Raw genomic sequence first — 46,703 nt, 5'->3', positions numbered from 1 at the left:
TATTTTGGTATTTATAGAATCTCTTCTATGGTTAGGTCAGTTGAAGACATAAGATCGATGATTTCTTGATTAATTTGAACAATGGGCTTAGAAGGAGAGGTGTTATGAATAAAAACAATCTTACCTTCACGCTGATCGGAAAGTCTTACACTTTCGCCTAAGTAGTTGTGTGCAATATTTTCAAGGAAGATGTACAAATACCGCGCATCTAAAAAGCCATAGGATTCCTGTTCAAACATCTGTATGACCTTAAAAGGTGAGAATTTCTTGTGATAAGTTCTATTAGAAGTCATAGCATCATAGGTATCTAATATGGCCAGTATTTTACCGAAGTCAGAGATGGAATCGCCTTTAAGGCCAAAGGGGTAACCACTACCGTCGTTGCGCTCATGGTGCATAAGAACACCTTGTTTGACCCTTTCAGGGATGTTCTGATCTTTTAGAAGGTTATAACCTAAAAGAGCATGTTGCCTAACAACTGCAAATTCTTCTTCATTAAGGCGACCCGGTTTATTTAAGATGGCTTGATCAATCTGGGTTTTGCCAATATCATGAACCAAACCGGCTAAGGTTAAATCTTCAATCTCATCAGAAGGCATTTTGAGCCAATGACCAAATATATTGCATAGCATAGAAATATTCAGTGAATGGACATAAGTGTGACCGATATCAGATCTTAAATGGTTCATATAATTAAAAAGCTCACTTTTAAGCCTCAAAGACCCCATAAGGGTTTCGGTGCTTTTGATTAATCTTTCAGGGTTAATACTTTTGCCATCACTGATGGCTAAGAGTTCATTTTTAACAGATGATTCCTCTTGTACAAAAGTCTCTTTAAAATTCTGATAATTCACAGTTTTGGGTTCATATGCAACACTGGAATATTGGTCAAAAGTAGGATGCTCAGTGTCATAAGCCTGACGCTCTTGTTTGGTAAGCTTCTCGGCTACATCAAGGGCAGGGCTAAACTCCTTAATAACAACACTTAGAATTTGATAAAGATTCATGCGAAATATATGCTTCTCAGTAATGGATGTATCCTTAGGGATTAAAAGCATACCATTTGGAGCAATAACATTTTCCGCTAATTCCATATGTATTTTTATTTGGTTCACACTAATACGTTTGCGTGTATATTCGGTCATCGAGACTCCTTTGACAAATAGGGCTTGCCTAAGTGGAATTTGATTGCTTAATGTAACGTGTTGGGGAACAGCTCATGGCGAGGCATAGCCTCTATACTTAATTATACCAAACTATGGTGAAAAAGGGAACTGACATCATGAGATACAGATTTTGTAAATAGATCACGTATTTAACTATAGAAAGTGTACTAAGATTTTAACTGAATTGTTATTGAAAAAACATATAAAACACTAGGCAAGTATGTTAGAATAAATCGATACTTGAACTATAGAAGGGTTAAAACATGCGACTTAGTTTTGACCATTTGATCATATGAGGATTAATGAATTAAGACGAAGAAGAGGGTAAGAAATGATGAAAAAAAAGCAAATTATGAGAGGTGCCATGTCCTTATTATTGGCAAGCGCCCTAACAATACAACCCCTAACGATGGTAGTTAAAGCAAATGATACAACCTACTATGAAAAAACAACACAGAAGCAAGTGACCAGTGGGCTTACCTACGAAACCAAAGCTAAGCTTACCAGTCGAGGCTGGGTAGATATTCATGTATTAAAAATGGATTTAAATAACCCGTATGTGGATTTGGATATTTTAAGGTCGCCAAATGTTTTCGGTGAAAAACGCACAGTTTCTTCGATGGTCAACCAATCTGCAAAAACTGTAGCAGGGATTAATGCATCTTTTTTTAATATGAAAGACAACCCTTCGGATATTATTGGTACTGAATACAAAGATGGTTATGTTGTGCTTCAAGATCTCTATAACCATTATGACAAAGGCGTAGCTTCCTTGATTCAAACAGAAGCATCTATTTTCTTGGATTTTTTTAGTAGCGATATCCGTCTTAAGAACGCATCAGGCCTTGAGATGGATCTATATGGTATCAACAAAATCAATGTACAAGTAAAACCGGTAATTTTTGATCAAAAAGCAGTTAAAACTACAGCTGAAAGTCTACGCATCAATAACTCTTATAAGATGGTAGTGGTAGATGGTGTGATTGTTGATCATAAGATGCCAATGGAAAATGTGGCCATACCGGATAATGGCTATATAATTTCCATGTATAAAGGCTTATATGAAATCTATTTTGAAACCTTTAAAATTGGTGAACAAGTAACATTAAGTATTGCCAACAGTATGGCCGATAACTCGATTAAGATGATTCTAAGCGGCGGTGGTAAGATTATTGAAAACGGCACCATTGTAGAAAAAGGAACAATTTTAACGAAAAACACCAATGCTCCAAGAACCGCGGTAGGTATTACTCAAAACAAGGACTACTTAATTGCTATGGTGGTAGACGGTCGAGGACAAAGTATAGGAACTACCCACGGGGAATTAGGAAAATACATGTTGGAATATGGCGCCTATAATGCTATTCATTATGACGGTGGGGGTTCTTCGAGTATGGTGTCAAGACCACTGGGTACTTTTACTTCAAACCTTGTGAGCAAACCATCGGATGGTGCTGAGCGTAAAGTGGTAAACGCTTTAGGCTTTGTAACGACAGCACCTGTAGGTCAACTGGAAAATATTGTTCTGGTACCCAATAAAAACAGGACAATGATTAATCAACCTATTACCTTCACAGTCTTGGGTTATGATGAATACTACAATCCGATTGCCATAGATAACAATAGCGTGAGTTTTACAGTAGATGGCCTACGTGGTAATTGGAACGGTATGACCTATGTGCCAACCATTGCTGGTAAAGGGACGGTCTTTGTTCATTATAACGGAAAAACGGCATCTACAACCATCAATGCCATAGACGGTTATATTGGTCTCGCCCTTGGTCACAAAGTACTTCAGGTACCTCAAAACGGTACAGGACAGTTTAGTCTTCTTGCAACAGACCGAGACGGTTATAAAACCGCTATTGATATTAAGCAAGCGACCTACAAAGTGGAAAACCCTAGTCTTGGTCAATTTGTAGGCGGTGTATTTAAAGCAGGTCAGAACGTAGGTACGACAAAGGTAACCATCGGCCTAAATGGTATTGAAGTGACAGGACACATTATTGTTGGCGAACAAAAGGCGTTGGTAACAGATTTTGAGAATTTTGTACCAACAACCATGGTTTATCCTGAAACGGCAGTAGGGAAGACGACGCTTGACAACGCCCAGATTGTAGAAGCTTCACAAAAGACCTCAGTTAAGCTGGATTATAGCTTTAAAAAAGCAGAAATGACCCAAGCGGTTTACACGGTATTTGAAAACAATCCTATTATAATTCCATCTAAGATCAATAGTCTATCCCTTCAGTTATATGGTGACAACAGTGGCCTCATGTTTAGAGGTAAGATAGTAGATAGTAGGAATGTATCTCACCTTATCACTTTTACTAATGCTATTGATTTTAAAGGTTGGAAGAAGCTGACAGCAGTCATACCGGCAGAAGTATCTTACCCAATTACAATAGAAAGACTTTATGTTGCCAGTGTCAACGCCAAAGCTGACATTCAAGGCAGTGTGTACTTTGATGTGCTTGAAAAAAGCATACCTTTTGAAACGAGTCATTTGGAAGGCTATGATGTCAATAGCCTAAAGGATCCTTTACAAGAGGATATTGCCTTAGATGGAAAATTTAACGTTTCCATTTTTGGAGCCACAAGTGGCCGTAACTCCTTGTTGGATGAAGTTGTGATGGCAAAAGCCTATGAATTTATGAATCAAAGCGACCTGGCCATCTATTCAGGTTATTCAAATGTGGATGCAAGCAAGTTAAAGGGTAAGACGGAGATCTGGCAAGATCAGTTCAAAGTCAGTAATCATCCGGAAGTGAAGGTAATTCACTTATCCACTTCTAAGAACTCCTTGTATAAAACAGACACAGCTCAGATTAAAAAACTAGAAGCAGAGCTTTCAAATACAAATCAAAAGCATATTATCCTAATTGGGAATAACAGCCCGGTCAAAACCGGTAACTTCACAGATAAAAGAGAAGCCGGATTAATTCATAGTATGCTTAGAGACTATAAGGAAAAGACAGGCAAAAATGTTTTCTATATTAATGCCAACGGCTATACATTCGGCATTAACTATCTTGAAGGAATTCGGTATGTAGATATGAACGGATTGTGGTATAATGCACAAGGGAGATCCTTAAACATTAACAACCAGTTTTATGTGTTGAATTTTTATATGGATCAAAATGAGTTGCAGTATAAGATTGAGAATTTGTATACTGCAGTCAGCACCGAATAAAACCGATGGAGCATACGCATGAAATTTTTAAGTCTTAGTAAAAGGATTCATAATTCATCTTTTGGTTATTTACCTGTCAAAATCATTGAAGGTATTGTCGGTATTTTGACCCTCCGGGTATATACCGGCTTATTTTCTACAGACATCTACGGCGAATACCAGTTAATCAATCCTTATATCAATATTGTCCACCTTTTGCTTATAGGCTGGATTGCCAACGCTTCCATTAGGTATATCAGCAAGTATGTCAATAGTGATCAGGAAGAGCGAGAAGGCTTTTTTTCAACTTATTTTGTGAGCTGGTTTTTGCTAATAATCCTTGCATCATTGGTGATGATTGTCTCAGCATTTTTGCTACCTGGCGTTTTTGGTCAGATGAACCTACCTTTAATGTTGGCGATTCTGATGGTACTTGTTGGATACAGTTTTAATCAGAATATACTAAGTCTTTTGTTGTTTGTGGACAAAAGAGGCTTAAATATTATTCTTTTGTTAACAGCTTCTATAGGTAAACTCTTATTAACAGTTCTGATTTTCAGGATGATAGGTAACACGGTTTTAGCTATTTTGTTATCCCATGGCGTTATTGACATAACAACTGGTTTAGTTGCCGTAAGAGCCCTGGATGTTGGGCATAAAGTTCGATTCAAAAGTGTCTCTATGGAGATTTTAACAACCTTTTTAAGATATGGTTTTCCATTAATCGGACTAACGCTCACCATGGCCTTATTAAATTTTTCAGACAGATATGTAATCACTTATTATTTTGACAAATCCTATGTAGGGATCTATGGTGCCAACTATGCTTTACCGGCAGCAATTTTTACCATGATTATGATTGGTATGAACAGAAGTTATTATCCGAATCTAATTCAGGCTTACAATGAACAAGAAGAAGAAAAAGTGAGTCGACTGTTGAAAAACGGTACAAAGAATTATATTCTCATTGCCTTGCCGGCTGCTGTAGGGCTTTTTGTGATTGCAAAGCCTTTAGCCACATTGTTCTTAGATCATAAGTATGTCGGAGGTAGCCATGTCATTGGTATCATTGCCTTTGGGATGTTTTTTCTTGGGTTAACTGAATATGTCAACAAAGGTTGGGAACTTAAAGGAAGTACATTTAATATTTTGCAAAACTGTTTCATTGCTGCTTTGTTTAATATGGTGATGAATATTCTATTTGTCGGGAGATATGGTTATATATTTGCAGCATATACCACATTGTTTGCTTACTTAATCTATTTTGCATTAAGCTACGTGTTTAGAAATAAAGCCATACCCTTTATTCTTGAGCCAAAGGTTATATTTAAGATTGTGATATCGGCCTTTATTATGGGAGGGGTCGTTAAAAGCGTTATTTTTTGGATGGGATATAGTAATATGAGTACCATTATTGGTATTGTTTCTGGTGGTCTTATCTATTTTGGACTGCTATACATATTTGGAGAACTTAAAAATATTAAAGAATTTTTAAAGGATGGGTGAGTATGAAGAATCTATACTTGATGTTGTACTATTTGATAGGGAAAAGAATGCCATCATCAGATGGTATCCTAACATTTGGTTCCAAAAGAATCAGAGCTTTTTTAGTCAAGAGAATCTTTGATGTGGTGGGGCAGGATGTGAATATAGAGAAGAATGTTTTTTTTGGTAAAGGTAGAGGAATATCAATTGGTGATCGCTCCGGAGTTGGTATAAATGCACGCATTCAGGGACCACTTAGCATAGGGAAATATGTAATGATGGGCCCAGATGTTATCATCTATACGAGGAATCATAATATACAAAATATAAGTATACCCATGATGGATAGTGGGGAAACACCTCCAAAGCCGGTTGTCATTGAAGATGATGTCTGGATTGGTGCCAGAGCAATTATTTTACCGGGTATTAGAATCGGTCAAGGTGCGGTTATTGGTGCAGGTGCTGTCGTGACAAAGGATGTCGCTAACTATGATATCGTCGGAGGTGTACCGGCAAAAATTATCGGCAACAGAAACCATCAACCACTTTGAAAATATAAGCCATTATGGTATTATAGATAAGTAGTTTTGTTAATAACTTAACCATAAATAAATTGTTATAAATAGGTGAAGACGTCAAACTAGATTTTGGCCCTTTAACCAAACATAAAATATGAAATAACCGGAGGAAGCTATGAAGAAAAAAATATGTGTACTGGGACTTGGATATATTGGTTTACCAACGTCGGCTATGTTTGCCAACAATGGGCATGAGGTTATTGGTGTAGACGTTAATGAAGCGGTTGTAAACAGTTTAAATGAAGGTAAAATCATTATTGAAGAACCATATTTAGATGCTTTGGTCTATGAAGTGGTTAACCTTGGTAAGTTGAAGGCAAAAACAACGCCTGAAGAAGCGGATGTTTTTATTATAGCGGTTCCAACGCCAATCAATGAAGATAAAACGGCCATGATGGATTATGTGGAAGCGGCAACAAGAAGTATAGTACCTTATCTTAAGAAGAATGATATGGTAATCCTAGAATCCACGTCACCACCAGGTACAGTTGAAAAACTGATGATGCCTATATTAGATGAATCTGATTTGAACCCATACGAAGATTTGTATGTGGCCCATTCACCTGAACGCGTCATTCCAGGCAAGATTTTAATAGAACTGGTAGAAAACAACAGAATCGTTGGTGGTATTAATGAAGTGTCCTCAAAAAAAGTCAAAAAACTCTATGAATCTTTTGTTAAAGGGGAGATTTTCCTTACGGACCCGACAACGGCAGAAATGTGTAAACTGATGGAGAACACCTTCAGGGATGTTAATATTGCATTGGCCAATGAACTGGCACTGATATGTGAAGAACTGGGTATAAATGCTTGGGATGTCAGAACATTTTCTAACAAACACCCTAGGGTGGATATTCACATGCCGGGTCCCGGTGTGGGTGGTCATTGCTTAGCAGTAGATCCTTGGTTTATTGTTGAGAAATTCCCTCAAACAGCAAAAATTATCAGGCTAGCAAGAGAGACGAATGATGCCATGCCAGCCCATGTATTCTCCAAATCGAAAAAGATACTGGGTCAATTAGCGGGGAAAAAGATTACCATCTTAGGAATAACCTATAAACCGGATATAGATGATCTTAGAGAAAGCCCTATATTGGAGTTAATAGAGCTTTTGGAAGAAGTCAAAGATATTAAACTTAGCCTCTTTGATCCCTTTGTTAAGGATTTTAAGTATTTGTCAACGGACATCAAAGAAGCTTGTACAGATTCAGACCTGATTATACTGGGTGTGAATCATAAAGTCTTTGAGGAAATTGATTTTAATGAAATTAAGCCTCTTGTTAGTGAGAGACGCATTTTAGATACAAGGAATTTCTTTGACGCAGATAAGATTGACGCTTTAGGTTTTGAATACCATCTGCTTGGAAAGGGAACTGTTTAATGCAAAAGAAAAAAGTGTTAATGCTGGCTTATCAATTTCCACCTATGGGTGGTGCCGGTGTCCAAAGAACCTTGAAGTTTGCAAAATACCTGCCACAGTTTGGTTGGGAACCAATTATATACACCGTAGATCATAAAAAAGGGGTCAACGACCCAACCCTAATCGGTGAGGTTAACCATGTACGTATCATTCGGACAAAGAGTCATGATTTGACCCATTGGAAAAAGCCTTTTCACATCCTTGGCAAATTCCTGTCTCGAAAACTGCTTATACCCGATGGTGAATGGCTTTGGTATAGAAAAAATAGAAGAAGCATATTAGAATATGTAAAAGAGATTCAACCAGATGTCATTTATAGTACATCCTATCCCTACAGCGACCATCTTTTAGGTTTATATGTTAAAAAGCATTATAAAGACATTCCCTGGGTGGTTGATTTTAGAGACGAGTGGACTAAGAATCCCTATATATTAGATATGAATTACAGCAATTATCGAAAAAAGACTGAGCAGAAGATGGAAGCCGATGTAATTGCCCACTGTGATTACTTTATAACAAATTCTCCCTTTATGTTGGAAGGCTTTATGGAGGATTATGACTTAAAAGATAAATCAATTGTTATACCTAATGGCTATGACGTTTCTGACTTTGAGGGCCTAGAAATCAATTCTACCAAAAGAGAAAAGTTAACCATAACGTATGCCGGTTCTATGTACGGTAGAAGAAAGCCGGATTATTTCTTAAAAGCGCTGAACAAGGCTATAGAAGAAAAAAGTGTGGATGAGAAGGATATTTTACTTCAGTTTGTAGGGGATTTTTCCAAACAAAACATAGAAAAAATATCTCGTATGTTGGGCAACAAAAATATTGTTAAGTTCTATTCTTATATGGAGCACAAGAAAAGTATTGAGTTTCTCCTAAACTCGGATGTCCTTTTATTAATTGTAGGAAAAGGTATTGGCGATAAGAACTTTTATACAGGTAAAATATTTGAATACATTAATACCCAAAAGACCATACTCGCCTTGGTGCCGGAAGAGGGTGCAGCGGCGATGGTCATCAAAGAGACCAAAACAGGCTACGTAATCGATAGTACTGAAGTGGACAAAATCGCAACTTGTATCGGTGACATCTATAGCAGGTGGAAGCAAGGAACACTTGAAGTACAGCCGGATTATGAAGCGATTTCACAATATGATCGGGTGAATCTAACCAAGCAATTAAGTGTGGTTCTTGACGGGGTTTTAAGGGATGATAGGCTGTTATAGAAAAGCAGTATTGAAAGGTGTATTTTATGAATGAGAATAGCAACAATAGACTAAAGGTTCTTCATATCATAAGTGGTGGTGATACCGGTGGTGCAAAAACCAGTGTGATTACCTTATTAAAGTGCCTAAAAGATATGATTGATATCAAATTGGTATGTTTTATTGAAAGCGATTTTACAAAACAAGCCAAGGAAGAGGGTATTGATTTAACCATTATGAGGCAGAAGAATCGTTTTGATATGTCAGTGGTTGGTAAGCTAGCTGAGTATATTCAAAGGGAAAACTTTGACTTAATCAATTGCCACGGTGCCAGAGCCAATTTTATTGCATCAAAGTTAAAGAACAAAACCAATGTTAAGCGTATCACCACCATTCATAGCGATTATGAGCATGATTTTGACAATAATATTTATAAAAAAATCCTATTTACCATGCTAAACAAAAAAAGCCTGAAGACGTTTGATGGTTTTATTACCATGGCCAAAGACTTTGAAAAAGACATGATTCGAAGAGGCTTTAAGAATATTTTTGTGGCCTATAATGGGATTGCAAAGCATCGGTCCCATGCAGAAATCACAAAAGAAGCTTTTTGTAAAAGGCAAAATATACCCTACAAAGAAAAAAGCTTTGTTGTCGGATCAGCCACCAGATTGCATCCAGTCAAGGGCATTGATGTCCTTCTAAAAGCATGTAAAGTTATTAAGGATTATTCAGAAGATATTGTTGTATGGATTGCCGGTTATGGGGATGAAAAATATTTGCGAGAATATGAGGATTATATTCACAAAAATGAACTTGAAGAGACAGTTCATCTTATTGGCTTTGTGAAGGATATTGATGCCTTTTACCAAGTTATTGATGTCAATACGATTACCTCTCACAGTGAGGCTGTATGCTACGCATTATTAGAAGGCGCTAGATTTGCTAAGCCTTCTATAGGTTCAAGAGTAGGTGGCATTCCGGAGTTAATAGAAGATAATGTGACTGGATTGCTGTTTCCGGATAATGACAGTAAAAAGCTGGCAGAATCCATTACTAAGATATATGAAGATCAGGTATTGGCACAAAGAATTGGAAAGAACTTGCATGATAAGGTTATGACTGAGTTCACAGATGAAGCGATGGCAAAAAGATATGTAGAGATTTATCAAGAAATGTTGAGAGGATAAGGATATGAAGAGAAAAATCAATAGCATTGATATTTTAATAGCACTAGGCATTATAGTAGTACTCATTGGTGCCTATATGTACATGTCAAGAAGTCAGGTTGATGATGGTTTTACAATTAGCTCAGACCATAGAGTGAGTTTTATGGTTGAAACGGATAAGTTACCTCTTGGCATGGGAGAGCGGATACAGATAGGCGATCAACTTGTAGCAAGTGGTCGATATCAAGATGCTTATGTGACAGATGTTAGTGTCCAAGAGTTCAAGGAAGTGATTGCCAGTGGCGGTGTTTTTTTAGAAGTGGTGAACCCGACGAAGGAACTTGTTCGAGTTACGGTGGATGCTAAGGTTAATAAATATGGACCCTATAGGGACCTGTCAGGACAAGAAATCAAAGCAGGCTTGGATTTTTGGTTTAAAACGGATGAGGTTGTAACCTTGACAAAAATCGTCCAAATGATTGAAGGGGAGAATTAAGATGAAGCTCATCACGAAAGAAGGCAAGTTATTTAATAAAATACATTTATTTGATCTATTGTTTTTGATGTTACTCATTGTGGTGATTTTAGGTGCCATAAGCAAATTTTCAGGCAAGAACATTATAAATCTAAGCACAAATTCAGAAAATATTATGGTAGAGTTCACAGTCGAAACCTATCCTTTTCATGAGGATTATTTTGCCTCAATTAAAGTCGGTGACAAGCTAGCTGAGGATAAAAAATACATTAATGGTACGGTAACCGATATTCAGATTATTGATAATATGTTGGCCTTACCTGACAGTAGCGGACAAATGGTAACTGGACCGGATCCATTGAAGAAAAAGGCATTGGTTACAACCCGTGTAGAAATGTCTTATAATGACCCGGTTTACAAAATGGGAAAAGAAGAGATGGTGGTAGGTAATATCTTTTTCTTTACAACAGAAAAGGTCAAACTATCCTCTGTCATCGTGGATTTTAAAAGAGTCGAGTAAATGGGGAAAACCATGGATATACTTAGAAGAAAGATATATGAAAGCTTCATATTCAATTTTATTGTGAATCTGGTTGAAATGGCTAAGCACAGCCAGGTCATGAAACCTAATTCTAAAAGCCATAATATGACCCATCCGGAAAAGTTTATGGATTTCTTTTTGATACGTTTTTTGTTGTTTGTTGACGAGCTTTTTGAGAAAGCATTCAAGCCATTTCGAAAGCTATGGGATCAAAGTTGGCTGGTTGTATTTTTTAGAGATATCTACCAGAATGTGACTACAAACAGTTTTGTTGGTGCAATTATTAAAGAAGCAAATTTCATTTATTTGATTGCCCTATATGTTTATGTGGACAAGTTGATTAGGATTTTTGCAGGCCCATTATCCGGTATATGGGATGAGTTGTTCTATTTGCTCATTGTGGCATTCTTTGTATATAGTCGTATTATAAGGAATAAAAGGTATGTATATTCGGCCATGGATCTGCCGATTGCTTTCTTTGCATTGATTTTTATGTTGTTAGTCTTTATTAATTCACCTGATTTTGCAGTTGCCATAGAAGGTTTTAGAGTGGTAGTACAGCATGTTCTTTGGTACTATTTAGCGCTGCAACTCTTAGGAGATAGAATCACCATCCATAGAACACTATGGACATTTATTGTTGGCGTAGGTCTCTTAGGTTTTCATGGAATCTATCAATATTTGACCAAGGCACCGATGTTGGGTAATTGGGTAGATAGCGGAGAGACCATCACCACGAGAGCCTATTCCATTATTGACAGTCCTAATGCATTTGCATCACTTTTGGTCCTATTCATACCAATTGGATTTGCAATGTTTATAGCCCATAAAGATATTTTACTCAAAATAATTGCCCTTGTATTTACACTGGCAATGGGCGTTAGTCTTGTGGTAACCTTTTCTAGAGGGGCTTGGATTGCAGCATTTTTCTCCATTATCGTTTTCTTTATTTTTATGGCAAGACGTATGATTTTGTTTATTTTTGCGGTGGTATTAGCGGCACTCTTTAATATCGATGGCATTTATAACCGTTTTAGTTATATGTTTACACAAGAATATAGGGTGAAATCAGCAAACGGCGGTCGGATCTATAGATACAATTATGGTCTTGATAAAATTACTAATGATAAGCCCATCGGTCTTGGCTTGGGTAGATTTGGTGGTGCGGTTGCAACCAATCATAACCTTGCACCTTTTTATATGGACAACTATTACTTAAAGACTTATATTGAGACCGGTTATGTGGGCATCACAACTTTTGCGCTGCTCATTTTGACATTACTCTTTAACAGTGTTCGCTATATTTTTGGTATTAGTGAAAAAGAAGATCGAATTTTAGCTTATGGGATTTTTTCGGGCATGATTGGTGTCCTTATACATAATTTTGTTGAAAATATTTTTGAACTGCCCTTTATGGTGATTTATTTCTGGGTTTGTGCTGCAATGATTGTAGCCATGTTTAAGTGTAGCCGTAGAAAGGATGTTGATTGATATGAAAAAAATATTAATATCCGGCTACTATGGCTATTTTAATTCAGGTGATGATGCCATTTTGACTTCTATATGTAAAGATATTAGAGAAATCTCACTTGAACATGAAATCACTATTTTATCCAATAACCCATCTAGTACCAGATCAGAATATGGTGTAGCGGCAGTTGAGAAGTTTAATTTCATTAAAGTCATTAAGGCCATTCATAAGAGTGATATCGTTCTTATGGGCGGCGGTAGTCTGCTACAGGATGAAACCAGTAACAGGTCCTTATATTACTATCTTTTCATATTATGGTTTGCCAAAATATGTAGAAAGAAAATCATGCTTTATGCCAATGGCATCGGTCCTATTGGACACCGCTTCAATAGGTTTCTGACAAAGTTAGTGGTCAATCAAGTGGACTTGATTTCATTGAGAGAACGTATGTCTCAAAATGAGCTTAAGCGTATGGGTATTGATCATCCTGAGATTCATGTGACTGCAGACCCCGTATTTTCTTTTCCATCTCTAGATGTTCATGTTGATGAGATACTGAAGGAAGCCCATATAGAAAAAGGTGATAGGCTGGTGGGTGTTCTTTTTAGAGAATGGAAGGACAGCCATCACTGTAGTATAAAAATAGCTGAGATTTGTGACTATTTAAGTGTTAGCCATGATGCCAAAATCGTGCTCATACCGATGAAGCATCCGGCTGACTTAGTCACTTGCGAAGCCATCTCAAGCCATATGAAAAGTGAAGCTGTTATATTGAAACATAAGTATGACGCTAAAACATTAATTGAAATCATGGGAGAAATGACTTTGGTGCTAAGTATGCGTCTTCATGCCTTACTCTATGCAGCATTGAAGGATGTCCCTATGATTGGATTCTCTTATTCTCATAAAGTCAGGTATTATATGAAAGAACTGAACCAACCTTATGTTGAAGATGTTACAGATTTTGAGACTGAAGAAGTGAAAGTAATTATAAATGAGATTCTCGATCATTACGAAGAGGTTAGAGAAAACATTCATGCTAAAGTAACAGAGATGCGTCTTAAAGCGGATCAAAACAAAATGCTACTTGAAAAAATCATGACCTTATAAAAGGCTATATTAAGAAGGTGTAAAAGATGCAGTTAAAGGCCTGGTATATAAAAATAAAAAACATAGGGTTAATGGCCATGGCCATTGTTTTAGGACTATTTATCATGAGCGCACAAGAAACCTTGGCTTCAACTTTACCGGCGGTTCATGAGAACGTCAGGACAGAACAAGTGGCCAAAGGGTTGACCTATGAGGTTAGAGGAAGGCTTACAGCTAAAGGCTGGGTGAATCTTCATGTCATCAAAATGGAGTTGTCAGAACCAACTTTAATACTGGATACTTTGTATAGTAAAGACCATACAGATGAAATGGAAACTTTGGTTCAAATGACGGCCCATGATGTTACCTATGTCAGTGCTGTTAGCGGTACAATGAAGGATATACTAGACGGCAGTGAGATTGATGAGAATCTGTTACTTGAGGCTCTTGATGGTGAAGAAGTATTGCTTCAAAGCGGGGAAAAAGTAGGGGAAAACAATAAAAAAGAGAATGAAAGAATGGCCCGTTCCGTTTATGGTGTTACTGTAGACCGTCGTACATTGATTTTTATGGTTGCGGATTATAATCAAAGCAGTATTGGCGCTACCCATGAAGAGATGCAAGATTATTTGTTAGATTATGGTGTTGTAGATGCTTTGTATATAGATGAAGCTGAAACACCTTCTATTGCGACGCGTGGTTTGGGTGACTTCACCTTATCTCAAAGAAATGTCCAAATGGATGATGCAATACCAGAGGCAACAGTCGGAATAGGTATAAGGTCGGAGGCACCGGCAACAGAAGCTTATAACCTTATGATCAAAGTAGACAGATCGCCGTATATGGTTTCAAAACCAATTGGTCTTAGGCTCTTAGCCAGAGATATGAATTATAACCCTATAGCGATTGATTCAGGACAGATTGCATGGAGTATGTCAGGTGGGTTCGGTACGATTGGTAACAATACCTTCATCCCTATGGAAGGAGGCAAAACCACCTTAACGGCTTATTATCAAGGAAAGCGTACAAGTATAACCTTGAATATATCCGATCCGGATGTCAAAGATCCATTATATGAAGCTTTGCCTGGGGCCGGTTATACAGTGAATGTTTTTGGTACAACGGTTAAGCAAAACCGCTTGCTAGATGATATTGTCATGAGGAAAGTCTATGAAACCATGAACGCTGCCAGCTATGGTATTTTTACCGGTGAGACCCATATTGACGGAAGTAAGCTGACTAAGAATCATTATATATATAAGAACCAATATAGCGTTTTGGACATGGAAGGGGCTAGGCTCATATCTCTTGCTATGGGTTCAGGTAGTATGGTAATGACCGATGAAACACAGTGGAATAAGTTAAAGATGACACTGGCAACGACGGCTCAAAATTCAATTATAATTCTAGGAACGAAAAGCCTTATTCATAATGAAAAAGGGTTGTTCTATCATGAAAGTCGACAGATTCATGAATTGCTAAAAGAGTTCGCTTCTAAGTCCGGCAAAAATATTTTTTATATTAATGCAGGTGCTAAAGTAGATCAAAATCAGATGTATGATGGTGTACGTTACATCGACTTAAACGGTCTTCTGTACCAAGTAGAGGAGAACAACAGTGTGAACTTGTACGACAGCTTTCAGACCCTTAGCTTTATATTTTCAGGCAGTAAAATGACCTATAGATTGACAGACCTGTATCCTAAGACAACCGTATCCAGATAAAGGCGAGGTTCCCATGGTAAGAAATAAAAAAGATTCATCCCTAAACATGATTGTGGTCATCATTGGGCTAACCTTGATTGCCAAAGTGGTGGGTTTACTAAGAGATACCTTTATAGGCCATAGGTTGGGTGCTGATTTTGAATCAGATGTATTCTTTATGGCTTTAAGTTTGACCACCAGTGTGTTTCTTGGTATTGGTAGCGCCATCGCCACCAATATTATCCCGATTTTTGTTCGTTATAGAAAAAACCAAGAGGATACTAAGGGTATTAGCAGTATCTTTAATGCGGTGGTTTTCTTATCTCTCGTGATGGGCATAGCCTATTATATAGTGGCGCCATGGGTTGTAAAGTTATTTGCAACCGGTTATACCGGTGAAAAACTTGAGATGACCATTCAAATGACACGGATTATGATACCATCCATTTTGTTTATTTCTCTAACCTATCTTTTTGTAGGCGCATTGCAGGCCCATGAAAAGTTTATCTTACCTGCGATGATTAGTTTCCCCTATAATATAATCTTCTTTATCTATCTTGCGATAGGCATTGAAACAAATGGTATAGCGGGTCTGGCCTTAATCACCATGATTGGATGGTTGCTTCAAATGGGCGTATTAGCCCCTTCAGTGATTAAGCATAAGCTTGTGCCTCTTATAGGACATATTGATTTTAAGCATTCGGCACTAAAAGGTTTTTTTGTAGGCATCATTCCTATTATTCTTGTCACATTAACACATCAGTTTAATATTGTCATAGACAACAAGGCAGCTTCATTTCTTGGAGACGGAAATGTCTCTGCCATTTACTATGGTAACATGCTTTTTAAAGCTATAGTAACAACAACAGTCTATGGTATTACAGCGGTTATGTTTCCAAAGTTCAATGAGAAGTTTTTAGATGAAAACCATGAAGGCTTGTATCAATCCGTTATAAACGTTCTAAGGAGCGTATTGTTGCTATTGATTCCCATGTCTATTGGTCTGATTCTGACAGGTCCCTACGTGATTGCTCTTATTTTTGAACGGGGTGTCTTTGATGCAAGCGGCACAATTGCCACAACCATTGCGTTTACCGGCTATACCTCTTTTATGATTGCTTTCGGGTTTGTGGATGTATTAAATAAAGCCTACTATACGCTGGGTATTCGAAAAATCCCTTTGCTTATAGGCGGCTTCATTATTTTGATGAATATAGGGCTTAACAACCTTTTGGTTGGCAAGTACGGCTTTGCAGGTATAGCCAACGGTACTTCTATTGCTTTCTATTGTGGTGCTATACTGAGCTTTTTCCTCTTTAGCAGGCAGTTTAATTCATTTCCACTTCATAGATTCTTTAACACCTTGTTTAAGACCTTGTTGGCTGCAGTGGTTATGGGTGGTGGTGTATATATGTTAAATCAATACCTAAACCCCATATTAAGCATGTCTACAAAAGGTAATCTGGCCATTATTGGGATAGATATTGTCATAGGTACGCTGATTTATGGTTTGACCTTAATCCTAATTAAAGAACAGCTCATCTACAACATTTATAAGCAAATACTGGACAGATTCAAAAAAGGGCATGCTTAAAAGTATTAAGGATTCATCAATTCTTCTAATACTCTGCCTTCTACTTTTTCCATTTTTAGACCTAGTAAAGCGGCAAAGGTAGGTCCTTCATCAATCAGGTGACTGTGCAATAGTACAGCACCTTTTTTAATGGAAGGCCCTTTCATTAGAAGTAAGGTTTTCTGATCCGAGTGTTCAGGCATAAAACCATGATCACCAATATAAGTGTCAGGATCTTCCTTGCTATCAAAGACAATTCGATCAGAAGTAGTGTTTCTAAAAACATGATGGTCTTTGGCTTCAAGAACATAGGTAAAGTCACCGGAGAGTTTGTATTTTTCGGTAGCTTCATCATGGGTCAACATGAAACGTATGGGTGTTTCAGGCATCTTAGTAAAAGTCTCTAAGACTTCTTTGACTTTTATTTGTATCTCTTTTGTAGCCTTTTCATGGAGGTGAATCTGGCAAGAGCCACCACAAGTACAGCCATAGGCTTGCCAAGTGATTATCTGATTATCGGCATCAGTTGTGAGAAGACCTTCCTTTTTAAACAAGCTATTGATCTCAATGACGGTATCAAAATCATGGGTGCCATGGTCTCCCAGCAAGACAATATTGGTATGAGAAAGTTGACCGCTTTTTTCTAGTGTTTGAATCAACCGTTCTATCCGTTGGTCAATGCGCTTTAGGGCTTTAAGACTTTCTTTACTTTTTAGGCCGTGGATATGTCGCATGGTATCCAGCTCAGTAAAGTGTATGGCCATAAGATTTGGTTTTTTTTTCTTAAGGATATAATGGGAAACAGCTTCGCTAAAGTTATCCAAATAAGGCTGGGTGGTACCCTTTAATAGTCTTTTGTATTTAAACACAGGCCAAAGCATGTTCTTAGTGCCATAATCCCAGAAAAGCTTAAGCCGGCTGATGGAATGGTCCGGTGACCAGATTTCGGGAATATTATAGTTAATATTTGCACCAGCCATGACTGGCCATAGAACAGCAGCGGTTTTAAGACCAGCCTGGATGGCATAATCAAAATAAGTAGGTACTTTAATATCCCGCTCATACCAATGCCAGTCTTGAAGGGTTGCTTTGGCAGGATCGGGAAGTTCGTTATTGTAGATACCATGAACAGTAGGGTAGTGACCGGTGGACAGTGAAGTATGACATGTATAAGTGACGGTTGGATAAACACTGGTCACTTCCTTAACATGCGCACCATCACGAATAAAGCCGGCAAAAGTCGGCAGGCTTAATAAGGTCTTATAGTCCAACTTATTTAGGGCATCCACACTGATAATGATTAGATTATTTTTAATTTCCATACGTCACCACCTATAGTCAAAGAAACAAAACGAAGCGAAGCTTCTTTTCTTGCTAAAATGTCATAAGGTCACCCATATTATAGAGACCTACAGGTTTACCATCTAAGAATTTGGCGGCATTCACAGCACCTACGGCGAAAATACGTTTGGACATGGCTTTATGGTTGATTTCGATGATTTCATCTTCGCCGGCAAAGATGACGTCGTGTTCTCCAACGATGGTGCCACCACGAACGGCGTGAATACCAATTTCTTTTTTTGGTCGCTTGATACGTTCAGGACTTCGATCATACTTATAGTTATAAGTATGGTCTAAGGTATAGTTAATACCGTCAGCGATGGCCAGTGCCGTACCGCTTGGGGCATCCACTTTCTGGTTATGATGTTTCTCAATAATCTCAATATCAAAACCTGCATCGGTTAGAATCTTTGTTGCTTTTTGAGCCAAACTAATGAGTAGATTGATACCAAGGGACATGTTGGCTGAAAACAATACAGCCACTTTTTTACTGATTGCCTTAAGATGTGCTACTTGATTTTCACTTAGGCCTGTGGTACATACAACGATAGGGGTACTTGTTTTGGCGCTATAGTCTAAGATGGTATCAACAGCATTTGCATTTGAGAAATCAATGATGACATCGGCTTTGACATCACATTGATCCGGGGTTTCAAACACCGGATAAGGGTTCTTAATGCCTATATAGGAGTCAATACCAGCGACAATGGTCACCTGATCATTGTCTGCTACCAATGAGGTTATAACCTGACCCATTTTGCCGTTACAACCGTGCATAATAATACGTGTCATGGCGAACCTCCTTATTATTGCAAGTTCAAGCCCATATCAAGCATAGCTTTTCTTAGATGCTCAACATTGGCAGGTTCCATTTCAAATAGCGGCCCTCTTGTAGGCCCAACATTCATCCCCATAAGATTAAGGGCTTTTTTAATTGGAACGGGATTGACTTCACAGAAGATGGCTTTTGTTAGTTCATGTATCTTAAGTTGTCTGGCAAGAGCACCTTCTAAATCACCGGTTCTATAATTGGCCACGATATCATGGGTTTCTTTTGGCAGGATGTTGGCAATAACAGAAACGACACCTTTGCCACCAAGGGCAAGAAGGGGGAGAATCTGATCATCATTACCGGAATATATGTCCAATCGGCCTTCTACAGCATGGGCAAGATCGACCACTTGGGCAATGTTACCGCTGGCTTCTTTGATGGCAACGATGTTGTCAACTAGGGATAGGACTTTGGCAGTTGAAGGTTCTATATTAAGTCCTGTTCTTGAGGGAACATTATAGAGCATAATAGGAATGTTAACTGCAGCTGCTATCTCCGTATAATGACGGATGAGGCCTTTTTGTGTGGTTTTATTGTAATAAGGTGTTACAAGAAGCAAAGCATCTGCACCAAGTGCTTCTGCTTTTTTTGATAGTTCGATACCATGGGCGGTATGATTACTACCTGTACCTGCCATGACAGGTACACGTTTAGCAGTATGCTCAACTGCCACACGGATACATTCTAATTGTTCTTCGTCTGTGAGTGTAGATGCCTCACCTGTGGTACCGCATATAACGATACAGTTGGTGCCGTGGTCGATTTGAAAATCAATCAGTTCTCGTAATTTGTTATAATTAACACTTTCATCTGCATTCATTGGTGTTACTATTGCTACGCCCGATCCGGTAAATATTGACATTTAGATTCCTCCTAAAGTTTGAAACAATGAGTGAGTGACTTTTACCATATTTTGACAATAAAAAACAGTCAACAAGTGCGACTGTGCATTCTCAGAATGATAAGACACAAGCAGCACTTCATACACACAAGGTATACGACAGTCAAATGGTTGTTAACCAGTTGCCCAGGAAGGGGCTTACAGGTAACCCAAACCTTCGGCGACATCTCCTTTAATTATACATCATCTGCACCTGAATGCATCCATATAATGACTCTTAGCTATCGCGCCTCTACTTTCGTTGATGAACAATAAGGTTCAAAACAACGTATAAAATTGAGTTAATCTTATCATTTTTTCACTCGACTGTCAAATAAATTGAATTAGTACAGCCCCAAGAATCAGGCTTTTATCCGAATCTTGAGGCTGTTTTTTGTTGTATATTTAATTTAAATCATACGTGTTAATAAGGACTGACTACGTTGAATGAATTTTGTCATAGCTTCAGCGTCAAGAGGTTTATGGCTCATGAGTGCTAAATCATATAAATGTTCACAGAAAAGCTTCACATCTTCCTTCTTATCTGCTTCACCGTGGTTGGTGAGTATAAAGTTAACAATCTTGTTTTTCTTATTTAGAATCAAAGTTTCATCACTTGGCATATCCCCAAGTCCCATACCCATAAAGCCGTACATCTTGCTCATGTCCTGCATTCTTCTGGATTCTTCTGCGAGCACAATAACGGCAGAGATATCTTCTGATTTGAGAGACTCCAGTTGAACCTTGATATCCTCTTTTGACAGAACGTCTGCAAAAAGTTTTTGTAGCTGCTCAGCAGAGGCATCATGAGCTTCTTGATCATCTTCGTGTATTTCTTCTTTCATTACATCTGTTAGATCAGCATCAATCCTCGCAAACTTAACATCACTTGTCTTGGCTTCAATATGAGAGATAAAAGCCTGATCAATGTTATGCTCCAAGATAACCGCTTCCATGTCATGGTCTTTGAACATCTTAATATACTGAGCCTGCTGAACAGCATCGGTTACATAATAGACTTTATTCTCATGTTTTTCTTTGTTTCTTTCTAGATAGTCATTTAGAACGACATAATCACCGGTTGTGGTTTTATATAATAGGATGTCTTTGACTTTATCATAGAACTTTTCGTCTCTTAACCCACCAAATTTGATGAAGGGATGAATGTCGCCCCAGAATTTTTCATAGGATTCTTTTTCATTTTTATAGAGACTTTTTAAACGATCTGCCACTTTCTTAGAAATATAGTCCGAGATCTTCTTAACAAAACCATCGTTTTGTAGGAAGCTCCTTGAGACATTAAGGGGTAAGTCTGGACAATCAATAACACCTTTTAACAACAATAAGAATTCTGGAATGACTTCCTTAATATTCTCTGCAACAAAAACTTGACTGTTGTATAGCTTGATTTGACCTTCAATGTTTTCAAATTCATTGCCAAGCTTAGGAAAGTATAAGATACCTTTAAGATTGAAAGGATAATCCATGTTCAGATGAATCCAGAACAAAGGCTCTTTAAAATCCATGAAGGTATCACGGTAGAAGGCTTTGTATTCTTCATCCGTACATTCGCTGGGTTGTTTTAGGTACAAAGGAGATACCTCATTTAACGGCTTTGGTTCAACAACTGTATCTTTGCCATCTTTGTCTACTGCATTATCTTCAACAGAATCTTCTTCTTTTCCAACTTCTTCAAAATAAATCTCATAAGGCATGAAGGAACAATATTTTTCTATGGTACTTTTAATTTTATAAGCGTTTTTGAATTCTTTACCATCTTCTCCTAGATGTAGGATGATGTCCGTACCTCTTTCACTTCGGTCGCCGTCTTCTAGTTCGAATTCTGTACCGCCATCACAAGTCCAGTGGATAGGTGTTGCATCAGATTTATAAGAAAGTGACTTAATTTCTACTTGCTGTGCTACCATAAATGCGGAATAGAAGCCAAGGCCAAAATGTCCGATGATTTGCTCGGAATCTGCTTTATCCTTATAGGTGTTTAAGAAATCTTCGGCACCTGAAAAAGCGATTTGATTGATGTACTTTTTAACTTCTTCAGCGGTCAAACCGATACCGTTGTCCGTAAAGGTCAAGGTACCTGCCTTTTCGTCATAACGTACAATAATTTTGTAAGCTTCATCAGAAGGGAGATCCACCTCACCCATCGTTACCAACTTTTTTAGTTTGGTTATGGCATCACTGCCATTTGAAATTAATTCTCTTACAAAGATATCATGGTCAGAATACAACCATTTTTTAATAATTGGGAAAATATTTTCGCTGTGTATAGACAAGCTTCCTTTTTCAATGCTCATGCTATAACCTCCTCTTGTATGTAATTATGATTCGTATAATCATATCCAATGTATATGATAGTCGTTCCAATAAAGAATGTCAAGAAAAATTTAGCACTCTCATCACAAGAGTGCTAAATAGTATGATTATATTTTAATCATAATCAGTTCATTTTTTTTGAAGAACTGGGTAATCATGGCATCAAAGGCATGTTCTAGGGATTTGTCCAAGGTAAACTGATTATAGTTCACACCGGTGGTAAGTTTGACATGTTGACCGTCAAATAGAATATTCAAGATGAAGCCTTTGATGGGATGTCCCAAATGACTTTGGCCATGACGTCTTAATATTTCTTCAGTAGCGTCCTGAGAAAGGGTTAAGGTAAGCTTCATACCGGTGGGTCTTAGACTTTGTTTTAAAATGGTGGCCACCACAGGCTTAACATAGGTCCAAGCGACATATTCATCAATCGATTGAATATCAGCATCTTCCTTAGACATATAACCGGAATTAACAGCCCCATCAACGGAAAATCGGCACAAGGTATCTAAGTCAAGAGATAAGACCAGAAAATTATCAAAAACATCTGTTTTAATCAGTTGGTTCATAAAGGTTTTTGTGTCGTCAGCAATTAATCCAATCATGTGATTCCTCTCATAAGCTAGAATGATTCCATTATAAGTCTTTGAGGAGAAAGTTGCAATCCATAGTGTCAATCTTGACCCATTTGTCTTGATTGACAGCCTATAAAGCCTCTGTTAAACTATCCAATAGGAGGTGTCATATGCGAAATTATTCACAAGAATTGATAGAATATATAGAAGAAGCAACCTCACCCATTCAAGCGGTGACAACAAGTGTTAGAGCCTTAAATAATAATGGTTTTGAAGGGTTGCTTATGTCGGATAATTGGAAGTTAGCCGGGGGAGGGAAGTATTACGTTCGACCTTACCCCAGCATGTTGGTGTGCTTCACCATAGGTACAGCTCCTTTTATTCAGGAAGGTTTTAGGATGATTACATCCCACACAGATTTTCCAAGCTTTAAGATTAAGCCAAACCCGGAGATTAATACCCATGGTTATTTGAAACTGAATACAGAAGTCTATGGTGGACCAATTCTAGAAAGCTGGTTTGACCGTCCCATTTCTTTGTCCGGCCAGGTGGTTCTAAAATCTGATAAAGTGTTTAAGCCTAAAGTGGTGGAAATCGATTTTAGGGATCCGATTATGATTATTCCAAGTTTAGCCATTCACTTTAAACGACATGACAAAAAAGAAACAGAAAAAAATCCTCAAGAAGATTTGTTACCTATTATTAGAATGATTGAAGATGAGTTTGTTACAAAAGATTATTTAATCAGCGTACTGGCAAATAAATTGGCCTGTGATGTATCTGACATTCTGGATTTTGATTTATATATGTATGTAACAGAAAAAGGACAGGTCATAGGCCTTGATCAAACCTTGATTTCAGCCCCAAGAATTGACAACTTAGCCATGGTCTTTAGCAGTGTGACGGCGTTAATTGAAAGCAGTCATTATGATGGTATTAATATGGCGGTATGTTTTGATAATGAAGAAATCGGTAGTACATCCAAACAAGGTGCAGACAGTGATTTGCTACATCAGATCATCAAAAGGATAGGGCATGGCCTAAATGGTTTGCCGGAACAGATTTATAGAATGTTGGATCAGTCCTTTATGATATCGGCAGACGGCGCTCATGCGACGCACCCCAATGCGACAGCATCTTGTGATATAACGAACTTCCCTGTTATTAATAAAGGGGTTACAATCAAAATCAGTGCCAAGCAAAATTATGCCACAGACAGTGTTACATCCGGGATTTTTCAACAACTGTGTCAAAAGGCAGATGTACCTTATCAGAAGTTTGCCAATCGATCAGATATACCGGGTGGTAAGACTTTAGGACCGATTGCCACGAAGTATCTACCTATAAAAGCCGTAGACGTAGGGGTGCCGATGTTGGCTATGCATGCCACAAGAGAATTAATGGGGGTTCAGGACCTAGAGGACGTAATAAAGGTATTCAAAGTATTTTATGAAAATAGAGCTTGATATTTGGTTTTCATATGCATTTGTGATATAATATGTAGTAATAGATACTACATGATAACCGCATGACATTGCGCTTGATGGTTTTCATATCTTTATGTAAACAAAGGAGAATGTGTATGAAATATAAAATAGTTGGCGATAGCAGTTGCGACATTACCAAACAGATGGAAGAAGAGATGAACATAGCCATAGCTCCATTAACTTTTACTTTGGATGGGGAAGAGTACGTGGATGATGAGAACTTAAACTTAGAGGATTACCTTAGGAAAATTGACCAAAGCAGCAACGTTCCCAAAAGTGCTTGTCCATCGATTCAGGATTATTTAGACCATTTTGAAGGTGATCATGAATGGGTCTTTGGAATAACCCTGTCTTCTGAATTGAGTGGCAGTTACAACAGCGCCATGAACGCCAAGGCCATGTATCTTGAAAAATATCCGAATAAGAAGGTGCATATATTTAATTCTAGAGGTGCATCGACTATGGAAGTTCTAATTGCCCTTAAAGTATTTGAGTTGGTAGAGGCAGATGATATGTCATTTGAAGAGATTGTGGATTATGTTGAAGCGTATATTGATGAAGCCAAGGTGCTTTTTGTACTGGATAAAATTGACACTTTAGAGAAGAATGGTCGTATGAGTTCTATGAAAGCCAAAATCGTTAGAGCTCTTAACCTTAAGTTGATTCTAAAAGCAACACCGGAAGGCACCATTGACATGGTGGATAAAGCAAGAGGGACCAAGAAAGCTTTAGCGAAGATGGTGAACAGCATGCCAAAAGTAGGCACGATATCAAAAGACAAAATACTAGCCATATCCCATTGCAATGCTTTAGAACGTGCAGAGTATGTCAAGGAACTGGCCAGTGAATTATATGATTTTAAGGATATTATCATCTTGAAGATGCGTGGTCTTAGTTCTACGTATGCGAATGAAGGCGGTATTATCATATCTTTCTAAAAGCGTGGTAGTTAACCATTTTACACTCAAAGAAATCCCAAGGCAAATAGCTTTGGGATTTTTTTGGGTTTAGTCATTCTTAGGAAAGTAATAGATCCAAAGGTTATACCTGTATAGCAAGGTCAGCACCAAGTACACCAACGATTTCAGAGTTATCGTAGATGGGAAGGCTGACGGTCAGGCAGGGACTTTTGGTGATGCCTGAGATGTAGACATCGGAAATATGTACAAGACCTTTCATACTTTCTTTAAACCAAGGGCGGATATTTGCACTCTTGATACCGGCAGGTGGGTTGGAATAGATGAAGCTACCATTGCTTCGATTGCTCCAAAGTGCCTCAATATAAGGTTGCTCATGAATGGCTTTATCTAAAATATTCTGATGGGTTTGTTTTTGGTCCATAGAAAGATTTTTATGACTTTGTAGTATTTTTTTCAGATGGATGATTAAGTCTTCGCTTTGTTTTTCAATCATTGATTTTTTCTGACTTAACATATCCACATCAATTTTGTCGGTTAGGGCATGCAGACTTTTTGAGGTGTCACTTAGATTGACTTCCATTTCTTGAATCTCATCAAGCTTGGCATATTGATTTTCTATATGATTGTGAAGATGACCGATACCGCCTGATACATCTCTTGAGACTTGACTGGCTCTTGCAATGGTAACAGAGAAATTATCAGTAACCACCAAATTCTCCTTAATATTTGTCGACATGTCCTTTACTTTTTGATCTAAGCGGTCAAAGGAAGCATCCATTACCTTAAGTCCGTTTTCTATGCTAATGGTTTTCTCAACGGCCTTTGAGACATTAGTATTGGTTTGATTCGACTGTTGCATGACCGTATCAATCGAACTGTCAATATTGGACATAATATTGGAAATCTCGGATATGGATTCGGAGCTGTTGGTGGCTAAGGTTCGAATTTCTGTTGCAACAACACCAAAGCCTTTGCCGGCTTCTCCGGCTCTCGCAGATTCAATAGAAGCATTAAGAGCCAGTAATTGGGTTTGTTTATAGAAGGTTTTTACGGATTCAAGAATCTCTGTGATTTTTCTTGTGTCATCGTATAAGGTGTGGATAGATGTTGAGGAAGCAGTCGCAGCTGTGGAAATATCATCAATTAAAGCGATGATATCCAAAATGGAGGTCATTTGGTTTTTAAGAACATCTTTGGAGGCCTGGCTGGAATCTTTAAGTTCAGTGGTGATGGCTTCTAGACATTTGGTATTAGCTAATATTTTTTCGGACATGAGTACGGTTTCATTGACCACTTGGTCATGTAATTGGTTGGTCGTTTTTAGACTGTCTGAAGTATTATAGAGTGCTTTTGTAATGTTTTTTTGATCCTCAAGCAACATTTCAATGGAAGCTGTGGAAGTATCAATCTGAGCAGAAACGACTTGCATCTCAAAAACATGGGAACGTACCTGCTTTTGAAGAAGTTCCATGCTCTTGGCCACCTGACCAACTTTTTTATTATAAGTATTGGCCCCGATATCGTGAAGTAAGGCGCCTTCGGAAATGTTTTTTGCTTCAAGGATGAGGTGCTTCATTGTCTTCTTTCTCATAAGAACACTCCTTTTGTTTAGATTTAGGTCGATACCAAGATTGCTTTTGAAAAATAAAAAAGACCTGCACACAAAAAGTGTACAGGCCCCATTGCCAATAATGGTTTATTCTACATGATAATTAAAAGATTGTCAATCTCTATAAATAGGGATTGCAATCTAGGCATGAGGTTGATACAATGAATCAAAAAAGAAAGAGGTCCATCATGCTACTTAGATTGTTACTGTATATAAGCGTTCTTGGCATAGGTATGTTGATTGGTATATATAATATGGCACATCCCAAATTGGATCAAGCCCTTGGGAAACTTCAGATATTAACATTAATCGGCTTATTATTTGTTATGGGTATCCGTCTGGGTGCAGATAAAATGGTGGTAGCATCCCTTTCAACCATAGGGTTTCAGGCTTTTATGTTGGCTTTTGGCTCCATTGCTTTTAGTGTCTTATTTGTATTTTTGGGACGTCAGATACTGAGATTGGATAGAAAGGGGCGGATGAAATGACTTGGATTATCATGTTGTCGGTCATCATCGGCGCATTGGCGGGGTATCTATTTTTCCCCAGTCATTGGTACGACTCTACCGGACTGGTTATAGACATCGGTTTGTGTTTTTTGCTTCTTTTCGTGGGCATGGACATTGGGAAACAGAAAAATACTTTGGCAGAAATCAAAAAAATCGGTTTTAATATATTAGCGGTGCCTTTGATGATTGGTCTTGGAAGCATTTTCGGGGCCTTGGTTTTTGGACATTTTGTCGGCCTAAACTATAATGAATCCGGTGCTATTGGTGCTGGCTTTGGTTGGTATACATTGTCGGCTATTATGCTTGTGGATTATTCTGCAGAGATCTCAGCATTGGCCTTCTTGACCAACGTTATACGTGAAGTTATGGCAATCTTAATGTTACCACTGTTGGCCAAGTATATCGGTCATTATGAAGCAGTGGCACCTTGTGGGGCGACAGCTATGGACACAACCCTGCCGATTATAGCAAGGTATACAACTCCGAAGGTTGCTATTGTGGGCTTTGTATCTGGTGTGGTGCTGTCCTCTTTGGTGCCCTTATTGGTGCCTATTATTATTAACTTATAGAACTCATAAAACAAGATGCGTATAGGATAGCCAGATATCGTAGCGCGTCTTTTTTATTTTGAATTTCATACAGTGAAACAACATTAGAAAAAATTTCACATAGTAAGGTAGGGGATTAACGAAGTTAGGCTTAAAAAAATGAAAAGTTAGAAGCCTCACAAAAAAAGTATTATTTTTCCATTAAATTTTCACAGTTTAACTTAACAAAGTGTCCTATGTATGATACAATGAGCACGCATAAAAATTGGTGTAGAGTTGTTAACATTTATATTCACCAAGGAGGCGTTATGTATAAATTAGATTTACATACACATACAATAGCAAGTGGTCATGCCTACAGTACAATACTTGAGAATGTCCAATATGGCCGAGATAAAGGCATGGAACTCATAGGGATATCGGATCACGCACCGGGTATGCCCGGTAGTACGTATATTTTTTATTTTCAGAATATGAAACAGATACCCAGTGAAATCATGGGTGTTCGTATTCTAAAAGGTGTAGAAGCTAACATTATTAACCTTGGCGGAGCCATAGATATGACAGAGGATAACCTGTCCATGCTAGACTATACCATTGCAAGTCTTCATCCACCTTGTATAGCTTCCGGAAGTCGACAGGAAAATACGAAGATGTTAATCAAAGTCATGGAAAATCCTTATGTGAACATTATTGGTCATCCGGATGATAGCAGATATCCCCTAGACTATAAGGAATTGGTGAAAGCGGCCAAATATCATGAAGTTCTACTTGAGGTGAACAATAGTTCCATCAACCCCAACGGCTTTAGATCCGATACGAGGAAGAACATCACTAAGATGTTGGAACTATGTGCCAAAGCGGATTTGGAGATAATCTGTGGTTCTGACGCTCATATAGCATTTGATGTGGGTCGGTTTGATTATTGTGATGCTTTGATTCGTGAAATAGAATTCCCTGAGAAATTGGTGGTCAATCATTCGGTAGAGGATTTTATGAAGAAAATTAATGCATCTTAAGTAAACAATGACTATTTGACGTCATTTATGTTTAGAAACCAGAATAATGGTTAGATTGTCATAATAGTAAGAAATAATTCTTTACGCTAATAGTTTATCGTGGTAAAATCTAATAGAGGCGATTATATAATAAAGGAGAACTTAAATGAGTAAAAACATAAAATCGGCAGAAGTGGATAAACTTTTCGAAGCCATCTTAAGTTTAAAAGATCCGAAAGAATGTTATGCTTTTTTTGAAGATATATGTACCGTTAATGAGTTACATTCTTTGGCACAGAGACTACAAGTTGCCAAAATGCTTAGGGACCATAATACTTATCTGGAGATTGCAGAAAAGACCGGAGCATCTACCGCTACCATATCAAGGGTAAACCGCTCTCTTAATTATGGCAACGACGGTTATGATATGGTATTTGATAGAGTCAAAAATGGATAAGAAGCTAAGAAAATATAAAATAAAATAATGATAAGAGGTTGTACCTAGTGGTACAACCTCTTATATCTTGTTTTTCCATATTATATTATCCGAGGCTACATAGCCAAATAAAAGATATAGTGTTTCTAGTTTAAGAGATTGGTTTCTTAGGTGATTTTTTTCTGACTTCAGGACGTCCGGTATCCGGTTTTTTAGGTCTTGGTCCAGCATCCTTAGCCTTAGAAGGATGTTTGGTTAAGTAGTTGTCAATTAATTGAGTGGCCATGTGTTTTTGTGCGGTTGCTTGAATGGTCAAGAGATAAGCGGTTGTAAATATGGAGAGCTTTTCCCTCTCAGCATCACTAAACTCCGGAAACAAGTCTTTACCGACCTTGACTGTGTGATTGACTTGGTTGGCAAGACTGTCAAAATGCATGGTTTGAGTCTCCATGATTCTGTCTAGGAAGGCTTCCATTGACAGAGGTGATTTATCATCCATAACAATATCTTTGACTGGGTCTAGTAACTTTTTGATATCCGGTATGGATAGAATGTTCTTAAAATAATAGACAAACAGCAGTAGAATAAGGTGGTCATGACCGTACTTTTTCTTAGCTGTCGGTGGCAGAATATCACATTTGCTGTAGTTGTTGATCATGGTCTTAGTCAGAATCTTTTCTTCTTCAGTACGCTTAAAAAGACCAAGGTGATCATCCATAAAGGTTGTAACCTGGTCCATGTAAAGTTCTATATTAGGAATATCCTTTGAATGGACATAGTTCCTGGATTTTATGAAGACCAAAAGGTCTTCTATAAATTTATCATAAGTTTTTTTACTCATATCAACACCGCCTCAAGAATATTATATAGTAATCGATACTATATGGCAAGCATTATGAAAGTAAGAACTTTTAAAGTTACAGACAAATATATATGATGAAAATCTAAAAAGGCATGGAAAAAAAGTTGGAAATATGCTATGATCCTGTCTTTGACACTTGTCAGAAAGTAAAAGCTCACAAACCCTTATGAATAGAGGAGTGTGAGCTTTTTTAGTTTGAATTTTTTTGCGTACTATTTCTTATTTTTTTGTTTCTTTGTAAATTTTTTTCATTTCTTTATCACTAACGATTTGATAGTCTGTCCTGAATCCAAATGTATCATGTAAAGTATCTGTAAAATCGGTTCTTTTATATGTTGGGATATAACCCTGCCCGGTAACGGAATAAAAATTCATATCTTTTAACTGACTTACTATTTCTGTGGTTGTGAATTGGCTATCTAACTGTTTTTCTAGATATCTGTATAAAACAAGAGCTAGGAAACAGGACGTGAAATGTGCTTTTATTCTTTCATCTTTTTGAAGATATACAGGTCGTGCTTTAAATTCACTTTTCATAATTCTAAAACATTCTTCAATCTCCCACCGCCTATGGTTGATTTTAGCTATCTCAGAAACATCTTCATCTAGGTTGGTACATACTGCATAGAAGCCGTCATACTTGCTTTCTTCAGCAATGATATCCTCATTAAGAGAGTAAAGTGTGTCTTCAGCAACTTCTCCATCACTAGTAACATTTGTAGAAGCGATGAAACGTTTATAATCGTTTTGTCTTTTCTTGCCTATACTTTTTGGGTTGGTATCAATAAGTCTTGCGGCCCGTTCAAGTTGCTTACTTCTAATCTGACGTTGGTAGTTGCGATATTTGAGAGAAAAGGTAATGATCAGCTTTTGCTCAAGATCATTTTCATTAATCCAACGCTCTTTGTAAAAAATTACATCCCTATATTTGTCCAAGAGTTTATCGTTCTCGTCGAACTGTCGCAAATCAAAGATTTCGTTTGATGCCTTATGCATCCATCCTGTTGGTTCTAAAGCCCATTCCTTTAGAAAGTTCTTAAGCTTTTTGATAGATTGAGTTGTAATGAATGAGCGATTATTTATATTATTGAATTTTCGATTATCATTTGAAGATAGGCCTGCATCTGTGCAGACAACAAACTTGGATAGTTTAAAGTCGTTGATAATCTGTTTTTCTAAAGGTTTTAGTGTCACTTGCTCGTTGGTGTTCCCACTGTGAATACTAAAAGCCAGTGGAATGCCATCTCCATCCATGAAAAGACCCATCTCAACTATTGGGGTAGGACGGTGTTCTTTCGAAGGACCGTATTGTTTAAGACCGTCTTCCTGCTCAATCTCAAAGAAATAGTTAGTACAGTCATAGTAAAGAACACGGTCATTGCGCTTGGAAACAGCAAGGCTATTTTTATAGAGTTGAGACTGTATGAAATCAGATTCCTCAGCAATAACTTCTAATGATCTGTAAATGTGTTGAAGCTCGAAGTTTGGTTGTTCAAGCAGCAGTTTAGAGGATTCGAATGTGCTAAGCTTGGAAGAAGGGAAAAGAATCCTTCCGTAAATCAAGCGTGACAGAATCGAGTTGAGATCATAAGTGAACTTATATTTCAAAGAAATTTCGTTACAAATTTTGTGTAAGCCAAGTTGGTGATAAATCTGTTGAAGAAACAGGTAACCACCATTGAAAGATTGTTGTTTGTCTTTGGTTATAAGTTTGGATTGCTTACACTTGATTATAACTTCAAGCTTGTTCTCCTTCTCCTTACGGTTGAGTTCAGCGACATATGTCTTTGCCCATTCAAAAGGATCTTTGCCACCTGATTTTTCTTTAACTGCATCTTCAGTACCGAGTGTTTCAACTATTTGAGTAGTACGTTTACCATTTTTATAAACATCTTTTATTACATAAAAAGATAGGGAGTTTTTTGATGTGGAAGTTTTTAGTCTCATAAGTCACCTCGTTAATAGTATACTACTATTATATCATAGTACGAAATAGTACGAAAGCATTTATTGCTAAATTTGACAAAAAAATAAGCCCTTATCCCTTATGGATTAAGACTTCTAGTGTTTTTAGGTTATGGTGCAAGTGTCAAAGACCCGTTAGGAATATCCTTTGAATGGACATAGTTCCTGGATTTTATGAAGACCAAAAGGTCTTCTATAAATTTATCATAAGTTTTTTTACTCATATCAACACCGCCTCAAGAATATTATATAGTAATCGATACTATATGGCAAGCATTATGAAAGTAAGAACTTTTAAAGTTACAGACAAATATATATGATGAAAATCTAAAAAGGCATGGAAAAAAAGTTGGAAATATGCTATGATAAACGGGTTGAAAATAGGCACATCCGTTCTTATTTTCAATATTTTTTATATAGTAAATTTGAAAAAGTAATGTAAATGGTTAAAACAAATAAAAAAAGATAGGTGACTGTGATGAGTATATATGATACGTTGAACCAAGAACAAAAAGAGGCGGTTTTTCATACGGAAGGGCCCTTACTTCTTCTGGCTGGCGCCGGATCAGGAAAAACAAGGGTACTAACACACCGTGTGGCTTATATAATTGAGCAGAATTTGGCCAAGCCCTGGGAAATCATGGCCATCACCTTTACCAATAAAGCAGCAAAAGAGATGCGAGCGCGGGTGGACCATCTGATTGGACATGGTGGTCAAGATGTATGGGTGAGTACCTTCCATTCATCCTGTGTTCGTTTTTTGAGACAGTATATAGATCAGATTGGATTCGAAAAAAGCTTCAATATATACGATACCGATGATTCCAAAAAGATTATCAGAGAAGCAATGAAAGCACAGAATATAGATCCGAAGCAATATAAGGAAAGCGGTATCTTAGCAAAGATTAGTGAAGCCAAAAACCAATTACTTAGTCCCTTAGAATACCGAAAATCGGTTATGGGGGATATGCGTAAAGAAGTCTACTCCAAGATTTATGATTATTACCAGGACCGTTTGAAAAAAAATAATGCTCTTGACTTTGACGACTTACTCTTCCAGACCGTAGAACTTTTTAGACTGCGACCGGACATATTAGAGAAATTCCAAAACAGATTCAAATACATTATGGTGGATGAATATCAAGATACCAACGGGGTACAGTTCAAGCTTATATCCCAGTTGGCAGGCCATTATAAGAACCTATGCGTGGTGGGTGATGATGACCAGTCCATTTACAAGTTCCGTGGTGCGGATATTACCAACATCTTAGATTTTGAGAAAGTATACAAAGGGGCCAAAGTCATTAAGCTGGAACAGAACTATCGTTCAAGTAAGACCATCTTAGATGCAGCCAATCATGTGATTAAGAATAATGAGAAAAGAAAAGCTAAGCGTTTGTGGACGGATAATGTTACTGGCAGTCTGATTTCTTTCCATCATGTGGATAATGAAAAAGAAGAAGCAAGACTGGTTGTAAATCATATTCAAAACAATATAAAAAACGACAATAAAGGTTATAACGATCATGCAATCTTATACAGAACCAATGCCCAGTCAAGGGTCTTAGAGGAGCGTCTGATTTATGAGAATGTGCCTTATAAGATTTTTGGCGGAACATCATTTTACCAGAGAAAAGAGATTAAAGACGTGCTGGCCTACCTTAGGCTGATCAACAACAGCATCGATAATCTAGCGGTCAAGAGGGTGATTAATGTACCAAGAAGAGGTATTGGTGATACCACGGTGGATAAGCTTGAGAGCTATGCCAACGATATTGGTATCAGTCTTTTTGAAGCCATCAAAGAATCTGACAATATACCGGGACTGGCAAGAGCCAGCCTAAAGATCAAAGGCTTTAAGAATCTCATTTTGTCACTTAAAGCAGAGATGGAAACCATGTCTCTCATGGATTTTATGGAGGAAGTGCTAAAGCGTACCAATTATATTAAAGAATTAGAAGATGAAGGTACAGATGAAGCCAAGTCCAGAATTGAGAATATTGGTGAACTTATATCCAAGTTAGCCGATTATGTGAATAAGAAGCAGGAAGATGAAGAGGAATCGACTTTGTCCGGCTTCCTAGAAGAAGTAGCCTTAGTTGCCGATATAGACAATCTGGTCGAGAGCAATGAAGTGGTGGTATTAATGACTTTACATAGCGCTAAGGGGTTGGAATTTCCGACTGTTTTCCTGACAGGTATGGAAGATGGACTTTTCCCAAGCTATATGAGCATCTCAACCGGTAATGAAGAAGATATTGAGGAAGAACGTCGCCTCTGCTATGTGGGTATAACCAGAGCTGAAGAAGAGTTGGTTATCATAGCCTCCAAATCAAGGATGACCCATGGACGCACACAATATAATGCGCTGTCCAGATTTGTAAAGGAGATTCCAAGTGATTTATTGGATTCAAGCCAAACACTAGAGTTAGCAAGGGATAAAGAGGATCAAGATAGCGACCTTTTTTCTAAGAGCAATATCTCTAACACTTCGGTACTACCTAAGCAAAGAGACCGTAGCTTCTTTACTAATACCCCTTATCAAGCCAAACAACCGGCAAAAGCATTACCGCAAAATGAGAACATTACACTGGACTATGGCGTAGGCGACTTGGTTAAGCATATGAAATTTGGTATTGGTCAAGTCATGGAGATTGGACCGGGTGGTGCAGACCATCAGGTGACGGTGAATTTCCCTAGTGTTGGGACCAAGAAATTACTTGCAAGGCTATCAGGCCTCAAAAAAATGTAGTATATTCGTAAAACTTATGTACAAACGTAAAAAGAATGATATAATTAGAATAGTTGTAACAATGGGTTGAGGTGTAAAAACTATATAGTTGAACTTTTACATATAATATATATGAATCTAGTGAAACTTAGTTTTGACCCTTTAATCAACAGATAAGATTTTATAGAAGGGTGTGAGCATATGTTTGAACAATTAAAAAAAGCGGAGTCTGAAAAAGTACAACAACTGTCGGACTTATTACAAAAACTGGACCCAAGAAGTGGTTTTATGCAAAAAAAGAAAGACTACACTTGGTTGATTGTCGTACTTACCGTCGTAGCTGTAGCAGGCATTGCCTTCGCAGTGTACAAATTCTTCTTTGAATATAGTGATGAATTTGATTATGATGATGATGAAGACTTTGAAGACATCGATTATGATGAGGACTATGACGAAGAGTTTGAAACAGACGAAGAAGAATAAGAATCTGTACATGGGGCTGACAACTGTCAGTCCTATATTTTTGATAATCAGAAAAGGTGGTTAAAGTGTCAGAACTAAGTTTCTCTAAATTACGTACAACATATAGGTTATGTTGATACACTCATAACTATATATTGTATATAAAAGTTCAACTATATAATTTTGACACTTTAACCAATGGTGAATAGATGAATAAAAAAGACGTACTAGAAGCATACATCAGCAGAGTCGAATTCCCCAATAAAGGCATCATAGAGATTGGTGAGTACAAAGTGACGGTAAAAAATGCCCTACCCGGACAAAAGGTACGTGCAGTCGTCAATAAAAAACGTAAAAACAGAATTGAAGCCAGACTTCTAGAAGTACTAGAGAAAGCACCTACAGAGATTCTAGGTGCCTGTGAAGTCTTCGGATTATGTGGCGGTTGCCTATATCAATCTCTACCCTACGAAGAACAGCTGAAGCTAAAAGTGGAACAGGTTCAGAATCTACTTAAGCCTCTAGGAATCTTAGATCGCTACGAAGGTATCCTCTCAAGTCCACAGATCTATGAATACCGAAATAAAATGGAATACTCCTTTGGTAATGCCTACATTGACGGTCCCTTAGCACTTGGCCTGCATAAGCGAGGCAGTATGTACGATATCGTAAACGCCACGGAATGTCAGATTATCCATGATGATTTTAACAAAGTTGTTCAGGCGACGCTGGACCTTTTTACAGAGTTAGATCTGCCTTTTTATCATAAACGTACCCATGAAGGTTATCTTAGGTATCTTGTCGTTAGACGTGGCGTAAGGTCCTCTCAACTACAGATTAACCTCGTCACTTCATCTCAATTAGAACCGGATCTTCAACTCTATGTGGATAAGCTAAGAGCCCTTAATCTAGAACATGAGATCAAAGGTATCATCCATACCATCACCGATCAACTCTCAGATGCGGTTAAGGTGGATGATATGAGAATTCTCTACGGAGAAGAACTTATGGATGAAAGCCTACTTGGACTGAACTTCAAGATATCCCCCTTTTCCTTTTTCCAAACCAATACCCTAGGTGCTGAGAAGCTCTACGAAGTGGTTAGAGATTATGTTGGAGAGACCAAAGACAAAGTCATATTCGACCTCTATTCAGGCACCGGCACCATCACACAGATGCTGGCACCAGTAGCTAAGAAAACAGTAGGCGTTGAGATTGTAAAAGAAGCCGTAGAAGCGGCCAAAGTCAATTCTAAGCTAAATGGTCTAAGCAACTGCGAATTCATCGCTGGAGATGTATTGACGGTCATCGATGAACTAACAGACAAACCGGACACCATCGTCTTAGACCCACCAAGAGACGGCATCCATCCCAAAGCCATGCCCAAGATCATCGACTTCGGCGTAGACAACATCGTCTACGTGTCCTGCAAACCAACTTCCTTAGCCAGAGATCTGGCACTGTTCATGGATGCTGGTTATGAGGTGGTTAAATGGAGTATGGTTGACATGTTCCCACATACGATTCATGTTGAGACGGTCTCGCAGTTAGTTTTGAAGAAATAGTTAGTTTCATATATTACAACAATCAAATAGAATGGTAAGAAAAATTTGTAAAAAAGACAAACTTTAGTGGTTTGTCTTTTTTTGTGCAAAAAAACTTGAAACAGCCACCTAAAAAACTTTATAACGTATTATACCAAAAAAACTGTGTCAAAAATTGACTTCAGGAACCGGATGAGTAGAATGCTAATGAATTCAAATTAGAACCAAGGATTTTATTAACTAAAAGAAGGCATTGAGAATTCAAATCCAATATGACGGGAGGAATTCTTATGCAAGTTATTAGAAAATTTGATGAGGATGGCATTTCTTTTGAAATGCTAATGAAAAGCATGATTACTCAAAAAGTAGATGAAGTCATCAATGATGCAGTATTTGATGAAAAATACGAAGGCAATCTAGGAGGTATTGATTATGAATAAAGAGGTTTTAGGTAATGAGTATGCGGCTATGCTTATTAGAGTGTCAACGAACAATGAGAGTCAAGATTCTTCATATGAAGAGCAGTATGAGATACTTGAAGAGAGAATGAAACAGATGGGTTATAAGCTTTTCAAAGTATATAAAGAGCGTATAACAGCAACAAAGGTGGATGGTCGGCGTGAGTTTGATGAAATGATGGCGGATGCGCAGATGGGAAAATTCAAAGCGATCTTTGCTAAAGACCTTTCAAGAATAGCTAGAAATCAAGAAGTTTCACATTGGTTTAAACGCATCATTTTAGAAAACCAAATTGAGCTTTTTGCGGTCGACGAAAGCGCAGGTATTATTAATGACCCATTGATGTATGGATTTAAAAGCTTGACCAATGAACACTATTCAGCGGATTTATCAAAAAAGATTAAAAATGCTTTTAAGGTAAAGATGAAAAAAGGTGAATACACACGTTCTGAAGCGCCATTTGGTTATTATGTTAAAGAAAAAAAATTATACATTTGCGAAGATGATTCACCAGATATTGTACGGAAAATATTTCATTTGTATTTACGAGAAGGCAAAGGTGTAGATTCAATAGCAAAGCTCTTGGATAGAGAGGATGTTGCACCACCCGGGCTTAGAAAAGGTAAAAAGAATGCTGGAATACACTGGCACGGAACATCAATAAAATATATCTTGACCAATCAAGCCTATACAGGTGATTTAATTCAGAATAAAGAAGAGTCTATTGGCGTCTTCACTAAAAAGCGTAAAACAATTAGCAGTCCGATTATTATTAAAAATGCGCACGAAGCGATTATTAGTCAAGAGCTATTTGATGAAACGCAGCGATATATGGCAGAAAGGGCGTTTGGTCCAAGGCCGACGCCTCAAAAACATCTTTTTACCGATTTAATCGAGTGTGGTTCTTGTGGAAAAAAATACTGGTACCGCAGCGCCGGCAATAGATATATTTGTGCGGCATATGCCCGTCATGGTAGAAGTGTATGTTCTTCAAATGCTATCAGAGAAGATGTGTTAATTGGACTCATCCAAGGAGAACTTAGTGATCTGATTCAGCAGTATAAGATTAACGATTCATTAAACGAAGAAATCGATGAGAAATTAAAACGGAAAGTATATAAAGTGAATAATGAAAAAAAGCTTTTACTTGCCAAAAAAGAAAAATATGAAGACGCTAAGTCCAACTTGATTTTATCAAAAGTCATGAAAGAGATTACTGAAGATGAATTTGACGCTTCAGTTGAGTTACTAAGAACGAAGATTGATAATATTAATAGTCGATTGGACGAACTAAAAAATGCAAATGTCACAATAACTGAAAATGAAATCCAAACAAGATTAAAAGAACAATTCGCTGGTATCACAGATTTTTCAAGTATCAACCGTGAATTACTCAACCGTTTTATTAAATATATAATTGTAAGAGGTAAAAATGAAGTTGAGATACATTATAGGTTTAAAAAGTAATGATCAGCAACTTATAATAGAAAAAAATATCAAAAAAACTGGGTAGCTTCCCTTCGGAAAGCTACCCAGTTTTTTATTTAATCTTTTCTGTATAAATTACAGGGTTATGTTTTTTTACTAAAAGAACGATGGACTCTAGAGAATCTTCTTTAGTTAATCCTTTTTCGATCGCTACTTGAAAAATGTACTTATTAGCTTCTGCACTTAATTGGTACTCATTAGACCCATCGGTCAGATCATATTGCGTTTGACCAACTTCTGCTGGATGTTCATTAAGACATTTTTTACAACGCCCATGATAACCAGAACTGGTGCTAATATAATGAATTTCATCTTCATCATGGATGTCAAAAAATTGATCGCCTTCAAGCTTTTGGGTCACAAAATAGCTATGACACTGGATACATTTTTTTTCAAGTATATTGGACTCAAGGTCAAATCGATAATTTTTGGCACCTTTGTTTAAAAATTCTGGTGCAGAACGCTTAACGCCATTTTGATCCATGAATTCAAGGTTACCATTTTTAAAACTAATATATTTTGGCATACAACCAACTCCTTTCGTATGAACGTTATATAGAAAGATGATTATGCGTGTCAAGTGTTTTTTTTATTCTGTGGTTCACCAAATAATTGGTGAACCACAGAATATTACAAATGAAGATATACGTTCGTGATATCAAGTCGATTATGCCCAAGTCTTTTTGAGACCACAGTCCTTGCTTCAAAGTCTGTCAAGCCCTTTGATCGTAGTGTATGATACAACTCATTGGCATATTTGTGCCTCAAACTGTGAAAAGATGTTGTCACGCCAGATTTTCTAGAAATATTAATGAAACGTTGAAATGTTTTCATTTCCAAATGGGTCTTTTTATCATTTTCAACAAAAATCCGATCAGAATTTGTGAATTTAGAATTTTTCAGTTCGATTAAGAGCTGCTTTCCATCTGGGTCAAGAGGTAAATACCGTTTCAAGCCACCTTTCCCAATGATTTCAATAGAACCCTCTTTTAGAGCTTTTTTAATTTGAGATCTTCTCAATTTAAAAGCTTCATGTAGCCTTAAACCGAAGGTGTCAGCAACTTGAAATAACTTGACATAGTCTAATCTATTTATGCTTTTGGCTGCATGATAAAGAGTTTGAAGATCTTTATCTTTCATGCTCCGTTCGGAGCCAATCCGGTCGGATTGTGTTCTTGGAATGACACCCAGTTCTTTATTTGTTTTTATGATAAATTTGCCCTTAGTTTTTCGATCATAAAAAAATCTTATGGCGGATAGATTGGTGGTCACATAGCTTGAAGAATACTGTCCTTCAACCTTTTGAAGATGATTAATATAAGCTGAAATATGTTTGTTATTAACAGCGCTTAAGTTCTCTTTTCGATAGTTTTGAGCCAGAAATTTTGAGAAATCATGCATTGCATCACGGTACCGATCCCTTGTTTTAAATGATTTTTCATTTGTTTTCTTGAAAAAACTATCTACTTGGTTTTTTAGATTCATGTATATTTTTTCCTCTTTTTCAGATAATTCGTTTAGTTTCATAATATCAACCTCCTGTGTATGATAAATAGAGCCATATGAAAGTATGGCTTGTTTCAGTATTTTCTTATTTTATTTCAAAAGGTTTTGGTGCTTCAATCCTTCTATTTATAAGCCTCCGTATTTTAACTGCGTCCCTGCCACCGCCCGTCTCAGTTTTTGAGTGAAATTTAATTTGGTTAAGAGTTGAATTAATGACAGCTTAGCAGCTGTCCTTAGTTCAACTCTTAACCACTTAAAGGTCAACGATTAACTGAGACGGGCTAAATGCTTATGTTGAGTAATTCACTCCTTTGACTGCTTATACAGTTGCTACTATGAATAGCAAGGAGGTTGCTCGAAATGCTCTGGTTTGGAGTATAGGGTATGATAATTCTATGTTCGAGTGTGCGCCAAAGTAACAATAAGCGCTATATATGAAATACCTTCGTGAATCAATAAAATACCGTTTAAGATACAAAGTTCCAATATTTCTATCAATCAATCCAAGTATGAAAAAACATTATCCTAAATGATTATTTAGCATTTCAAGTTAAATTTATAAATAAATATTTTTTATGCTGAAAGCATTAGATAATCGATTATTTTAATCTGGAATAGACATGATCTGAACTCTGAAAAATAAAGAAGCAGCTTAAATAACAATACTTATAGATTACCAAGTTTTATAAAATAGGATATGAAGCAACACAAAAAAGCGAAGCTCCAAAGAGTTTCGCTTTTTTGTAACTTGATCTATCATGATTTAATTTTATTCTAAGTTTATAGGTAGATGATGAGATCTAATTAATTATTTTTATGTAAGTAAAAGTTTAATTATATAGTGTTGACACCTTAACATTTATATAAGTATAAAAAATGAATTTTAGAATCGTTCATCATTTTCTATGATAAAGGAAGATTCGTATTTGTATCCTAGCGCTTCTGCTATGGCCTGAAGGTCTTTTTCTGGAAAGTTGTCTCTTTTTAGTTTGTGAGATAAATTTTGGCTTGATGTTTCAAGTCGTTCTGCCAACTCACTAATTGAAAGGTTTTGCCGTTTGCATAAGATTCTTATTTTTTCTGATGTGGAAATTGTCAACGTTAACACCTCCTATGATAGAATTATACACTTTAAATAATCAAAAATAAAGAATTAATTGATTTATATACTTAAAGATAACAAATAATACTTGACAATGTTACTTTAAAATTGTAATATAGATTTATAAATAACATTTGAAAACAAATTTGTTAGTGCTTAAAAACTTAAAGGAGAATGCAAATGGCTAAAAAATTGATAAAAATGCGTACAGGTGAAATTTTAGAAGATACTAAAGAAAACATTGTTGCAAAAATATCAGAACAGGTATTAAAAGAAATCTATGATTCGGGTACAAATGAAAAGCTTAAGGCAAAAGAAGTTCTGAAAAAATTTAACAAATACATTGTTATGACGGATGTAGAAATTCAAGCTTTTTTTGGTAGTACTTTTGCTACAAATATCAGCAAGTCTGTTGAAACTGTTGGCTGTGGCGTTAGCTCTAATGGAAATGGGTACTATTACAGCGAGCCGTTAAGTCAAAAAAATAATGAAGATCGTCAGTGTGATGACAAATCTTATAAAACAAGAAAAATTGAAGAATTATTATATGAACCGATAGCTGAATACTTCATAGATGTGGATGACAAGAGAAGCCTGATTGTAGCCAATAAAAGACCGGACGGCCTTAGTCGTAAGTCGATTCCAGACATTTTGGTGAGTGACATTGATTATGGTGTCATTGCTACTTCAGATATAACCATTACATCAGTTGAAGTTAAAGCAACCAGAGACTTAGTGAATATTGACGCCCTCCATCAAACCTTAAACTATGTAACAAGATGTCACAACTCAATAATAATCTTTGCAGTGCCAGAATCTGAAGCTATGAAAGAAGTCAAGGAACATGTTGACTTTCACCATTCTTTTGGGATTGGAATTGGCTATGTAATCATGCAGGATGATTATTATAAAGCATTTGTCGATGGCAGATTAGACCGTGTTGATCTTGGTGAAGTAAGCATTAAAATCATGTATAGACCTAACTGGAATCTAAGAGAACCTAGAATTATAAGAGATTATTTAAATAAATTTGGAGTTCAAAACAATACAGAAATGCTAAATTGGAACGGTAACTGGTCATCATAAAATAAAAATAAAAAAAAGTCTAAAAAATAGGGATGAAAACTTGATATGTATTTTAAGTTTATATATAATGCTTCGACATCAAAAGGAATTAATTAAAAAAGAAAGAGGTAAAAAATATGAATAGAAAAGAATTAAAAGCTAAGGAAAAATGCTATGCAAATTTTGATAGTGCAATTGAAGAATGGATGATGGATAAGCCAAATCAAGATCAAATCCTACCACACTTGAGAACGGAAAATGAACTAGACCAGTACAATAATTTACCGTTCGTTAAAAATGAAGATGGAAATCATGTGTTTTTTATAGACCGGTCAAGGGGGACTAATGGTAGATTGGTCAAGGCTAATGAGTTTTCAGAAATCAAAGACATTAATGAAAAAGCTTATGAGAATTTAGAAAACCATTATTCGGGTATCGCTATTGATTTTCGCAAGGCAGGAAATAGCAATATATTCAAATTAGATAGTACGTTATTTCTTGGAATAGCCAGAACAACAATCTTAATTAAGGATGTTCAAAAAGCAATAAGTGAAAAATTTGGTGACAATTTATACTACTTGATTAGTGATTGTGAGAATTTGTTTGTTGTGGATAGGAAAAATAATTTAGAAAGTGAAATTGAACAGTTGGATTCTTTTGATGAGGCTTGGCTTGAATGTGAGTTTATTGTTTTGAAAAAAGATGAAAAAGGAAAATTCACCGAAGAAAAAGTAATAAAAAGGTAATTTTATCAATGCTTTAAGAAACATAAAGAAAGTCGCTTGTAAAAGTGGCTTTCTTTATGTTTCTTATTATCGGTATATTTCAAAAATTTAGTTTTAGATTTCTCAATTCCAGGTGGTAGTCTCTTCAATATAAAGTCTGTAATATTAAGTTGAGTAAGATAAGGAAAATATATAGTACATGTTAAAGACAGTTAAAGACATTTAACTATGATATTTGTTTTTTTTATTACAAAATAATTATAGTATGTTAATATTATATTTATTAGTGTGAAATAATATTAAGTTTGAAAAAGAGAGATAAAATACTGTAAAGTATATTATGAAACCTTGAGGAGGGTTATGAATGAGTATTAAAGTTGGTTTGGATATTGGAATTGCATCGGTAGGTTGGGCAGTTATTGATAGTGACAAACAGGTGATTGATGCAGGTGTTAGGCTTTTTGACTCTGCAGATGCGACTAAAAATGAAGTGAGAAGAAATAATCGAGGTATACGAAGATTATTAAGAAGAAAAGTACATAGAATAAACAGATTCAAAAGATTATGGGAAGACAGTGGCTTAGAGATTCCATTTTATACGGATGTTTCAACTGTTGAATTAAGGAATAGAGCTATCAATGAAAAGGTCAGCGTTGATAAATTGTATCTTATTCTTCTAAATATGCTGAAGCATAGAGGTATATCATATCTTGATGATGCTATTGATGAAAGCGTCACTGGGGACTATAAGGAATCGCTTACTAGGAATGCAAAACTTATTGAGACTAAGTTGCCATGTCAGATTCAAGAGGATAGATTGATATCTCATGGTGTCTATAGAGGAAATAGTATCGTTGAAGGCAAAGGTGATAAAAAAGCAGTCATAACTAGTAATGTATTTACCATACAAGCTTATATTAAGGAACTCAATCGAATATTTGACATTCAAAGTAGTTTTCATCTATTTTTAGACGAGGAATTTAGAACTGCTTATTTAGAGATTTTTAAATCAAAACGTGCATATTATGATGGTCCAGGTAATGAGTTATCTCGAACGAATTATGGTCGATATACAACCAATATAGATTTAAAAACAGGTAGATACATAACGAGTCCTAATCTCTTTGAAAAATTGATTGGTAAATGTAGTGTGTATCCAGATAAATTACGTGCGAGTACAGCTAGTTACACTGCACAAGAGTTTAATCTTTTAAACGATTTGAATAATCTTAGAATAAATGGAGATAAACTAACTGAATTTGAGAAGAAACATATAATATCTAGTATTTTGAATGAGAAGGTAATGTCAATAAATGATAAAAGATTCAGAAAATATATATCATTAGCAATCGGAACAGAGGTTGAGATGATGACAGGTGCAAGAGTTGATAAAGATGAGAAAGAAATATTCCATACATTCGAAGCATATCGAAAATTATGCAAGTCACTTGAGTTAAATAATGAGTCTTTTGATCGTGATACTTTGGATGACATTGCATACGTTTTGACTATAAATACTGATAAAGAATCAATCTTTTCAGGATTCAAAAGTACTGGACTAACTATAGATGAGGGACTCATAGAACAACTTATTGAATTCAGAAGAAAGAATGGATCTTTGTTCAACAAGTGGCATTCATTTTCATTAGATATAATGAAAGAATTGATTCCTGTTATGTACAAGGAATCAAAGAATCAGATGGAAATACTTACTGATCGTGGGGTTTTTAAAACAAGCAATGAGATTTATAAAGAGTATAAGAGCATTCCTTCCGAATTAGTATTAAAGGATATATTCAATCCAGTTGTAAAACGGTCAGTTAATCAGAGCCTACTTGTTTTAAATAAAATAATAGATACATATGGATATCCAGAGGATATTATTGTAGAAATGGCAAGAGAGGACAATGAGAAAGATCAAAAGAAACGTATTACAGATGCACAAAGTAAGAATGAAAAAGATTTAAATAGAATTATAAATAGAATTGAAACGGAATATGGAATAATCATAGAAGATAAACATTATCATAAACATAAAGCGTTAAAAACAAAATTAAGACTTTGGGACGAACAACAAGGTATATGTCTATATTGTGGCCAGCCTATAAGAATAAATGACCTTTTAAACGACACTTCTTTATTTGAAATAGACCATATAATCCCCATATCTATATCTTTTGACGATAGCAAAAACAATAAGGTATTGGTTTATAGTATTCAGAATCAACTAAAAGGTAATCGCACACCATATATGTACTTGAATGGTAGATTGAATCATTGGAATTTTGAAAGTTATAGTCATACTGTAAATCAATTATACAAGGATGGTAACATAACAAGAAATAAAAATATGAACCTTCTCTTCAAAGAAAATATAACAAAGGAGGAGGTTGTTAAAGGCTTCATTAGTCGAAACCTCAATGATACAAGATATGCATCAAGAGTAGTCCTAAATACGATTCAGAGCTATATGAAAGCTCATGAAACAGGAACAAAAGTGAAAGTTATCAGAGGAAGTTTCACGGCACAGTTGAGAAACAGACTTCATCTTGAGAAGAATCGTGACTTGTCATTTAGCCATCATGCTATCGATGCCATGGTTATGTGCTACTCAAAGATGGGACTTGATGCCTATAAAATAGCACAAAAAGAAATTATTGATTATGAAACGGGTGAAATACTTGATGTTGAAACTTACACAAAGATGTCTGATGATGACCTATATGAAAGAAAGATGTTTTATGAAGGCATACAAGATATTAAGCAGACAATACTAGAAGCAGAAAAAGTTGTGAAGTATTCCCATAAGGTTGACAAGAAAGTCAATCGACAGTTAAGTAATGAGACAATTTATGGCGTAAGACAAAAAGCTGATGGCACCAATCAAAAAATTAGTAAAATAAAGGATATCTATAATTTAAATAGCTTTGAAATATTTGCCAAGAAAATGAAAAAAGATAAAAAGGGCAATAATAAGCTAGAGGAATTCTTAATGTACCATCATGATCCAAAGACATTTGAAATACTGTTGAAAGTTGTAGAAATATATAAAGATAAACCTAATCCATTTCTTGCATACAAGGATGATCATGGTGAACCCATTAGAAAGTATTCAAAGAAAGGAAATGGTCCTTTTGTTACTTCGTTGAAATACTATGATGGTGAAGTTGGTTCTTGTATCGACATTTCACATAAGTACGGTCATCCTAAAGGTTCACAGAAAATCATATTGGATAGTCTGAATCCATATAGGACTGATGTTTATTATAATGAAA

General features: G+C 36.6%; 37 protein-coding genes, 1 pseudogene and 1 riboswitch. Of the genes and pseudogenes, 26 read left to right on the top strand and 12 right to left on the bottom strand.

Going from position 1 to position 46,703, the window contains the following annotated elements; translation table 11 throughout:
• Positions 1 to 11: 11 nt before the first annotated feature.
• Positions 12 to 1,145 (bottom strand): HD-GYP domain-containing protein, encoded by a 1,134-nt coding sequence (locus tag P0N36_RS07160; RefSeq protein WP_275842164.1) that lies wholly within the window; start codon positions 1,143 to 1,145, stop codon positions 12 to 14.
• Positions 1,146 to 1,497: 352 nt separating this feature from the next.
• Between P0N36_RS07160 and P0N36_RS07155 the strand changes: the two genes are divergently transcribed.
• The 12 genes and pseudogenes from P0N36_RS07155 to murJ all read left to right on the top strand — a co-directional run bounded on the left by P0N36_RS07155 (position 1,498) and on the right by murJ (position 17,071).
• Positions 1,498 to 4,359 carry a phosphodiester glycosidase family protein gene (locus tag P0N36_RS07155; RefSeq protein ID WP_275842163.1) on the top strand — a complete coding sequence of 954 codons (2,862 nt, stop codon included), beginning with the start codon at positions 1,498 to 1,500 and terminating at the stop codon, positions 4,357 to 4,359.
• Positions 4,360 to 4,377: 18 nt separating this feature from the next.
• Positions 4,378 to 5,844: a lipopolysaccharide biosynthesis protein gene (locus P0N36_RS07150; RefSeq protein ID WP_275842162.1), complete on the top strand. Its 1,467-nt coding sequence runs from the start codon at positions 4,378 to 4,380 to the stop codon at positions 5,842 to 5,844.
• Positions 5,845 to 6,197: 353 nt separating this feature from the next.
• A pseudogene (locus P0N36_RS15725) lies at positions 6,198 to 6,356 on the top strand (DapH/DapD/GlmU-related protein); the annotation flags it as partial.
• Between the two features lie 160 nt (positions 6,357 to 6,516).
• The gene (locus tag P0N36_RS07140; protein ID WP_275842160.1) at positions 6,517 to 7,782 is read left to right on the top strand and encodes a nucleotide sugar dehydrogenase; all 1,266 of its coding nucleotides are present in this window, start codon (positions 6,517 to 6,519) and stop codon (positions 7,780 to 7,782) included.
• Positions 7,782 to 9,050, top strand: coding sequence for a glycosyltransferase family 4 protein (locus P0N36_RS07135; protein WP_275842159.1), 1,269 nt, complete (start codon positions 7,782 to 7,784; stop codon positions 9,048 to 9,050). Before P0N36_RS07140 ends, P0N36_RS07135 begins: the two co-directional genes overlap by 1 nt.
• Positions 9,051 to 9,076: 26 nt before the next feature.
• Entirely contained in the window at positions 9,077 to 10,219 is a 1,143-nt protein-coding gene (locus tag P0N36_RS07130) for a glycosyltransferase family 4 protein (protein WP_275842158.1), read from the top strand.
• 4 nt (positions 10,220 to 10,223) lie between these two features.
• The gene (locus P0N36_RS07125; RefSeq protein WP_275842157.1) at positions 10,224 to 10,694 is read left to right on the top strand and encodes a DUF4330 family protein; all 471 of its coding nucleotides are present in this window, start codon (positions 10,224 to 10,226) and stop codon (positions 10,692 to 10,694) included.
• A gap of 1 nt (position 10,695) precedes the next feature.
• Positions 10,696 to 11,193, top strand: coding sequence for a DUF4330 domain-containing protein (locus P0N36_RS07120; RefSeq protein ID WP_275842156.1), 498 nt, complete (start codon positions 10,696 to 10,698; stop codon positions 11,191 to 11,193).
• Entirely contained in the window at positions 11,194 to 12,705 is a 1,512-nt protein-coding gene (locus tag P0N36_RS07115) for an O-antigen ligase family protein (RefSeq protein ID WP_275842155.1), read from the top strand.
• 1 nt (position 12,706) lies between these two features.
• Entirely contained in the window at positions 12,707 to 13,795 is a 1,089-nt protein-coding gene (csaB, locus tag P0N36_RS07110; protein ID WP_275842154.1) for a polysaccharide pyruvyl transferase CsaB, read from the top strand.
• A 26-nt stretch (positions 13,796 to 13,821) separates the two neighbouring features.
• Positions 13,822 to 15,498, top strand: coding sequence for a phosphodiester glycosidase family protein (locus tag P0N36_RS07105; protein WP_275842153.1), 1,677 nt, complete (start codon positions 13,822 to 13,824; stop codon positions 15,496 to 15,498).
• Positions 15,499 to 15,511: 13 nt separating this feature from the next.
• Positions 15,512 to 17,071 (top strand): murein biosynthesis integral membrane protein MurJ, encoded by a 1,560-nt coding sequence (gene murJ / locus P0N36_RS07100; RefSeq protein WP_275842152.1) that lies wholly within the window; start codon positions 15,512 to 15,514, stop codon positions 17,069 to 17,071.
• Between the two features lie 5 nt (positions 17,072 to 17,076).
• Here the strand turns inward: murJ and P0N36_RS07095 are convergent, their stop codons facing one another.
• The 5 genes from P0N36_RS07095 to P0N36_RS07075 all read right to left on the bottom strand — a co-directional run bounded on the left by P0N36_RS07095 (position 17,077) and on the right by P0N36_RS07075 (position 23,042).
• A complete protein-coding gene (locus P0N36_RS07095; RefSeq protein WP_275842151.1) occupies positions 17,077 to 18,372 on the bottom strand; it encodes an alkaline phosphatase family protein in 1,296 nt (431 codons plus the stop codon).
• A gap of 52 nt (positions 18,373 to 18,424) precedes the next feature.
• Positions 18,425 to 19,183 (bottom strand): 4-hydroxy-tetrahydrodipicolinate reductase, encoded by a 759-nt coding sequence (dapB, locus tag P0N36_RS07090; RefSeq protein WP_275842150.1) that lies wholly within the window; start codon positions 19,181 to 19,183, stop codon positions 18,425 to 18,427.
• 14 nt (positions 19,184 to 19,197) lie between these two features.
• Positions 19,198 to 20,085: a 4-hydroxy-tetrahydrodipicolinate synthase gene (dapA, locus tag P0N36_RS07085; protein WP_275842149.1), complete on the bottom strand. Its 888-nt coding sequence runs from the start codon at positions 20,083 to 20,085 to the stop codon at positions 19,198 to 19,200.
• A gap of 103 nt (positions 20,086 to 20,188) precedes the next feature.
• Positions 20,189 to 20,367, bottom strand: a riboswitch (Lysine riboswitch).
• Between the two features lie 146 nt (positions 20,368 to 20,513).
• Positions 20,514 to 22,418, bottom strand: coding sequence for a molecular chaperone HtpG (gene htpG, locus P0N36_RS07080; RefSeq protein WP_275842148.1), 1,905 nt, complete (start codon positions 22,416 to 22,418; stop codon positions 20,514 to 20,516).
• A gap of 126 nt (positions 22,419 to 22,544) precedes the next feature.
• Positions 22,545 to 23,042, bottom strand: a complete 498-nt coding sequence (locus P0N36_RS07075) for a DUF5721 family protein (protein ID WP_275842147.1) — start codon at positions 23,040 to 23,042, stop codon at positions 22,545 to 22,547.
• A gap of 140 nt (positions 23,043 to 23,182) precedes the next feature.
• Between P0N36_RS07075 and P0N36_RS07070 the strand changes: the two genes are divergently transcribed.
• Complete coding sequence (locus P0N36_RS07070; RefSeq protein WP_275842146.1) at positions 23,183 to 24,478, top strand: M18 family aminopeptidase; 1,296 nt, start codon at positions 23,183 to 23,185, stop codon at positions 24,476 to 24,478.
• Between the two features lie 116 nt (positions 24,479 to 24,594).
• Positions 24,595 to 25,437 (top strand): DegV family protein, encoded by an 843-nt coding sequence (locus tag P0N36_RS07065; RefSeq protein WP_275842145.1) that lies wholly within the window; start codon positions 24,595 to 24,597, stop codon positions 25,435 to 25,437.
• 103 nt (positions 25,438 to 25,540) lie between these two features.
• Here P0N36_RS07065 and P0N36_RS07060 read toward each other — a convergent pair whose 3' ends face one another.
• A complete protein-coding gene (locus tag P0N36_RS07060; RefSeq protein ID WP_275842144.1) occupies positions 25,541 to 27,010 on the bottom strand; it encodes a methyl-accepting chemotaxis protein in 1,470 nt (489 codons plus the stop codon).
• A 179-nt stretch (positions 27,011 to 27,189) separates the two neighbouring features.
• Here P0N36_RS07060 and P0N36_RS07055 point away from each other — a divergent pair, with 179 nt between their 5' ends.
• From P0N36_RS07055 to P0N36_RS07040, 4 genes are all read left to right on the top strand, one after another.
• Positions 27,190 to 27,516 (top strand): LysO family transporter, encoded by a 327-nt coding sequence (locus tag P0N36_RS07055; RefSeq protein WP_275842143.1) that lies wholly within the window; start codon positions 27,190 to 27,192, stop codon positions 27,514 to 27,516.
• On the top strand, positions 27,513 to 28,106 hold the full coding sequence (locus tag P0N36_RS07050; protein WP_275842142.1) for a lysine exporter LysO family protein: 594 nt from the start codon (positions 27,513 to 27,515) through the stop codon (positions 28,104 to 28,106). The genes P0N36_RS07055 and P0N36_RS07050 overlap by 4 nt, the downstream gene beginning before the upstream one ends.
• A gap of 287 nt (positions 28,107 to 28,393) precedes the next feature.
• Positions 28,394 to 29,104, top strand: coding sequence for a phosphatase (locus P0N36_RS07045; protein WP_275842141.1), 711 nt, complete (start codon positions 28,394 to 28,396; stop codon positions 29,102 to 29,104).
• Positions 29,105 to 29,249: 145 nt separating this feature from the next.
• Positions 29,250 to 29,540, top strand: coding sequence for a YerC/YecD family TrpR-related protein (locus tag P0N36_RS07040; protein ID WP_275842140.1), 291 nt, complete (start codon positions 29,250 to 29,252; stop codon positions 29,538 to 29,540).
• Positions 29,541 to 29,670: 130 nt separating this feature from the next.
• Here P0N36_RS07040 and P0N36_RS07035 read toward each other — a convergent pair whose 3' ends face one another.
• Together P0N36_RS07035 and P0N36_RS07030 are read right to left on the bottom strand one after the other, a co-directional pair.
• Entirely contained in the window at positions 29,671 to 30,360 is a 690-nt protein-coding gene (locus tag P0N36_RS07035) for a DUF1836 domain-containing protein (RefSeq protein ID WP_275842139.1), read from the bottom strand.
• 240 nt (positions 30,361 to 30,600) lie between these two features.
• Positions 30,601 to 32,328: an IS1634 family transposase gene (locus P0N36_RS07030; protein ID WP_275842138.1), complete on the bottom strand. Its 1,728-nt coding sequence runs from the start codon at positions 32,326 to 32,328 to the stop codon at positions 30,601 to 30,603.
• A gap of 496 nt (positions 32,329 to 32,824) precedes the next feature.
• Between P0N36_RS07030 and pcrA the strand changes: the two genes are divergently transcribed.
• The 5 genes from pcrA (at position 32,825) to P0N36_RS07005 (ending at position 39,009) form a co-directional block, all read left to right on the top strand.
• Positions 32,825 to 35,098: a DNA helicase PcrA gene (gene pcrA, locus P0N36_RS07025; RefSeq protein ID WP_275842137.1), complete on the top strand. Its 2,274-nt coding sequence runs from the start codon at positions 32,825 to 32,827 to the stop codon at positions 35,096 to 35,098.
• A 180-nt stretch (positions 35,099 to 35,278) separates the two neighbouring features.
• Positions 35,279 to 35,560 (top strand): hypothetical protein, encoded by a 282-nt coding sequence (locus tag P0N36_RS07020; RefSeq protein ID WP_275842136.1) that lies wholly within the window; start codon positions 35,279 to 35,281, stop codon positions 35,558 to 35,560.
• Between the two features lie 188 nt (positions 35,561 to 35,748).
• Complete coding sequence (gene rlmD, locus P0N36_RS07015) at positions 35,749 to 37,104, top strand: 23S rRNA (uracil(1939)-C(5))-methyltransferase RlmD (RefSeq protein ID WP_275842135.1); 1,356 nt, start codon at positions 35,749 to 35,751, stop codon at positions 37,102 to 37,104.
• 269 nt (positions 37,105 to 37,373) lie between these two features.
• Positions 37,374 to 37,523, top strand: coding sequence for a hypothetical protein (locus P0N36_RS07010; protein WP_275842134.1), 150 nt, complete (start codon positions 37,374 to 37,376; stop codon positions 37,521 to 37,523).
• Positions 37,516 to 39,009, top strand: a complete 1,494-nt coding sequence (locus P0N36_RS07005; RefSeq protein ID WP_275842133.1) for a recombinase family protein — start codon at positions 37,516 to 37,518, stop codon at positions 39,007 to 39,009. Before P0N36_RS07010 ends, P0N36_RS07005 begins: the two co-directional genes overlap by 8 nt.
• A gap of 73 nt (positions 39,010 to 39,082) precedes the next feature.
• Here P0N36_RS07005 and P0N36_RS07000 read toward each other — a convergent pair whose 3' ends face one another.
• The 3 genes from P0N36_RS07000 to P0N36_RS06990 all read right to left on the bottom strand — a co-directional run bounded on the left by P0N36_RS07000 (position 39,083) and on the right by P0N36_RS06990 (position 41,635).
• Positions 39,083 to 39,556 carry a hypothetical protein gene (locus P0N36_RS07000; RefSeq protein ID WP_275842132.1) on the bottom strand — a complete coding sequence of 158 codons (474 nt, stop codon included), beginning with the start codon at positions 39,554 to 39,556 and terminating at the stop codon, positions 39,083 to 39,085.
• Positions 39,557 to 39,660: 104 nt separating this feature from the next.
• Positions 39,661 to 40,557, bottom strand: a complete 897-nt coding sequence (locus P0N36_RS06995; RefSeq protein WP_275842131.1) for a tyrosine-type recombinase/integrase — start codon at positions 40,555 to 40,557, stop codon at positions 39,661 to 39,663.
• An 862-nt stretch (positions 40,558 to 41,419) separates the two neighbouring features.
• The gene (locus P0N36_RS06990) at positions 41,420 to 41,635 is read right to left on the bottom strand and encodes a helix-turn-helix domain-containing protein (RefSeq protein ID WP_275842130.1); all 216 of its coding nucleotides are present in this window, start codon (positions 41,633 to 41,635) and stop codon (positions 41,420 to 41,422) included.
• A gap of 183 nt (positions 41,636 to 41,818) precedes the next feature.
• Here P0N36_RS06990 and P0N36_RS06985 point away from each other — a divergent pair, with 183 nt between their 5' ends.
• The 3 genes from P0N36_RS06985 to cas9 form a co-directional block, all read left to right on the top strand.
• Positions 41,819 to 42,724, top strand: a complete 906-nt coding sequence (locus P0N36_RS06985; RefSeq protein ID WP_275842129.1) for a hypothetical protein — start codon at positions 41,819 to 41,821, stop codon at positions 42,722 to 42,724.
• Positions 42,725 to 42,840: 116 nt separating this feature from the next.
• A complete protein-coding gene (locus P0N36_RS06980; protein ID WP_275842128.1) occupies positions 42,841 to 43,449 on the top strand; it encodes a hypothetical protein in 609 nt (202 codons plus the stop codon).
• Positions 43,450 to 43,792: 343 nt separating this feature from the next.
• The coding region (gene cas9, locus P0N36_RS06975; protein ID WP_275842127.1) for a type II CRISPR RNA-guided endonuclease Cas9 at positions 43,793 to 46,703 on the top strand (2,911 nt) is incomplete at its 3' end.

Origin of the sequence: Petrocella sp. FN5, from assembly GCF_029210395.1 — a bacterium.
Classification (GTDB): domain Bacteria; phylum Bacillota; class Clostridia; order Lachnospirales; family Vallitaleaceae; genus Petrocella.
This window is presented reverse-complemented; position numbering and strand designations above follow the sequence as displayed.

Coding starts and splice junctions, on each gene's coding strand:
- P0N36_RS07115 (WP_275842155.1), top strand. CDS start 11,194: ATGGGGAAAACCATGGATATACTTAGAAGAAAGATATATGAAAGCTTC.
- P0N36_RS07095 (WP_275842151.1), bottom strand. CDS start 18,372: ATGGAAATTAAAAATAATCTAATCATTATCAGTGTGGATGCCCTAAAT.
- P0N36_RS07060 (WP_275842144.1), bottom strand. CDS start 27,010: ATGAGAAAGAAGACAATGAAGCACCTCATCCTTGAAGCAAAAAACATT.
- P0N36_RS07140 (WP_275842160.1), top strand. CDS start 6,517: ATGAAGAAAAAAATATGTGTACTGGGACTTGGATATATTGGTTTACCA.
- P0N36_RS07045 (WP_275842141.1), top strand. CDS start 28,394: ATGTATAAATTAGATTTACATACACATACAATAGCAAGTGGTCATGCC.
- P0N36_RS07160 (WP_275842164.1), bottom strand. CDS start 1,145: ATGACCGAATATACACGCAAACGTATTAGTGTGAACCAAATAAAAATA.
- pcrA (WP_275842137.1), top strand. CDS start 32,825: ATGAGTATATATGATACGTTGAACCAAGAACAAAAAGAGGCGGTTTTT.
- rlmD (WP_275842135.1), top strand. CDS start 35,749: ATGAATAAAAAAGACGTACTAGAAGCATACATCAGCAGAGTCGAATTC.
- P0N36_RS07055 (WP_275842143.1), top strand. CDS start 27,190: ATGAATCAAAAAAGAAAGAGGTCCATCATGCTACTTAGATTGTTACTG.
- P0N36_RS07050 (WP_275842142.1), top strand. CDS start 27,513: ATGACTTGGATTATCATGTTGTCGGTCATCATCGGCGCATTGGCGGGG.
- P0N36_RS07105 (WP_275842153.1), top strand. CDS start 13,822: ATGCAGTTAAAGGCCTGGTATATAAAAATAAAAAACATAGGGTTAATG.
- P0N36_RS07135 (WP_275842159.1), top strand. CDS start 7,782: ATGCAAAAGAAAAAAGTGTTAATGCTGGCTTATCAATTTCCACCTATG.
- P0N36_RS07020 (WP_275842136.1), top strand. CDS start 35,279: ATGTTTGAACAATTAAAAAAAGCGGAGTCTGAAAAAGTACAACAACTG.
- P0N36_RS07075 (WP_275842147.1), bottom strand. CDS start 23,042: ATGATTGGATTAATTGCTGACGACACAAAAACCTTTATGAACCAACTG.
- P0N36_RS07130 (WP_275842158.1), top strand. CDS start 9,077: ATGAATGAGAATAGCAACAATAGACTAAAGGTTCTTCATATCATAAGT.
- dapB (WP_275842150.1), bottom strand. CDS start 19,183: ATGACACGTATTATTATGCACGGTTGTAACGGCAAAATGGGTCAGGTT.
- csaB (WP_275842154.1), top strand. CDS start 12,707: ATGAAAAAAATATTAATATCCGGCTACTATGGCTATTTTAATTCAGGT.
- P0N36_RS07070 (WP_275842146.1), top strand. CDS start 23,183: ATGCGAAATTATTCACAAGAATTGATAGAATATATAGAAGAAGCAACC.
- P0N36_RS07010 (WP_275842134.1), top strand. CDS start 37,374: ATGCAAGTTATTAGAAAATTTGATGAGGATGGCATTTCTTTTGAAATG.
- P0N36_RS06980 (WP_275842128.1), top strand. CDS start 42,841: ATGAATAGAAAAGAATTAAAAGCTAAGGAAAAATGCTATGCAAATTTT.
- dapA (WP_275842149.1), bottom strand. CDS start 20,085: ATGTCAATATTTACCGGATCGGGCGTAGCAATAGTAACACCAATGAAT.
- P0N36_RS07120 (WP_275842156.1), top strand. CDS start 10,696: ATGAAGCTCATCACGAAAGAAGGCAAGTTATTTAATAAAATACATTTA.
- P0N36_RS06995 (WP_275842131.1), bottom strand. CDS start 40,557: ATGAAACTAAACGAATTATCTGAAAAAGAGGAAAAAATATACATGAAT.
- P0N36_RS07035 (WP_275842139.1), bottom strand. CDS start 30,360: ATGAGTAAAAAAACTTATGATAAATTTATAGAAGACCTTTTGGTCTTC.
- murJ (WP_275842152.1), top strand. CDS start 15,512: ATGGTAAGAAATAAAAAAGATTCATCCCTAAACATGATTGTGGTCATC.
- P0N36_RS07155 (WP_275842163.1), top strand. CDS start 1,498: ATGATGAAAAAAAAGCAAATTATGAGAGGTGCCATGTCCTTATTATTG.
- P0N36_RS06985 (WP_275842129.1), top strand. CDS start 41,819: ATGGCTAAAAAATTGATAAAAATGCGTACAGGTGAAATTTTAGAAGAT.
- P0N36_RS07150 (WP_275842162.1), top strand. CDS start 4,378: ATGAAATTTTTAAGTCTTAGTAAAAGGATTCATAATTCATCTTTTGGT.
- P0N36_RS07040 (WP_275842140.1), top strand. CDS start 29,250: ATGAGTAAAAACATAAAATCGGCAGAAGTGGATAAACTTTTCGAAGCC.
- P0N36_RS07000 (WP_275842132.1), bottom strand. CDS start 39,556: ATGCCAAAATATATTAGTTTTAAAAATGGTAACCTTGAATTCATGGAT.
- P0N36_RS07065 (WP_275842145.1), top strand. CDS start 24,595: ATGAAATATAAAATAGTTGGCGATAGCAGTTGCGACATTACCAAACAG.
- htpG (WP_275842148.1), bottom strand. CDS start 22,418: ATGAGCATTGAAAAAGGAAGCTTGTCTATACACAGCGAAAATATTTTC.
- P0N36_RS07005 (WP_275842133.1), top strand. CDS start 37,516: ATGAATAAAGAGGTTTTAGGTAATGAGTATGCGGCTATGCTTATTAGA.
- P0N36_RS07030 (WP_275842138.1), bottom strand. CDS start 32,328: ATGAGACTAAAAACTTCCACATCAAAAAACTCCCTATCTTTTTATGTA.
- P0N36_RS07125 (WP_275842157.1), top strand. CDS start 10,224: ATGAAGAGAAAAATCAATAGCATTGATATTTTAATAGCACTAGGCATT.